51 protein-coding genes (2 of these 51 only partly in view) are annotated in these 57,671 nt (G+C 31.9%); 31 read left to right on the top strand and 20 right to left on the bottom strand.

The genetic code is table 11. The annotated features are described in order from the left end of the window. Together ACUUYC_RS16770 and ACUUYC_RS16765 are read right to left on the bottom strand one after the other, a co-directional pair. Positions 1-352, bottom strand: the 5' end (the start) of a protein-coding gene (locus tag ACUUYC_RS16770; protein WP_474267798.1) for an efflux RND transporter periplasmic adaptor subunit. The gene continues 731 nt to the left of window position 1, outside the view; the window shows 352 of its 1,083 coding nt (coding positions 1-352); the start codon lies at positions 350-352; its stop codon lies beyond the left edge, outside the window. Between the two features lie 26 nt (positions 353-378). Further along, positions 379-2,724, bottom strand: a complete 2,346-nt coding sequence (locus ACUUYC_RS16765) for a TolC family protein (RefSeq protein ID WP_474267796.1) — start codon at positions 2,722-2,724, stop codon at positions 379-381. 136 nt (positions 2,725-2,860) lie between these two features. On the opposite strand from ACUUYC_RS16765, the gene ACUUYC_RS16760 reads away from it, so the two are divergent. Continuing rightward, entirely contained in the window at positions 2,861-6,124 is a 3,264-nt protein-coding gene (locus ACUUYC_RS16760; protein WP_474267794.1) for a hypothetical protein, read from the top strand. Positions 6,125-6,326: 202 nt separating this feature from the next. Here ACUUYC_RS16760 and ACUUYC_RS16755 read toward each other — a convergent pair whose 3' ends face one another. Beyond that, on the bottom strand, positions 6,327-9,176 hold the full coding sequence (locus tag ACUUYC_RS16755) for a TonB-dependent receptor (RefSeq protein WP_474267792.1): 2,850 nt from the start codon (positions 9,174-9,176) through the stop codon (positions 6,327-6,329). 178 nt (positions 9,177-9,354) lie between these two features. Between ACUUYC_RS16755 and pepT the strand changes: the two genes are divergently transcribed. Together pepT and ACUUYC_RS16745 are read left to right on the top strand one after the other, a co-directional pair. After that, the gene (pepT, locus tag ACUUYC_RS16750) at positions 9,355-10,587 is read left to right on the top strand and encodes a peptidase T (RefSeq protein WP_474267790.1); all 1,233 of its coding nucleotides are present in this window, start codon (positions 9,355-9,357) and stop codon (positions 10,585-10,587) included. Between the two features lie 336 nt (positions 10,588-10,923). Further along, on the top strand, positions 10,924-11,520 hold the full coding sequence (locus tag ACUUYC_RS16745; RefSeq protein WP_474267788.1) for a YdeI/OmpD-associated family protein: 597 nt from the start codon (positions 10,924-10,926) through the stop codon (positions 11,518-11,520). Positions 11,521-11,598: 78 nt separating this feature from the next. Here the strand turns inward: ACUUYC_RS16745 and yajC are convergent, their stop codons facing one another. The 4 genes from yajC to ACUUYC_RS16725 all read right to left on the bottom strand — a co-directional run bounded on the left by yajC (position 11,599) and on the right by ACUUYC_RS16725 (position 14,656). Then, positions 11,599-11,889, bottom strand: coding sequence for a preprotein translocase subunit YajC (gene yajC, locus ACUUYC_RS16740; RefSeq protein ID WP_474267786.1), 291 nt, complete (start codon positions 11,887-11,889; stop codon positions 11,599-11,601). Between the two features lie 2 nt (positions 11,890-11,891). Beyond that, positions 11,892-12,482, bottom strand: coding sequence for a DUF1573 domain-containing protein (locus ACUUYC_RS16735; RefSeq protein WP_474267784.1), 591 nt, complete (start codon positions 12,480-12,482; stop codon positions 11,892-11,894). A gap of 41 nt (positions 12,483-12,523) precedes the next feature. Continuing rightward, positions 12,524-13,465 (bottom strand): transcription antitermination factor NusB, encoded by a 942-nt coding sequence (gene nusB / locus ACUUYC_RS16730; RefSeq protein WP_474267782.1) that lies wholly within the window; start codon positions 13,463-13,465, stop codon positions 12,524-12,526. An 87-nt stretch (positions 13,466-13,552) separates the two neighbouring features. After that, a complete protein-coding gene (locus ACUUYC_RS16725) occupies positions 13,553-14,656 on the bottom strand; it encodes a Glu/Leu/Phe/Val family dehydrogenase (RefSeq protein ID WP_474267780.1) in 1,104 nt (367 codons plus the stop codon). Between the two features lie 137 nt (positions 14,657-14,793). Here ACUUYC_RS16725 and ACUUYC_RS16720 point away from each other — a divergent pair, with 137 nt between their 5' ends. Together ACUUYC_RS16720 and ACUUYC_RS16715 are read left to right on the top strand one after the other, a co-directional pair. After that, positions 14,794-16,548 (top strand): ABC transporter ATP-binding protein, encoded by a 1,755-nt coding sequence (locus ACUUYC_RS16720; RefSeq protein WP_474267779.1) that lies wholly within the window; start codon positions 14,794-14,796, stop codon positions 16,546-16,548. 79 nt (positions 16,549-16,627) lie between these two features. Beyond that, complete coding sequence (locus tag ACUUYC_RS16715) at positions 16,628-17,011, top strand: PUR family DNA/RNA-binding protein (RefSeq protein WP_474267777.1); 384 nt, start codon at positions 16,628-16,630, stop codon at positions 17,009-17,011. A gap of 207 nt (positions 17,012-17,218) precedes the next feature. On the opposite strand, the gene ACUUYC_RS16710 is transcribed toward ACUUYC_RS16715, so the two are convergent. Next, positions 17,219-17,572, bottom strand: a complete 354-nt coding sequence (locus ACUUYC_RS16710) for a 4Fe-4S dicluster domain-containing protein (RefSeq protein ID WP_474267775.1) — start codon at positions 17,570-17,572, stop codon at positions 17,219-17,221. Between the two features lie 137 nt (positions 17,573-17,709). Between ACUUYC_RS16710 and ACUUYC_RS16705 the strand changes: the two genes are divergently transcribed. The 6 genes from ACUUYC_RS16705 to ACUUYC_RS16680 all read left to right on the top strand — a co-directional run bounded on the left by ACUUYC_RS16705 (position 17,710) and on the right by ACUUYC_RS16680 (position 22,967). Then, positions 17,710-18,780 (top strand): acyl-CoA reductase, encoded by a 1,071-nt coding sequence (locus tag ACUUYC_RS16705; RefSeq protein ID WP_474267773.1) that lies wholly within the window; start codon positions 17,710-17,712, stop codon positions 18,778-18,780. Between the two features lie 29 nt (positions 18,781-18,809). Further along, positions 18,810-19,550, top strand: a complete 741-nt coding sequence (locus ACUUYC_RS16700; RefSeq protein ID WP_474267771.1) for a hypothetical protein — start codon at positions 18,810-18,812, stop codon at positions 19,548-19,550. A 143-nt stretch (positions 19,551-19,693) separates the two neighbouring features. After that, positions 19,694-20,758: a 3-phosphoserine/phosphohydroxythreonine transaminase gene (gene serC / locus ACUUYC_RS16695; RefSeq protein WP_474267769.1), complete on the top strand. Its 1,065-nt coding sequence runs from the start codon at positions 19,694-19,696 to the stop codon at positions 20,756-20,758. Between the two features lie 23 nt (positions 20,759-20,781). Beyond that, positions 20,782-21,741 (top strand): D-2-hydroxyacid dehydrogenase, encoded by a 960-nt coding sequence (locus tag ACUUYC_RS16690; protein WP_474267766.1) that lies wholly within the window; start codon positions 20,782-20,784, stop codon positions 21,739-21,741. 190 nt (positions 21,742-21,931) lie between these two features. Next, entirely contained in the window at positions 21,932-22,594 is a 663-nt protein-coding gene (locus tag ACUUYC_RS16685) for a DUF937 domain-containing protein (protein ID WP_474267764.1), read from the top strand. Between the two features lie 160 nt (positions 22,595-22,754). After that, the gene (locus tag ACUUYC_RS16680) at positions 22,755-22,967 is read left to right on the top strand and encodes a hypothetical protein (RefSeq protein WP_474267762.1); all 213 of its coding nucleotides are present in this window, start codon (positions 22,755-22,757) and stop codon (positions 22,965-22,967) included. 91 nt (positions 22,968-23,058) lie between these two features. Here ACUUYC_RS16680 and ACUUYC_RS16675 read toward each other — a convergent pair whose 3' ends face one another. Both ACUUYC_RS16675 and ACUUYC_RS16670 read right to left on the bottom strand, forming a co-directional pair. Then, the gene (locus tag ACUUYC_RS16675; RefSeq protein ID WP_474267760.1) at positions 23,059-23,748 is read right to left on the bottom strand and encodes a tetratricopeptide repeat protein; all 690 of its coding nucleotides are present in this window, start codon (positions 23,746-23,748) and stop codon (positions 23,059-23,061) included. 32 nt (positions 23,749-23,780) lie between these two features. Beyond that, entirely contained in the window at positions 23,781-24,383 is a 603-nt protein-coding gene (locus ACUUYC_RS16670; protein WP_474267758.1) for an RNA polymerase sigma factor, read from the bottom strand. A gap of 145 nt (positions 24,384-24,528) precedes the next feature. Here ACUUYC_RS16670 and ACUUYC_RS16665 point away from each other — a divergent pair, with 145 nt between their 5' ends. The 8 genes from ACUUYC_RS16665 (at position 24,529) to ACUUYC_RS16630 (ending at position 35,691) form a co-directional block, all read left to right on the top strand. Next, positions 24,529-26,505 (top strand): T9SS type A sorting domain-containing protein, encoded by a 1,977-nt coding sequence (locus ACUUYC_RS16665; protein ID WP_474267755.1) that lies wholly within the window; start codon positions 24,529-24,531, stop codon positions 26,503-26,505. Between the two features lie 121 nt (positions 26,506-26,626). After that, positions 26,627-28,177 carry a T9SS type A sorting domain-containing protein gene (locus ACUUYC_RS16660; RefSeq protein ID WP_474267753.1) on the top strand — a complete coding sequence of 517 codons (1,551 nt, stop codon included), beginning with the start codon at positions 26,627-26,629 and terminating at the stop codon, positions 28,175-28,177. Further along, complete coding sequence (locus ACUUYC_RS16655; RefSeq protein WP_474267751.1) at positions 28,174-31,098, top strand: CHAT domain-containing protein; 2,925 nt, start codon at positions 28,174-28,176, stop codon at positions 31,096-31,098. Before ACUUYC_RS16660 ends, ACUUYC_RS16655 begins: the two co-directional genes overlap by 4 nt. A gap of 92 nt (positions 31,099-31,190) precedes the next feature. Further along, on the top strand, positions 31,191-31,622 hold the full coding sequence (locus ACUUYC_RS16650; protein ID WP_474267749.1) for a DUF6146 family protein: 432 nt from the start codon (positions 31,191-31,193) through the stop codon (positions 31,620-31,622). A 39-nt stretch (positions 31,623-31,661) separates the two neighbouring features. After that, a complete protein-coding gene (locus ACUUYC_RS16645; protein ID WP_474267748.1) occupies positions 31,662-32,189 on the top strand; it encodes a DUF6787 family protein in 528 nt (175 codons plus the stop codon). Positions 32,190-32,338: 149 nt separating this feature from the next. After that, on the top strand, positions 32,339-32,671 hold the full coding sequence (locus ACUUYC_RS16640; RefSeq protein ID WP_474267746.1) for a hypothetical protein: 333 nt from the start codon (positions 32,339-32,341) through the stop codon (positions 32,669-32,671). 40 nt (positions 32,672-32,711) lie between these two features. Beyond that, complete coding sequence (locus ACUUYC_RS16635) at positions 32,712-35,114, top strand: TonB-dependent receptor (protein ID WP_474267743.1); 2,403 nt, start codon at positions 32,712-32,714, stop codon at positions 35,112-35,114. Positions 35,115-35,130: 16 nt separating this feature from the next. Further along, positions 35,131-35,691: a type 1 periplasmic binding fold superfamily protein gene (locus ACUUYC_RS16630; RefSeq protein ID WP_474267741.1), complete on the top strand. Its 561-nt coding sequence runs from the start codon at positions 35,131-35,133 to the stop codon at positions 35,689-35,691. A gap of 87 nt (positions 35,692-35,778) precedes the next feature. On the opposite strand, the gene ACUUYC_RS16625 is transcribed toward ACUUYC_RS16630, so the two are convergent. Next, positions 35,779-35,985: a hypothetical protein gene (locus ACUUYC_RS16625; protein WP_474267739.1), complete on the bottom strand. Its 207-nt coding sequence runs from the start codon at positions 35,983-35,985 to the stop codon at positions 35,779-35,781. 219 nt (positions 35,986-36,204) lie between these two features. Next, positions 36,205-37,980 carry a T9SS type A sorting domain-containing protein gene (locus ACUUYC_RS16620; protein WP_474267737.1) on the bottom strand — a complete coding sequence of 592 codons (1,776 nt, stop codon included), beginning with the start codon at positions 37,978-37,980 and terminating at the stop codon, positions 36,205-36,207. A gap of 404 nt (positions 37,981-38,384) precedes the next feature. On the opposite strand from ACUUYC_RS16620, the gene ACUUYC_RS16615 reads away from it, so the two are divergent. After that, positions 38,385-39,266, top strand: coding sequence for a LytTR family DNA-binding domain-containing protein (locus tag ACUUYC_RS16615; protein ID WP_474267735.1), 882 nt, complete (start codon positions 38,385-38,387; stop codon positions 39,264-39,266). On the opposite strand, the gene ACUUYC_RS16610 is transcribed toward ACUUYC_RS16615, so the two are convergent. From ACUUYC_RS16610 to pdxR, 6 genes are all read right to left on the bottom strand, one after another. Continuing rightward, positions 39,263-41,281 (bottom strand): tail fiber domain-containing protein, encoded by a 2,019-nt coding sequence (locus tag ACUUYC_RS16610; protein ID WP_474267733.1) that lies wholly within the window; start codon positions 41,279-41,281, stop codon positions 39,263-39,265. The two genes, ACUUYC_RS16615 and ACUUYC_RS16610, sit on opposite strands and share 4 nt — an antisense overlap. Before the next feature lie 97 nt (positions 41,282-41,378). Next, positions 41,379-41,825 (bottom strand): SRPBCC family protein, encoded by a 447-nt coding sequence (locus ACUUYC_RS16605; protein ID WP_474267731.1) that lies wholly within the window; start codon positions 41,823-41,825, stop codon positions 41,379-41,381. A 46-nt stretch (positions 41,826-41,871) separates the two neighbouring features. After that, positions 41,872-42,396 carry a cupin domain-containing protein gene (locus tag ACUUYC_RS16600; RefSeq protein WP_474267729.1) on the bottom strand — a complete coding sequence of 175 codons (525 nt, stop codon included), beginning with the start codon at positions 42,394-42,396 and terminating at the stop codon, positions 41,872-41,874. 138 nt (positions 42,397-42,534) lie between these two features. After that, positions 42,535-42,855, bottom strand: coding sequence for a hypothetical protein (locus tag ACUUYC_RS16595; RefSeq protein ID WP_474267727.1), 321 nt, complete (start codon positions 42,853-42,855; stop codon positions 42,535-42,537). Between the two features lie 114 nt (positions 42,856-42,969). Then, entirely contained in the window at positions 42,970-45,054 is a 2,085-nt protein-coding gene (locus tag ACUUYC_RS16590; protein WP_474267725.1) for a BNR-4 repeat-containing protein, read from the bottom strand. Between the two features lie 26 nt (positions 45,055-45,080). Beyond that, positions 45,081-46,571, bottom strand: a complete 1,491-nt coding sequence (gene pdxR, locus ACUUYC_RS16585; protein ID WP_474267723.1) for a MocR-like pyridoxine biosynthesis transcription factor PdxR — start codon at positions 46,569-46,571, stop codon at positions 45,081-45,083. Between the two features lie 78 nt (positions 46,572-46,649). Between pdxR and ACUUYC_RS16580 the strand changes: the two genes are divergently transcribed. From ACUUYC_RS16580 to ACUUYC_RS16560, 5 genes are all read left to right on the top strand, one after another. Then, positions 46,650-47,168, top strand: a complete 519-nt coding sequence (locus ACUUYC_RS16580) for a DinB family protein (RefSeq protein ID WP_474267720.1) — start codon at positions 46,650-46,652, stop codon at positions 47,166-47,168. A 1-nt stretch (position 47,169) separates the two neighbouring features. Further along, positions 47,170-47,460, top strand: a complete 291-nt coding sequence (locus tag ACUUYC_RS16575; RefSeq protein ID WP_474267718.1) for a DUF1272 domain-containing protein — start codon at positions 47,170-47,172, stop codon at positions 47,458-47,460. Positions 47,461-47,473: 13 nt separating this feature from the next. Continuing rightward, positions 47,474-47,989, top strand: a complete 516-nt coding sequence (locus ACUUYC_RS16570; protein ID WP_474267715.1) for a GNAT family N-acetyltransferase — start codon at positions 47,474-47,476, stop codon at positions 47,987-47,989. Between the two features lie 2 nt (positions 47,990-47,991). Further along, positions 47,992-48,654, top strand: a complete 663-nt coding sequence (locus ACUUYC_RS16565; RefSeq protein WP_474267713.1) for a pyridoxamine 5'-phosphate oxidase family protein — start codon at positions 47,992-47,994, stop codon at positions 48,652-48,654. A 114-nt stretch (positions 48,655-48,768) separates the two neighbouring features. Next, positions 48,769-49,284, top strand: coding sequence for a hypothetical protein (locus ACUUYC_RS16560; RefSeq protein WP_474267711.1), 516 nt, complete (start codon positions 48,769-48,771; stop codon positions 49,282-49,284). A 78-nt stretch (positions 49,285-49,362) separates the two neighbouring features. Here the strand turns inward: ACUUYC_RS16560 and ACUUYC_RS16555 are convergent, their stop codons facing one another. Both ACUUYC_RS16555 and folE read right to left on the bottom strand, forming a co-directional pair. Beyond that, positions 49,363-50,679 carry a DUF885 domain-containing protein gene (locus ACUUYC_RS16555; RefSeq protein WP_474267709.1) on the bottom strand — a complete coding sequence of 439 codons (1,317 nt, stop codon included), beginning with the start codon at positions 50,677-50,679 and terminating at the stop codon, positions 49,363-49,365. A 12-nt stretch (positions 50,680-50,691) separates the two neighbouring features. Further along, positions 50,692-51,288: a GTP cyclohydrolase I FolE gene (gene folE / locus ACUUYC_RS16550; RefSeq protein WP_474267706.1), complete on the bottom strand. Its 597-nt coding sequence runs from the start codon at positions 51,286-51,288 to the stop codon at positions 50,692-50,694. 214 nt (positions 51,289-51,502) lie between these two features. Here folE and ACUUYC_RS16545 point away from each other — a divergent pair, with 214 nt between their 5' ends. The 6 genes from ACUUYC_RS16545 to ACUUYC_RS16520 form a co-directional block, all read left to right on the top strand. Beyond that, complete coding sequence (locus ACUUYC_RS16545; protein ID WP_474267704.1) at positions 51,503-53,980, top strand: DUF5916 domain-containing protein; 2,478 nt, start codon at positions 51,503-51,505, stop codon at positions 53,978-53,980. 50 nt (positions 53,981-54,030) lie between these two features. Further along, positions 54,031-54,693, top strand: a complete 663-nt coding sequence (locus ACUUYC_RS16540) for an ABC transporter ATP-binding protein (protein ID WP_474267702.1) — start codon at positions 54,031-54,033, stop codon at positions 54,691-54,693. A 95-nt stretch (positions 54,694-54,788) separates the two neighbouring features. After that, complete coding sequence (locus ACUUYC_RS16535; RefSeq protein WP_474267700.1) at positions 54,789-55,355, top strand: hypothetical protein; 567 nt, start codon at positions 54,789-54,791, stop codon at positions 55,353-55,355. 32 nt (positions 55,356-55,387) lie between these two features. Beyond that, positions 55,388-55,954, top strand: a complete 567-nt coding sequence (locus ACUUYC_RS16530) for a hypothetical protein (RefSeq protein ID WP_474267698.1) — start codon at positions 55,388-55,390, stop codon at positions 55,952-55,954. A gap of 193 nt (positions 55,955-56,147) precedes the next feature. Further along, a complete protein-coding gene (locus ACUUYC_RS16525; protein WP_474267696.1) occupies positions 56,148-57,614 on the top strand; it encodes a PhoX family protein in 1,467 nt (488 codons plus the stop codon). 3 nt (positions 57,615-57,617) lie between these two features. Beyond that, positions 57,618-57,671: the start of a cytochrome-c peroxidase gene (locus ACUUYC_RS16520; protein ID WP_474267693.1), read on the top strand. The gene runs 1,794 nt beyond the window's last position; only the first 54 of its 1,848 coding nucleotides appear in the window; it begins with the start codon at positions 57,618-57,620; its stop codon lies off the right edge, out of view.

Below are 57,671 nucleotides of genomic sequence, written 5' to 3'. Positions count from 1 at the left end.
TTAGCTTGGCAGTATTTACTTGAGATTCTGCACTATTTACTTGCGTTACAGCTTGCTCATAAGACAATCGAGATTGTACATTATCTAACTTCCCTAATAGTTGCCCTTTTTTTACTTTCTGACCTAGCTTTACATTAAGTTGTGTAATGATTCCAGAGTTTCGAAAGCTCATTTTTATAATTTTATCAGTTTGAGCAGTTCCGCTAAAAGTTCTGATTTTTTCACCGCCCAAATAACCAACTTCTTGATATTTCACAGGACGTTTTGATTGCTCTTGCTTTTTTTCTTCTTCTCCACAGGAAGTAAAAATTAATAGCGTTGCGATTAATAATATGTTATGTAAATGCTTCATCTTTAGTATGATTTTGCGTTGATTGGTTAGTTTTTGTTATTTAAAAATTCTAAAAAACGTTGTCTAAATTTTGTGTTTTCGCTTTCAGAATTCAATAGGAAGTAATAGCCTAAATAGCGTTCTAGTTGTAATGCATTAATTAAATAATTATAAATAGCATTCGTTCTTGATAATTGTGCATTTAGGTAATTGTTTTGCGCATCTAAGAGCTGAACTACGTTTACAGCGCCATTAGAATAAGACGTTTGTGTTAAATCAAGTGATTCTTTCGCAGTTTCTTCAGATACTTTAGATAATTCTATATTAGAAATCTGATTTACAAGATTTAGTACACTATTTCGAATATTTGCAGAAATAGATAGCTTTGTATTGTCTTGATTAATTTCTATTTGATCTTTTTGAATCGTCGCGATTTGCTTATTGATATTCGTTTGATTTCTATTAAATAATGGAATTGAAACATTTAATCCTACATTATAATTTCCATCGGGACTTGCTGGAAATCCAGTAGGGAATGTACTTCCCGCTCCAGAGCGACTAAATGTATGATTGTATTGTCCTTGTAATGCTACAGTTGGTAAAAAACGTCCGTTTCCATTTAACTTTATATTACGTTCCGTAACTATTAAATTGTATCCTAAGGCTTTTAATTCGGGTGCATTATTTTGTGCTTCTTCAATTAGAAATTCTATGAATGGTTCTCTAAGTTTTGGATCATCTAACAGTTCTGTAAGTTGATCGTAATTGTAGTTTTCAAATATTCCTTTGTCTAATTCAACATCTTCTATATCTATTTCAGTTGAAACTGGATTATTTAATAATTGATTCAACGCTATAAATGCTTGTTCTAGTTGATTAGCAGCTTCTATCATTACTTGCGTATTTTGCGCCATTTCACTACGAAAACGCAACATATCTGATTTTCCAGATTCTCCTGCATCAAAATTTTGCTGAGCTAATTGTAAGTTCTTTTTGGTTAATGATAAGTTTCTTAATCTTATCTGTGCATTTGCTTTTGAAATTAATGTATTAAAATAAGCATTTGAAGCATTGAAGATTGTATTTAACTCTTCAGCATTATAATTCTCTTGTTGTGCTTTTTGTAAGTTTTTTTGAATGTCAATATTTGCATTTGCAGATTCTGAGAAAACAGTTTGTTGTAATGTAAGATTCCCTGCTGTTGAAAATTCAGGACTCTGTCCATTACTTATTTCTGCTACTTTCGGATCTACATATGTTCCAGAAGCAGCAGCTGTAAGACTTGGCAAATAATTACTTTTTGCTGTTTTTATATCCTGTGCACTCAGGTCTACATCTTTTTGCAATGATTGTAATGAAAGATTTTCACCTAATACTCCTTCAATAACAGTAAGCAAGTTGTATTGCTTTTCAGAGATTGCATTCTTAAATTCTCCCACAAAGTCAGTATCGTTTATCAGGCTATATTTTATAGGAACATCAACCAATTCTGTTGTATTGTAATTAACTGTCAATCTTGAATTGTATTCTATGAAAACTGGTTGTTGCGCAAGCGGAGTTCCATTTACATACGATTCTATTATAAGCGATATTCTTCTTATAAATTGATCTAAGTTGTCTTCCGATTGGTTCGTTGCCATAAACCCAGCTTTTACCTGATCTATTCCATTAACAGTAAATGATGGTATTTTTTTTGTGATAAATGTCTTTGCGAGTTCTTTTACTTCTTCATCTTTCAGAAAAAATCCTCCTGCAATATATACTGCATCTACATCAGTTAGGTTACTCGTAATATCTGACACAGAAGAAAATGGAATCACTTTATATTCCGCATCTAATTTACTTATAATGGGTTCAAAAGCTTTTTGTAATTGCAATACATCTACAAGTTGTCTTTCTATAATGATTCCAACTTTTTTGAAATTGGTAAGTTGTTTTAGTCGTTCCAAGTCGTCTTTATAAGACTCAGATTCAATTAAATACGTAAAATTATTAATACCGGAAGTTTTCTTAGACAAATCTATTCCAGCAATATCCTGATTTACAGCTCCAAACAAAATTGTAGGTTTAGCATACGACTTTTGCTTATTTATAATAACACTATTCATGACTCCAAAAGCCAAAATGATATCTGTATTGTTTTGCAACAACTTATCATAGTGTTCCTGCGCTTTTTGCAAATCATAATTGTTCACCAAAATATTTTGTTCTGAAAAATTAATGATTGCATCTTCTCCTACAACAGCTTTAATTTGATTTTCAAGTTGTAACAATAACGGATTAACTTCTTTTGTTCTGTTATCTAAAAGAATTCCAATATCATAGTTCTTTTTAGTTTGCGAAATGGCAAATGTCATTACCAATAACGATACTGTTAAAAAATACTTTTTCATTCGTTGGTGGTTAGGTTTAATTTAACTTCTTAAATGTAAACATTAATAATTGCATAAATGCTATTCTATATTAAGTTTTTCTCTTTTTAGAATGCTATATTTGTTGATAATTAAATTTAATTGAAAGATCTCAAATATGAAATTACTCAAACAACTTTGTGCAGTAATAGTTTTAGTTTTTACAATCAATTCTTGTGATAACGAACCTGTAAGCTCAGCTCTTTTTAATGAAGATCCGTCAGAAATAATTCCAGAAAACTTTTCTGAAAATTTTGGTTCGTCTATAGAAGCTAATTTTATGGGACGTATTTTTAATGAAGCTAGGCAACCGCTTTCAGGTGTTTCTATTTCTATTGGAAACCAAACCGCTATTACAGATGAAAAAGGTGTTTTTATAATTTCGGAAGCTCCAGTATTTGAAAAGTTTGCTTATGTAAAAGCGAAGAAACAAGGATATATTGATGCCTCTAGAACTATAACTCCAAAAACTGGTGTCAATTTATTAGAGATAATGATGTTGGGTATGGATGATGCAACAATCATTAATTCTGGTGAAGAAAGTACAGTAAGTTTACCTAATGGTACGTCTATAAAATTTGATGGTAATTTTATAGATGAAGCGTCTAATTCTTATTCAGGATCGGTACAGGTGCATTTAAAGCATTTAAATCCAACTGATGAAAATATTAATTTGCAAATGCCAGGAATGCTTTTTGGCGAACGTACTAATGGTACTGCACGTGTATTAGAAACTTATGGAATGATGGCAGTTGAGTTACGAAGTGCATCTGGTGAAGAATTACAATTAGCAGAAGGAAGTTTGGCAGAAGTAACACTACCACTTATTAATAGTTCTGCAAATACACCAAATACAATCCCATTATGGTATTTTGATGAGGCTTTGGGATATTGGAAAGAAGAAGGAGAAGCGACTTTACAAGGGAATACTTATGTTGGTAATGTTTCACATTTTTCATTTTGGAATTGGGATTATCCATATCCATCAGTATATGTATGTATTAATTTGGTTGATGCCAATGGAGATCCTCTCTCTTATACACCAATTGATATTTATTCACCAGCATTAAATTCTATAGGAACCTATGGATTTACAAATGGAGATGGATTAGAGTGTGGTTTAATGCCACAAGACGATCAAATGTTTTTAACTGTACCTAATTATAGTTGTGATGGTAATAATTTCTCAACATTAATTGGTCCTTTTTCAACTGATACATCGATTACAGTAATAGTCTCAGATCCTAATGTTGTAGAAAGTCAATTGACTGCTCAATTTAATGATTGCGATAATAATTCACTAGAAAATGGTTATGTTGAAATAGAATTGTTATTTGATGGTATAACCTATGTTTTTCCTATAGATAATGGAGAAATAGCATTAAACGCATATTATTGTAGTACGGAAACAGGTTTTAATTTACAAGCGGTTAATTCTGACACGAATCAAATTTCTGAAGTTGTTAGTGGAAACTTTATAAACCCAGTAACAGACTTAGGTCTTATAGAATTATGTGCAGATGCTCCCAATGAGATACAAGCCATACAAGATGGTATGGATGGTATAGAAATTACCAATAGTACAGGCGCAACAAATGTATTAAATGTATTAGATAATGATATCTTAAACAACGAAGCAGCAACACCAAATACAGTAACTGTATCATCAGCTAACTTGCCAAACGGTATCTTTTTAAATGCTGACGGAAGTATAGATGTAAACGAAAATACAGCATCAGGAAATTATCAATTTGAATATACCATTTGTGAGATAGCAGATCCAAATAACTGCTCAACAACATCAGTGTCTCTATTTATAACTAATACAGATGATACTACTAATACAATAATTGCCGTAGAAGATGGTATGGATGGTATAGAAATTACCAATAGTACAGGCGCAACAAATGTATTAAATGTATTAGATAATGATATCTTAAACAACGAAGCTGCAACACCAAATACAGTAACTGTATCATCAGCTAACTTGCCAAACGGTATCTTTTTAAATGCTGACGGAAGTATAGATGTAAACGAAAACACAGCATCAGGAAATTATAATTTTGAATATACCATTTGTGAGATAGCAGATCCAAATAACTGCTCAACAACATCAGTAAGTTTGTGGATTACTAATACAGATGATACTACTAATACAATAATTGCAGTAGAAGATGGTATGGATGGTATAGAAGTTACCAATAGTACAGGCGCAACAAATGTATTAAATGTATTAGATAATGATACCTTAAACAACGAAGCTGCAACACCAAATACAGTAACTGTATCATCAGCTAATTTACCAAACGGTATCTTTCTAAATGCTGATGGAAGTATAGATGTAAACGAAAATACAGCATCAGGAAATTATAATTTTGAATATACCATTTGTGAGATAGCAGATCCTAATAACTGTTCAACAACATCAGTAAGTTTGTGGATTACTAATACAGACGCTACTACTAATACAATAGAAGCGATACAAGATGGTATGGATGGTATCGAAGTTACCAATAGTACTGGCGCAACAAATGTATTAAATGTATTAGATAATGATACCTTAAACAACGAAGCTGCAACACCAAATACAGTAACTGTATCATCAGCTAACTTGCCAAACGGTATCTTTTTAAATGCTGATGGAAGCATAGATGTAAACGAAAATACAGCATCAGGAAATTATAATTTTGAATACACCATTTGTGAGATAGCAGATCCAAATAACTGTTCAACAGCATCAGTAAGTTTGTGGATTACTAACACAGATGATACATCTGTTTTAACAGCAAATGATGACGCAGATCAAGGCGTTGTAGGTAATACCCAAGGTCTAGTAGTTCTTAATGTTTTAAATAATGATAATTTAAATGGAGTTACTGTTAATACGAACGATGTAACTATTACAAATAACACTATTAATAATGATTATTTTGTTTTAGATGATGCAACTGGAAATTTATCACTTCCATTAGAATTTACACCTTCAGGAAACTACAGTTTTAATTACACTATTTGTGAAATTGCAAATCCAAATAATTGTGATACTGCATCTGTTAATATTAATGTATCAAATATATTAATTGCAAATGATGATGTTTTTGATAACGTTGATGGTACAAATACTTCAAGTGGTTTGTTTGATGCATTTAGTAATGATACATTAAACAATCAAGAAATTACTCCTACTTGGGCAGTCTCAATAACAGAATTGACTAATTCTAGCGATTATTTTGTTTTAAATACTAATAATGGTACAGTTGATCAGGTTATTCCTAATGCACCAACAGGTGTTTATACAATAACATATCAGTTATGTGAGAATTTTACAGATACACCAAACAGTAATTGCTCTACGGCAACTATTCAGATAACCGTAAATTAATTAGAATTAAAATTTTTAATTGAATTTAAAACCACCATTTTTTGGTGGTTTTTTTAGTTACGAATATATTTCAGTTCTTGTCATGTACTTAGAAACTAAAGTCAATATTTTTAAGTTTGATGTTTTTAAAAGACTGAATAAACTCCATAAAAAAAGGCTTCAATATATGAAGCCTTCTTAATTGTATTAAAATGTTTTGTACTTATAATGATAAGTTTAATCGAGCAAAAAGATGTCTTCCGTTTGTTCCAAATTGTGTAGAACGTCTAGAATATATAAATCTTCCACTTGATTGAAATGCTGGATCAGATTCATCTGGATACACATCTAGTAAGTTGTTTGCTCCTAAAGTTAACTTTAAGTTTTCGCTTACACTATATCCAAAGCTTAAATCCGTTACAATTTTACCAGCATAGATTCTATCTACACTTGGATCTACATTGTTTGTTGCTTCTTCTACTTCTCCAAAATAACTGTTTCTTAAAAATATATTCCACTTCTCTCCTATTTTAAGATTGTGAGATAAGTTTCCTTTTGTTCTTGGTACTGCAGCTTCTAAATACAATCTACTTGTATTATCAAAATAAGTATCAGCTAATCCTGCAGCTGCTATTGCAGACGGAACTTTCACTTCTTCCACAGTTGTTTTTGAGAATGTAAATGATAATGTATTCGTCAATTTTAAATTACTTGATAACGTTGCTTTATGATCTACAACAATATCAATACCTTTTGTTTGTGTATCTACAGAATTTGCAAAGAAAGCTGCTCTACTAGCGTTTGCTTGTGCAAATAAACTCGCTAATTCGGCATTCCCATTATCATCAAATTGACCTGTTAAGATAGCTCTATCATCAATATTTATAAGATATCCATCTATGGTAAGTTTTAAGTTTGCACTTGGAACTTTTGCAGTTAATCCTAAAGTAAACCCTGTAGATGTTTCTTCTTTTAATGCCTCAATTCCTAATAATCGCGCTACACGAGATGTGTTTGAGAAAATTCCAACTTCATTAGGAACTCCGTTTACAAATAATGTAGACGTTGAGTTGTAATGAATTTGGTGTAATGAAGGTGCTCTAAATCCTGTTTGAAATCCTGCTCTAATATTAATATTCTCAGTTGCTTTGAATCTAGAAGCTAATTTGAAATTTAGTGTACTTCCAAAATCTGAGAAATCTTCAAAACGTATTGCTGCTGCAACCATAAAAGATTCTGAGAAATCTGCTTCTATATCAACATAACCTGCAATTGAATTTCTAAATGCATCAACTTCATTTTCTGGTTTAAATCCAGGGAATACTTGAATTCCACCTGGTCTACTATTTCCAAAGAAGTCTGTTGGAACTACCGATGTCGGATCTGTTGGATCATGAATATTTCCTAATGTGTTGTATTGTGCATACGAAGCTTCTTCTCCAGCAACAATTGCATAGTTTTCCACTCTATATTCTGCTCCAAAAGCAACGTTTAATCCTGCAAAAGTATCTTCATAGTATTTACTAAGATCAACATTACTTGTGTTTTCACTATAATTAAATCCTCCTGAATCTGCTTCAAATGGTGTCGAATTTACTAAAGAAGCATTGTTAGAGTTACTAATTCTATATGTAAATGCATTCTTTCCAAAGTTATTACTGAAGTCTACATTCCAATCTCCTACTTTACCTCTAATTCCAACTGCAATTGCTTTATCCGTAATGTTTGAATTAATTTCTGGTAAGAAACCATTAATATAAGCTGGCGTATATGCTCTACTTTGATATGGCAATCTATAGAACCCTGCTGCATTTCCATTTTTATATCCAATACCTCCAAAAGCATAAAAATCTAAATCTTCTCCTAAAGGAATTTCCATGTTTCCAAAAAACTGTGCTCCTCTTAGTTTAGATTGCCCAACTCTCATGTTAAAATCACTACGTTGTTGTCCTCTAGCTGCTAATTCACTATCCGTTACATCAGCACCTAAAATTGTTCTAAGTTCAGCTTGTGTTTCAGCTCCTGTTAAGCTAATTCCAGCTGCACCTGCAAAATTAAAAATATCTGTAAAGTCATTATCTAATAATAAAGATGTATCATATCCTGAAGCGTCAGCAACTCTTTCAATAGAATTGTATGCATTGAATATTTGTCCTTGCCATTCTTGCATTCTATTTGTCCAACCTCTTACATTAAAGTTTCCTGTAAAGTTGATAAAACCACCATCTTTTCCAATTGGAAGTCCGTAGTTTACGCCAATATTTACTTTTTCACCATCAATATTTCTAGAAGGTCCACTTTCACTTGTAAAATTTGCGCCAGTAGTTAAACTTAATTGAAGTTTATTAGTGTCTTTCTTTAAAACAATATTGATAACTCCAGCAATGGCATCAGAACCATATTGTGCGGCAGCACCATCTCTTAATATTTCAATTCTATCAATTGCATTTGACGGTATTGCAGATAAATCTGAACCTACACTACCTCTACCAAATGTACCATTTACATTTACTAAAGCTGTTTTGTGTCTTCTTTTTCCATTGATTAAAACCAATACCTGATCTGGTCCTAAACCACGTAATGATGCAGGTGCAATATGGTCAGTTCCATCAGAAATTGTTTGCGGATTGGAAGAGAAAGAAGGTGCCGCATAGTTTAAAATTTCGGTAACAGTTATTTGTGGTGATCGTTCTTTTAACTCACCAACATCCAATACATCTACCGGAACTGCTGTATCAGTAGCTGTTCTGTTAGCATTACGAGATCCAATAAGTAACACCTCATCAAGACCAAGTCCTGATTTCATTGTTACATTAATTACGTTTCCATTCACAGTTACTTCCTGAGAATCAAATCCAACATAAGAGAATACTAATATAGCTCCCTGTTTTGCGTCAATTGTGTATTTTCCATCAAAATCTGAAGTTGCGCCTTTTGTAGTTCCTTTTACTACAATAGAAACTCCAGGCAATGGAGTTGAAGTGTCATCTACGACTGTTCCTGTAATTTGTGCATAAGAAAATGTTGAGGAAAATAATGTAATCAACATTAAAATAAAGTACTTTTTAATCATATTTATGGTTTTTTAGTTTCTGAAATGTAATCTTTTTATTCCAAAAAAAATAAAAAAACAAGATTTTATATCTCTGTATTCCCGAATTAATTCTAACAAATTTTATGTTATAAAAATTTATAGACTAACATTTTATGAATATTGAGAAATCCATTACTTTTGAAAAAAAAGATCACACATGCAACATATTATAGACAGATTCATCAGTTATGTAACCATTGATACAGAATCTGACGAAACTTCAGAAACAACACCAAGTACAGCGAAACAATGGGATTTAGCCAATTTGTTGGTAGATGAATTGAACAACATCGGAATGTCTGATGTTACCATTGACGAAAACGCTTATATCATGGCTACTTTACCTAGTAATGTTGATCATGATGTTCCTGCTATAGGATTTGTTTCACATTTTGATACTTCACCTGATTTTACTGGCGCAAATGTAAAACCGCAGATTGTTCCTAATTATGATGGAAAAGATATCGTTTTAAACGCTGAACAAGATATTGTGCTTTCGCCTGACTATTTTGAAGATTTACTTTTATACAAAGGGCAAACACTGATTACTACCGATGGAACGACTTTACTTGGTGCTGATGATAAAGCTGGAATTTGTGAAATTGTTTCTGCAATGGAATATTTAATCAATCATCCAGAAATAAAACATGGAAAAATTCGTGTTGGCTTTACGCCAGATGAAGAAATCGGTCGTGGCGCACATAAGTTTGATGTTGAAAAGTTTGGTGCTGATTGGGCATACACAATGGATGGAAGTGAAATTGGAGAGCTTGAATATGAAAACTTTAATGCAGCTGGAGCTGTTGTCACTATTAAGGGAAAAATTGTACATCCTGGTTATGCAAAAGGAAAAATGATCAACTCTATGTTAATCGCAAATGATTTTATTGCTGCTTTACCTGAAAATGAAATTCCACAAGAAACAACAGGCCGTGAAGGGTTTTATCATTTACATACTATGAATGGTAAAGTTGAAGAAACCACATTACAATACATTATTAGAGATCATGATAAGGATAAATTTGAAGCTAGAAAAGTGCTTATGCAACGTATCGCTTCAGACATTAACCAAAAACATGCAACTGATCCTATTTCTATAGAAATTAAAGATCAATATTATAACATGCGTGAAAAAGTAGAACCTGTATTTCATATTGTAGAAATTGCAGAGGATGCTATGAAAGCTTTAAACATTACGCCTATTATCAAGCCAATTCGTGGTGGAACTGATGGTTCACAATTATCGTTTATGGGATTACCTTGTCCTAATATTTTTGCTGGCGGACATAACTTTCACGGACGTTATGAGTATGTTCCCGTGGAAAGTATTATGAGTGCCATTGATGTGATTGTAAAAATCACAGAACTAACTGCCGAAAAGTATAAATAATAATTAGAGTGATGATGCGAGAAAAAAGCACAAAGGAATAGAGCTAAAAATAAACCAGAAAAAAGGTGCCTTTTTTACCAAAAAATAAATTGACAATACAATTGAAATAATTAGTAAAGTTTTCTCAAACAATAGAAATAATTCAAAATTTCTAGTTACTGTAAAATTTATTCCTTCATAAAGCAGATACGTTTTACTAATAAAGAGAAGATTATTTATAATGGTAAAGACTTTAATTTTTCTCATAAATCAAAAATAAATATTTAAACTAAATTATATCCAAAAGCTACTTTTAAATGAGTAGCTTTTTTTATTTTAGTTTAAAACTTTAATCATATGAAAAAATATGAATCAATAGAAGACTATTTACAGAGTTTTCCTGAATGGGAAACAAAACTTCGCTTATTGAGAAGTATTATTTTAAAAAACACAGCATTAGAAGAAGGCTTTAAATGGAATATTCCTGTTTATATGGTTGACGGAAAGAATATTTTAGGTTTATCTGCTTTTAAAAAATATGTAGGTTTATGGTTTTATCAAGGTGCTTTATTGAAAGATGAAGCAAAGGTTTTGATAAATGCGCAAGAAGGAAAAACGAAAGCGATGCGACATTGGAAATTTACGGATACTGATGCAATTCCAGAGGCTTTGATACAAAGTTATATAGATGAAGCTGTTGCGTATCAAAAAGCAGGGAAAACGGTTCCTATGGGTCCAAAAAGCACTGTAATTAGTATTCCTGACGAATTAAAAAGTGTTTTAGAAGTAAATTCACCTTTAAAAACAGCTTTTGAAGCATTGTCTAATTATAAACAAAAAGAATACGCCGAACATATTGCAACTGCCAAAAGAGTTACGACAAAAGAAAGTAGATTGGAAAAGATTACTCCAATGATATTGGAAGGAAAAGGACTAAATGATAAATATCGATAGTTTATAGACTAAGTTATAAAACAAAAAAAGCATCGTTTTCACGATGCTTTTTTTATAATATGTTTGTTAAGCGTATTTTTATTTTTTTTCAGGAGCGTTTGCTCTCAATGTTGCATCTGCTGAAAGTGCTGCGCGTTCAAATTTAATTTTCCCGGCTCCAGTTTCAATAATACACGTATTATCTTTATCATTGAGTTCTGCAATTTTTCCATGAATTCCGCTTTTAGTAATCACACGATCACCTTTTTTGATAGAAGTCATAAAGTTTTTCTCCTTCTTTTGACGTTTAATACTTGGTGCTAGTATAAAAAAGTATACAACTACCAACATAAGTAGTAAAGGTCCGTATTGTCCTAAAAATCCTTCCATTCTTAATGATTATGTCCTTCGTGACCTGTTTTAGTAGCTGCTGCTTTTTTAGTAGCTGCTGCTTTTTGTTGTGCTTCTTGTTGTGCTTTCATTCTAGCATCTCTCTCAACTTTTGCTTTTTGTCTTTTAGCTTCTAACTCTGGGTTAGGCGTAGCAAATGCTTTGATACGGAAAATTTCTCTACCTTTTTCAGTGTTTGCTGTTACCGTAACTGTGTTCGTTTTAAGGTTTGGCTTGTTTGTAGAGTTATACTTTACAGTAAACTGTCCGTCAGCTCCAGGAGCAATAGGTTCTCTTGGCCAATCATTTGGAACTGTACATCCACAACTTCCTTTAATGTTTGTAATTAATAATGGAGTTGATCCAGTATTTGTAAACTTCACTGTAGTTTCTACTTGGTCTCCTTCATTAATAACTCCGAAGTCATGCTCAGTTTTTTCAAACTTCATTGTTGCAAAATTCTTTGATTGTGCATCTCTTTCTGCTGCTTGAGCAACGTTTTCACTTTTTACTTTTTTTGTTGCGTCATCTTTACATGAAGTGAATAAGACAAGCGACATAGCTCCTAATAGTATAAATCCTTTTCTGATCATTGTGTTTTATTTTTTGAATTGTAAAATTAATAATTATTTCGTTACATCAAACCGCGACCGATTTTATTTAACTTATTTTCTTTCTTGTATTCTTTAATTAATTTATCAAGAATCCCGTTTACAAACATACTACTTTTTGATGTAGAATATTCTTTAGCGAGCTCAATATATTCATTAATAGTTACTTTTGCTGGGATTGAAGGGAATTTTAAGAACTCACAAATTGCCATTTTAAGCACAATTAAGTCCAAATTTGCAATTCGATCTTTATCCCAATTAGGTGTTTTTCCTTGAATTTCGGCTGACAACATTTCATCATTTAAAACCGTTTTCACGAATAAATCTTTAACAAACTGACGATCTTCATCATCTTTGTAGAGTTCTGACACTACAATTCTTTCTTTTCCTTCTTTAGCTTGCTTTATTGATTTCAAAATCAATGTATTCACTACAGGAATATCATCTAACCAAGTTAACTTCTGATCTTCAAAGTATTCATATAGTTTATCATTTGGTGCAATGATTTCAGAAAATAGTTTTGCTATAAACGCTTTGTCCAAGTCATAACTAGTTTCTGTAGAAGCCATATATTTTTTGTATAAATCGCTAGCTACCATTGCATCATAGATGACACGAATGTATTCATCATTTAATTCCCAATCGTTTAGTCTTCTATCATTTAATGCTTCTATTAACGTTTCATTATGTGTTAAATGTAAGATAATCGCATTATGGAGAAACTTTTTACTTGGGTTTTTCTCTTCTGAAGTTGCTAAGTATTTTTTCTGTGAAAGCTCAAGTTGTTTTGTTGCCAACTCACTAAGCTTTACAAATAAATCAAGCGTAAGTATGTATAAGTCATACATATTTGCAATACTCATATTGATAAATTTCAATTCTTTATCAACCTGATCACTTTTTGATTGTGATAATGCATATATGGATTGCATTACTTTAACTCGAATATGTCTTCTTGTTAGCATCTAAGTAAGAACTTTTAATTAAAAATGAAAGGCGAAAAGATACATTCCTTTCGCCCCGCAAAAATATAATTATTTTGAATAAAGTTACTATTTATTCACTTCTTTTTTTCTAGCATCTATTCTATCCAATGCAATGTTTAATGCAGAATTGTGTGTTGTTGAATTGTTTTCTTCTGAATGTTTAAATATTTCCAATGTAGTATTGTAAATATTTTCAGTTTTACGCATAATTTCTGTTTTCCCGTAACCTTCTAATTCAGCATATACATTAATAATTCCACCAGCATTAATTAAGAAATCTGGAGCATATACAATTCCTCTATCTTTTAACATTGATCCATGCTTCACTTCATCTTTCAATTGATTGTTAGCTGCTCCTGCAATTACTTGTGCTTTTAACTTATTAATAGTTTCATTATTTATTGTTGCTCCTAAAGCACAAGGTGCATAAATGTCCATTTCTTCTGAATAGATATCTGCGCCTCTGTAAATTTCGGCTCCGTAAGCTTTACTTACTACTTGCAAACGTTCTTCATTGATGTCAGCAATAATAACCTTGGCTCCTTCATTAGATAAGTGTTCAACTAATGCTTCTCCAACATGTCCAATTCCTTGTACATATACTGTTTTATCTTCTAATACATCTGAACCAAATTTATATTTAGCAGCAGCTTTCATTCCCATAAAAACTCCGTAAGCTGTAATAGGTGATGGATTTCCTGCTCCACCTCTTGATTCTGAAATTCCAGTTACATATGGTGTTACATCTCTTACCAAATCCATATCAGCAGTTTCCATACCAATATCTTCTGCGGTAATGTAACGTCCGCTTAATGAATGTACAAATTCACCAAACTTTTTCATGAGTTCTGGTGTCTTCTGTGTTTTGGCATCACCAATAATAACAGCTTTTCCACCACCAAGGTTTAATCCTGTAATTGCGGATTTAAACGTCATTCCACGAGATAAACGAAGTACATCATTTAAGGCTTCCCATTCATTGTTATATTGCCACATTCGAGTTCCTCCTAAAGCAGGTCCTAAAACTGTATTATGTATTCCTATTATTGCTTTTAAACCTGTATCTTTGTCATTACAAAAAACAACTTGTTCGTGTTCATCAAAAGACAATTGACCAAATACTGGATCTACCTTGTGTAATTCATTTGTGTGTATAACGTCTGAAACCATGTATATTAAATTAAATTATACTATCTCTAAAAAATAGAATGCAAAAATAGGGATAATTAAAAATTATGCAATAAACTTGTTGTTAAAATGAATATTTTTCAAAAAAATTCAAAGAAAACGCTTGCTAATTTAGGAAAATGAAAGAATTACAGTATATAAATAAATATTTCAAAAAATACAAAGGACGCTTACTTTTAGGAATTTTAATTACAATTATAGCACAGATTTTCTCTCTTTTAGCACCAAAGCTTATTGGAAATTCCCTTACAATCGTTGAAAAATATATTAACAAAGAAATTACTGATATTGCCATTGTAAAAGATGAACTCTTCATGAACATCTTAATTATTATTGGTGCTTCTGTACTAGCCGCGTTTTTTACATTTTTAATGCGTCAAACCATTATCAATATTTCACGCTATGTTGAATATGATCTAAAGAATGAAGTATATCAACAATATCAAAATCTGTCTACAAATTTTTACAAAAAGAATCGTACTGGAGATTTAATGAATCGTATTAGTGAAGATGTTGGTAAAGTTCGTATGTATGCTGGACCCGCAATTATGTATAGTATTCGTACCATTACATTATTTGCTTGCTTGATTCCGTTAATGTTTATCACAGCTCCAAAAGTTGCTATCTACACCTTATTACCATTACCAATATTATCATTTTTGATTTATAAATTGAGTAAAGCAATTCAAAAACGAAGCGCTATTGTACAACAGTTTTTATCTAAATTATCAACTTTTACTCAAGAATCATTTTCAGGTGTTTCAGTAATTAAAGCTTACGGAATTGAACCGCAAACGAAGCACACATTTGATGCTATGGTTATTGAAGGAAAACAGAAAAACATGGATTTAGTTAAAGTTCAGGCATGGTTTTTCCCAATGATGATTTTATTAATTGGTGCAAGTAACATTTTGGTCATATATATAGGTGGAAAGCAATTTATTAATGGAGAAATTGAATTTGGTGTCTTGGCAGAATTTATTATGTATGTAAATATGCTTACGTGGCCTGTGGCAACCATTGGTTGGGTAACTTCTATTGTACAACAAGCAGAAGTCTCTCAAAAACGTATCAATGAATTTTTGAAGGTTGTCCCAGAAATTCAGAATCAAATTGCGGAAGCAACGCCAATAACTGGAAATATTGAATTTAAAGATGTTTCTTTTACATATGACGATACTAATATTACAGCTTTAAAAGGTGTTTCATTTTCATTAAATTCTGGTGAAACACTTGCCATTATTGGAAAAACAGGTTCTGGTAAAACAACTATTTTAGATTTAATCAGTAGAATGTATGATATTGATAAAGGAAGCATTCTAATTGACAAGAAACCATTAAAACAATTGAATTTAACCAGTTTGCGAAATTCTATTAGTATTGTTCCGCAAGATGCTTTCCTCTTTTCAGAAACAATTAAGGACAATATAAAGTTTGGAAAAGAAGATGCTACTGAAGAAGAAGTAATTGCTGCTGCTAAATTTGCGTCTGTTCATAAAAATATAACTGGATTTAAAGAAGGGTACAATACTATTTTAGGTGAAAGAGGTGTTACACTAAGTGGTGGACAAAAACAACGTGTTTCTATTGCGCGTGCCATTATAAAAGATCCTAATATTTTATTATTGGACGATTGTTTATCGGCTGTAGATACAGAAACAGAAGAAGAAATTTTATCCAATATTGAACGTATTACTAAAAACAAAACCACAATTATTGTAAGTCATCGAATTTCTTCTGCAAAAAATGCGGATAAGATTATTGTTTTAGATGATGGTCATATTATTCAAAATGGAAGCTACAAGTCGCTAATACTGGAAGATGGCTATTTTAAAGAGCTATATTTAAAACAACTTTCCGAAAAAGATTTGTAAGATTTTGTTGTTCAATTAACTTTTTTTTTACATTTTTGAGGGAGATTAACAAACAACTAAACTTTAGAAAAAAGGGATTATGAGTGAAAAAGAATTATTAGAGAAAGAAGAAATTTTCTCTAAAGTATTGAGGGCAGGAAGGAGAACTTATTTCTTTGATGTCAGAGCTACCAAAGCTGGCGACTATTACCTAACCATTACAGAAAGTAAAAAATTTACTAACGACGACGGGTCATTCCACTACAAAAAGCACAAAATTTATTTATACAAAGAAGATTTTGCAGCATTTTCAGAAATTTTAGAAGAAATGACAGCGTATATCGTAGACGAAAAAGGCGAAGAAGTAATTTCTGAACGTCATCAAAAAGATTTCAAAAGAGAATACGTTACAGATGAAACACAACAAGGTGGAGATTCAGAAGCTTCTGGAAGTTTTACAGACGTAAATTTTGAAGATATATAAAAAACTATCAACCAACCCAAAACCCAAAAAAGCCACTTATCTATATTTATAAGTGGCTTTTTACTTTTTTAAACTTATTGAAAACCTGGATTAATTCTAGCTTCAAAAATCACAAATAAAAAAAGCCACTTCACAGTAATGTGAGCGACTTTTTATATATTTTCAGTAGTAAGTATTAAAAATTCAGTATTATAATTTCTGAATTCTTTATCCTTCAGGATGCATAAAAGCTTGCTTTCCTAGTAATTCTTCTTCCGTTTCAACAATATCTTCATCAGGTACACAACAGTCTACCGGACAAACCGCAGCACATTGTGGCTCTTCATGAAATCCTTTACATTCTGTACATTTATCAGGAGATATATAATAAATTTCATCTGAAATTGGTTCTTGTGCTTCGTCGGCGTCTACTTCTTTACCATCAGGAAGTACAACACTTCCCTTCAAAGAAGTTCCATCAGCATAGCGCCAATCATCAGCACCTTCATAAATAGCCGTATTTGGACACTCTGGCTCGCAAGCGCCACAGTTGATACATTCATCAGTTATAATTATTGCCATTATTTTTTTTTTCGTTTACAATCTTGTTCTTAACTACCGCTAATGCGGTAAAAGTTTTATAAATTCGCCAAAATAAGTCTTGGTGTCATTTTACTTTTGCAAAAATAACGCCAAAACTATTTAAAAACAAATGTCAGATGGCTTTAGCAGAAAGAATTAACGCTTTTGTAAAATTAGGAGGCTTTTTATCACAATTCTCAACAGAAAACCCAAAACCTAACTTTTCAATAAATCTTAATGATCCTTTTTTTGATGGAATGATACATCAATTGAAGCTTTCACAAGAAAATAATGGTTGGTTTACCAAAGAAAATCTTCGCTTTGCTATTGGCAATTGGGCAAAAGCATTACAGCAAGAAAATTTAGAAAAATGGACTAAACCTTATACTATTGAAGCTATTACTCCAAAGAAAGTTGCCATTATCATGGCGGGAAATATTCCGCTCGTTGGTTTTCATGATTTTCTATCCGTTTTAATTTCAGGTCATGAAGTAGTAGTCAAACAATCTTCAAATGACAAACACCTGCTACCCTATTTGGCTAAATACTTAGAACAAGTTGAACCAAGTTTTAAAGGAAAAATTACGTTTACAAACGAAAAACTAACAGAGTTTGACGCAGTAATCGCGACAGGAAGTAATAATACAGCTCGTTATTTTGAGTATTATTTTAAAGACAAGCCAAGCATTATTCGTAAAAACAGAAATTCCGTTGCTATTTTGACTGGAAACGAAACTTCAGCGCAATTAGTAGGTTTAAGTGATGATATCTTTACCTATTTCGGTTTAGGCTGTAGAAGTGTTTCTAAATTATTTGTTCCGAAAGGTTATAATTTTGACGCCTTTTTTAAAGGAATGTATGCAAAAAGTGATAGCATGAATAGTGCAAAGTATGCTAACAACTACGATTACAACAAAGCTGTATACTTAATGAGTTTGTTTAATATTTTAGAAAATGGTTTCTTAATGATTAAAGAAGATTCACAATACGCTTCTCCGATTGCGACTGTTTTTTATGAATATTATGAAGATTTGAATTCACTACAAGAAAAATTGCGCGCAGACGCAGAAAACATACAATGTGTTGTAGCGGATTTAAATATTGAAAATCAAGTAGCTTTCGGACAAACACAACATCCAGAATTACATGATTATGCAGATGGTGTTGATACACTTACATTTCTAACCAATTTAGATAGTAATTCATAAAATTACATCTATGCAAGCCACAGCCGATAATGAAATTCTTTAAAAAAACACGCCAACTTTTACTAAAAGATAGTAAAATTAGAAAATACCTAACGTATGCAGTTGGTGAGATTATCTTGGTAGTTGTGGGAATTTTAATTGCGTTACAAATTGACGGTTGGAAAGCACAACAAGAAGTTAATGAACATGAATACAACATACTTCAAAACTTATACAGAGACTTATCTGCCACAAAAGACGAGCTAGAAAGAGATTTAAAAGCAAATCAAGCATCTAAGTTAAATCTTGAAGTAGCAATTAATCATCTTGATAAAAACACTGTATACACCTCAGCAATGGACACACTATTTCCTGCCATTGCAAACTGGGAAAGCCCATTACCTACGTTTACGACATATGAGATTTTTAAAATTGAAGGTATCAGAATCATTAAAAATAAAGACATAAAAGAAGGTGTAATCAAATTGCACGAATCAACTCTTGGCTTTATCATAAACGATTACGACAAAGCAGAATGGGCATTATTTGAAAATGTAACTATGCCGTTTATTACTGAAAACCTAAGCTATTTACTCCAAAACGAAACTATAGGTTTGAAGCCTAATAATTATGCTGAACTTTCAAAAAATCCTCAATTTCGAAATATACTAACCATTAGCATGGCAATGCGTGCGAAAGGATTAGCATTTTATAAAACATCAATCAATGAACTCAATGAATTACTTCAACTCATTGAGAATGAAATTGAAAAAAATAGCTATCATGAATAAATTAGTACTATCAAAAGAAAACTAAAAAATGAATTATCCTCAATATTTGACTAAAATATTTAGCAAAAACATAACAACAATTCGTTCATAATTTAGCAACTTTGCACTCAAATTAATCTGATTAACAACACACAACATATATAATGAAAAAACACAACTTTAGCGCAGGACCTTGTATTTTACCACAAGAAGTATTACAAAAAGCTTCAGAAGCCGTTTTAAATTTCAACAATGACAATCTTTCTTTAATCGAAATTTCACACAGAAGTAAGTCTTTTGTAGCTGTTATGGAAAACGCTCGTAGTTTAGCGTTAGAATTATTAGGATTGGAAGGAAAAGGATACAAAGCACTCTTTTTACAAGGAGGCGCAAGTACACAATTTTTGATGACAGCTTATAATTTGTTAAACACAAAAGCTGCTTACTTAAATACTGGAACTTGGAGTGACAAATCAATCAAAGAAGCCAAACTTTTTGGTGAAATTGTAGAAGTCGATTCTTCTAAAGACAAAGGATTTACATACGTTCCTAAAGGATATGAAATTCCTTCAGACGCAGATTATTTCCACTGTACAAGTAACAATACAATTTTTGGAACGCAAATGAAAAGCTTTCCAGAAACAAGTGTTCCTGTAGTTTGTGATATGAGTTCAGACATATTTTCACGCCAACTAGATTTTTCAAAATTTGATTTAATTTACGCTGGAGCGCAAAAAAATATGGGACCTGCTGGAGCAACCTTAGTTGTTATAAAAGAAGAAATATTAGGAAAAGTAGACAGAGTAATTCCTTCTATGTTAGACTATAAAATTCACCTCGGAAAAGACAGTATGTTCAATACGCCTGCTGTATTTCCTGTATATGTTTCTATGCTAACATTAGAATGGTTAAAAAATTTAGGTGGAATTGCTGCTATTGAAAAAATCAACGAGCAAAAATCTGCGTTACTTTACAATGAAATAGACAGAAATCCATTATTTAAAGGTGTTGTTGCTGTAGAAGATAGAAGTCATATGAACGTTACTTTCACACTAACAGATGAATCATTAAAAGAAACATTTGATGCGATGTGGAATACAGCAGGAATCAACGGATTAAATGGTCACAGAAGTGTTGGTGGTTACAGAGCTTCTATGTACAATGCTTTACCACTAGAAAGTGTACAAGTATTGGTTGATACAATGAAAGAATTAGAAAAAAAAGCATAATTTTTTAATATTTAAATTAAGACATGAAAATATTAGCAAACGACGGAATCTCGCAAAGTGGAATTAACGCTTTAGAAAAAGACGGATTTGAAGTTATTACAACGAAAGTTGCACAAGAACAATTGATCAATTACATCAATGAACATAAAGTAAGTGCTTTATTAGTACGAAGCGCAACCAAAGTTCGTAAAGATATTATTGACGCTTGCGAAAGCCTAAAAATCATTGGTCGTGGTGGTGTTGGAATGGACAATATTGATGTCGAGTATGCACGCTCTAAAGAAATTCATGTAATCAATACGCCTGCAGCTTCTTCTAGTTCGGTTGCAGAATTAGTATTTGCACACTTATTTAGCTGTGTTCGTTTTGTACACGACTCAAATAGAAACATGCCATTAGAAGGTGATTCACGTTTTAAAGACTTGAAAAAAGCCTATGCAAAAGGAACTGAATTACGCGGAAAAACGCTAGGAGTTATAGGTTTTGGTCGTATTGGACGCGAAGTTGCTAAAATAGCGCTTGGACTTGGTATGAAAGTAATTGCTGCTGATAAATTTATTAGCAAAGCAACAGTAAAAGTAGATTTTTACAATGGACAATTCATAAATGTAGAAATTGACACAGAACCAATGGAAGCTGTTTTGCAACATTCAGACTTTATTACATTGCACGTTCCGGCTCAGAAAGATTATATCATTGGAAAAAAAGAATTTGGACTAATGAAAGATGGCGCTGGAATTGTAAATGCTGCTCGTGGTGGTGTTATCGATGAAGTTGCCTTAATTGATGCATTAGACACAAAAAAACTAGCATTTGCAGGATTGGATGTTTTTGAAAACGAACCAACACCAGCAATCAAAGTATTAATGAATCCGTATGTATCATTAACGCCACATATTGGTGCTGCAACAAACGAAGCTCAAGACAGAATTGGCTTAGAATTAGCTTCGCAAATAGCCGCAATTATGAAAACTGAAAAATAAAATATTCTATATACAAGTAAGTAAAAAGCACTCAAATGAGTGCTTTTTATGTTTTTCAGCCATAAAAAAATCCGTTTATCTGATATTTCTGCATTTCATGCTTTTCATCTAAAAAATAGAAGCCTATACTATAAGTCTTACAGAATATTACTATCTTGTTTTCATATTAACAATAAATAACATTTTAAGAATGTCTGGAATTTTAGATTTATTAAATAGTGATTTGGGAAAACAAATCATTGGCGGAGTGAGTAATGAGGTTGGACAAGATCAAAACAAAACAGCTTCTGTATTAAGTATGGCACTACCTGTACTAATGGGAGCAATGAAACGAAACGCAAGCACACCAGAAGGTGCAGAAGGATTAAACAATGCTTTATCAAATAAACACAACGGAAGTATCTTAGATAACTTAGGAAGTCTATTTGGTGGTGGAGTTGATGAAGAAGTGAAGAATGATGGAGACGGAATTTTACGTCACGTATTAGGAGATCGTCGTCAAAATGTTGAAAATGCAATTGGTAAACAATCTGGAATGGATGCTTCTTCTATAGGAAACATCTTAAAAGTTGCTGCTCCAATTTTAATGGGAGTTTTAGGAAAGCAAAAACAACAACAAAACGTACAAAGTTCAGGTGGAATCGGAGACTTACTTGGCGGATTGCTAGGTGGTGGACAAAGCCAACAACAGCAACAAGGACAACAAGGATTCATTGAAGCAATTTTAGATGCTGATAATGATGGAAGTGTTATTGATGATATCGCTGGTATGTTTTTAGGTGGTGACAAAGGAAACGGCAAAAGTGGCGGTGGACTTGGTGGATTACTAGGTGGACTTTTCGGAGGAAAATAGTAAAACAATCATATAACAAATAACAAAAAGCGTTCACGAAAGTGGATGCTTTTTTTATACATATTAATCAGATTCAAAAATAAAATGTCACGTTTTAAATTTCTTCAAGTTATAGCTATGGAAAGAAATCATAATGATTTCTAAAATAAAAATTTATAGTATGAAAAAAAGAAGTTTAAAAGGTTTAAAAATCAACAAAGCATCCATTTCAAGTCTTCAAGTTATAAATGGAGGTTATGAAGAACAACAAGCTGCAGATGGTCCTAATGATGGTCCAGCACCACTTTTCTCTATTGGACATGCATGTAGTGAAAGAAACTCTTGTCCAAGAGTTTGTAGACATAGTGCTGTAGATGCATCTCCTAATGATTAATAATTCGTGCGTATAAAGCGTAAACATAATGTATGAATCATATACTATGTAAAAGTAAAAATGGTCAGAAGGTTTTCTTTTGACCATTTTTTTAGAGAAATTCTATAAGCGTTTCTGCTTTTTTATACTTGTAAGCTTTCGCTTGAATTATCATTTGTAATATCTCTTTAGCTGCTACTTTTTCATTTGCTTGTAAATACGCTAAGGCTAGTGCCCAATTTGCTTCTTCCTGAACCGTTTTTACTTTTCGAGCTTCAACCAAATACTGAATGGCTTTTTGTGGTTCTGAAGGTTCTTTATGCAAATAGCATAATGCTAAATTATAATTGGCAATTTCTTCAATCTTTCCTAATGCAATAATAGCTTTCCAACGTGCAATACTTTTATCATATTCCTGATTCTTATATGCCGTAAGTGCTTTTAAAACTTGCTCATCAATAGTTTCATCACCACGAGTAACAACTGCATGATTATCAATGCTAATTAAATGCTCAATAGCATCTTCTACAACAATTTCATAACTAGGAGTCGTAAACGTGCTAATACTATACGTTACAATTCCTGCAATACACACAACTGCTGCTGCGATTGCAAGTTTTACAAATGAAAATAGTTTCTTTTTTTCAATAGGCTCTTTTTCAACACCAAAATCATCTTTCAAACGTTGTTCCCAAACTTTCCGTTTATCACGATCAAACTTAGCCTGAATCAATTCCTCACTCATTGATTCAAGTTCTGTTTCTGAAAGCTCGCCGCCTTCTGTATATTTTTTATGTTGCATATACTTGTTTATCGTGCAAACACGATTAATTATTAACGTTTATAGTGTTTTAAAAAATAGGATCGTAATGCTTCCAAACAACGTTGTTTTTGTTTTCGTAAAGCTGCATCAGATTTCCCTACTATTCTTGCGAGTTCTTTTAAAGCTATCTTCTTGTAATAAAAATTTTCTAACAACGTACTACATTGTTCTCCGAGTGATTTCCAAGCAATATCTAGATAATCAAGAATTTCATCATCAATCTCTTCAACTGTTGCTTCTACCCTATCATTTTCGTTGATTTCTAATGATTTTGTTTTTTTCTTAAACGTATCTGTTAGAAACTGACTTGCCATTTGTGTAAACAAAAAACGCATATTGTAATACGTTATTTTTCCTTCGAGTAATCGTTTTCTAAACTTTAACAACGCATCCATTGTAGCATCGTATGCTAACGATTGGTTTGTGTTGTAACGATGCATTAAATATGCAATTGTTTCTTCAAACTGTGCTAAAAATATTTTTTCAAACAACGCATCATCACCATTCTTCATTTTTTGAAGCATTTCATCAAACTCTTCTTCTTTAAGTCCAAAATTTTGATTCGCATTCGCGCGATTCTTCTCGGTATTATTTTCGGTAGGTTGATGCTTCATAATTCTCTATAAAACTAAAGAAAAAAAGTTTTCATCGGTAGTATAAATAAAAAATTACAGATATGTGACTAAAAAAAATGTCACGTTTGATTTTTACGATGGTTATATGACAAATACAATCTATTAATCATTAAAACCAAATACCATGAGAAAAAAACTATATCTCTTATTTGTACTTTTAGTATCAGTCATCTCATTACAAGCTCAGAGTCCTTGTTGCGAGACTTCAAACAACTTATTAGCAAACGGTAACTTTAACACAAATAACTGTGTTGTAAACAATGATTTCAACGCAAATTGTGTTCCAAATTGGACTGAAGTTGATGGCTCGCCGTCACTAGCAGCCTTTAATGGAACACGATTTGCTTGGATGTGGTCCGTATTTGGAAATGGCGAAGCAATTTTGGGTCGTGCAAACTTTGAGCAAGGAGTTACGTATGATATTTGCTTTAGAGTACGAACTGGCGATAAAAATACAAATGATCCGAATGTAGCAAACAATGCTACGATTAATTTAATTGCTACAAACAATACAACTAATCTTAATGTAACTGCCACAATTCCTGCAACTGACCAGGCTATTTTTCAAAATAATATGGGTTCTTATTTAGGAACTTGGACAACTGTTACGGTTCAGTTTACGCCAAATACTGATTATGAGCAATTGTGGATTTTCCCATTTATGCAACAACCTACGCCAAATAGTGGCAGTCAAGCAGAAATGAGTATTGATGATATTGTTATTTCCGAACATGTAACATTAGATCCTTCGTTGTTTTTAATGGAAGACGAATATTGTCAAAGTAATCCTATCATTCCTTCAAACGTTCCTCAAAATACGATGAATTATCAATGGGAAATTTCAAAAATTGGCTCTAATGGAACAACTTTACAATATACATCTCCTTTAGCTTCTGGACCAGCTCCGCAAATTGATTTTAAATCATTATGGAATGGTTTTCAAATTGGAAGTTATTACCGTATTACATTGATATATATAGATGATTGCGGAAATAGATATACCTATTTTCAGGATTTCCATATAAGAGAAGAAATCAGTAGGTTTGAAAATATTACTTTGAATTGTGGGCAATCGTTTGACATCAATCAGTTTGACTTTGTTGATCCGTGCAATGGATCTATTCTTTCTATAGAAGATCAAATTTCAGGTGCATCTTATGATCCTACTATTCCTATAACACTATTTGAAGATGCGTTTTTAAAAATTACCTATCCTGATTGTTGTGTTGTTTATTTTAATATTAGAATTGAAAAAGAAGAAGAACAAATCGTTGAGTTTTGTCCATCTAAAGATGGTAAAATCTTAATTGAAGCTTGCGGAAATGGCGTTGGAGGTTATTACGATTATTATGTAAATAATACTGCTATTCGTACTACAGATCCTTTTATGTGGGTTTCCTATGTTCCTGGTAATTCGTATTCGGTAACCTATACTTCTCCACAAGGTTGTACGTGTACTGTTATTTATAAATTGGCAGAACCTATCGTTCAAAATGTATATGCAACTTGGTGCGCTGGTACAACGAGTTTAGATTTATCTACAATTCTCGATCCAGATTGTCAAGCAAATATTGATGGTTTTACATTGATTGATAATTATTCAGGGCAATCAATTAACAATCTAGTACTCAATGATCCACAAGGCGGTTATGGTATTTTTTCAAATGGTAGTGATTTACTTTGTTTAACTTATACAAGTTATGAAAAGGATTGTACAAAATGTATTATTAACATCACACTACGTTTTTACAATGGAAATTGTGCAAACCTGCCTGTTCCTGTGTATTGTAATTTTAAAAGAGAAGCTCCACAAGTTAATGCAGATATTGGACGGTTTGAAGAAACAAACATACAAAGTAGTGTATATCCGAATCCTTCAAACGGAAATTACACAGTAAAACTTGATCCGAATGAATCGAAAAAAACAAAATCATTTTCAATAAACGTGCGAGATATTTCAGGAAAAACAATTCTAACAGAAAAAACAATTAATGCAACTACAGCATATCATTTAGATATTTCTAAATATTCACCTGGAATTTATTTCTTATCGATAGAATTTGGTGATAAAAAAGAAGTCAAAAAATTGATTAAAAAGTAATTTCTAATCTATAAAATATCACATAGTATATAAACGCTATGTGATATTTTCATTTTTACCTTTATGTATCTTTAAAGATACGTAGCAAGCACTATTTTATATAACTCAAAAAAAATAAAGTATGAAGATTATACATCATTTAATTACAACCACATTACTTTGCATATGTTTCATCATTTCTGCACATGCACAATTTAATCCAACACTGAATGCTACAATTGGGCAAAATGGATTGGTAGACTACGAGATCAAAAGAGCTGGTCAAAACACCTTCGTCTTTACATTATTTGGTGATGGTACATTTAGTACACTCAACCAACCTACTCATATATTTGATACTAATGGCACATATACTACTGAAACGTATTTTGCCAGATCGTATGATCCAAATGTACCTCCAAAAAGAAGCGTACAGGTTACTCCAAACATCATAAATGGCGTTCCAAACACACAAACAAATCCAATTGTAAATATGACAGGGAATATTGATTTGATGACAAGTTGGGGAACAGCAAGCGGTCATAAAACTTTTTATATTATTGCTTTTAGAAATACTACAACTCAAGGACCTGTAAATGGTATTATTGAATTTTCATATAATACTAATGACTTACAAATAGATACAACAGAAATAAAAGTACTTCCAAATTGGGCTACAGCAAATCCTAATCCTCCACAAATATTTTCTACTAGTCATTATAATCAAAAATTGAGCTGGTCATTTTCCAACCTAGATTTTGATGAAATACGCTATATATACGTTCCAGCAACCACATTACGAATGGTTGGTGATAAGCTCGATTTAGAGGTGAAATATGCTGCTAATGGTCTAGAAGTTTTCAATCAGAAAGAATTTTTAACTCGCAGATATCCACACGATCCTAATTTTAAGATTGTAAATAAAGAATGTCTTAAGCCTAGATTGAACGAACAACAAGAACTCATCTATACTGTTGGTTATTTTAATGATGGAGAAAACTATGCAAAAAATGTATATGTCCAGGATGTACTTCCTAGTTCCTTAGATCATGAAAAAACTGAACTCGTAGACTATGAAGTGCAGCCAACTTTAAGTTTAGATAGAGAAACTGCTCATTTCAACTTTATAAATATCAATTTGCCTGGCACCAATCAAGTAATACCAGGAACTCAACAAACAAAGCCGCGTGAATATTCATATGACCAAGCATCCACATATTTTAAGTTTAAAATTTGCACTAAATCCAATTTAACAGATTGTATCCTAAATACAGCGAGTATTGTATTTGATTCGCAACCCGTATTTTACACCAATACATCCAAACTTTGTATTGAAGTAGATTGTATGGACTATACTATTTGTGGTGGAAATAATGCACATAGAAGTTCCCAACAATTGCCTTCTCAATTGATAAAACCCTTAAAGTCAGATGAATTAGTTTTTGAAGTATATCCAAATCCAACTAAAAACAAAGTGAATTTAAACATAAACTTTAACAAAGATGAAAATTCACAATTCATCATAACATTGAAAGATCACTCGGGAAAAATTATCAAAGAACTCACGGTAAATCAACATGATTCTGCTATCTTTAAAAGCAGTTTTAATTTACAAAATATAGCGAGCGGATTATATTTTATCACATTAAAAACACAAGAAAACCGATATACCAAAAAGATCATTAAGTATTGAATCAAAAATCAGAAATCATACAATTAAAAAGAGTGTGTACGTTGTGTATGCTAATTTTCAGTATATATATTGGAAACTCACAGCATATACAACGTGATACTATTTATGCCAAAAAGTTATTACAAAAAGCCGATTCGCTTACTGAAAAAGGTAAGTATGAAGCTTCTACAAACATAGCATTACAAGCTGCTGTTATTTTTAAGGCTGAAAAAAATTGGAAACAGTGGTTTCAAGCGTATAATGCTATTTTTTTTAATGGTTATTACCCTAAAAAGTATGACACAACTATTCGACTTGTAGAAAAAGGATTGCCAACACTTCCAACTTCAGAGACATTCTTACTTGGGCGATTGCAATATATTTTGGGATTTTGTTACGAACGCAAAGGGGCAATTTTTGATGCTTTGCCCTATTATGAACAAAGTCTTCAAAATTTCAAAATTGTAAAAAATGCAGATTTCACAAATCAGTTGTATGGAAATATATCTCAACTATATACGCAGTTAGGAGAATACCAAAAAGCAATTACCTACTTAAAGAATGCTATTGCAGATGGAAAATCTACCAATAACACGCTTGTTATATGGAGAAACACGAAAGCGTTAGGCGATGCATATCTTCATAATGGTGAATTACAAAAAGCAAGAAAAACGTACAAACAAGCACAGTTACTTATTGATGAGAAAGATGGCACGTTTGAACGTTATGAGGCAGAAATATTATACAAATTAGCAGCATATAAAAAAGCACTAATTGTAACGCAAAAAGCACTTTTAATTGCTAAAAATTGTATAAAAGATACATCCAGAAAACAACGAGATTGTATTGAAAATTTTAATACGATGAGTATATTGCTTGGCGATATTTATGCTGAACTTGGCAATACACAAAAAGCACTTATACAATATCAAAAAAGCTTGTTACCTATCCAAAAAATAGGGAATCTACGTGAAACTGGACAAGTATATATTGCGATTGGTAATATGTATGAAGCACAAAAACAGTACGACAAAGCGCTAGAGAATCATCAAAAAGCATTGCAAACCTTCATTCCAGATTTCAAAGAAAATGATCCTAACAAAAATCCTTCACAAGATCTATGGACATTGGAAATTTGGGTACTCGAAGTTTTTAAAAGTAAAGGCGATTGTTATTTTGAAAAATATCTTGATTCCAAAAATGATACATGGTTACAAAAAGCTGCCGAAAATTATAATTTTGCGGTAACTCTTGGTGAAAGAATCCGATTGAGTTATACTGAAACAACATCCAAGTTATCTTTAGGTTCACATACAATTGCTTTTTACGAAGATCTCATTAAAGTAAAATTAGCTTTGTATGAACGATCAAAAGATGAAAAGTATAAAATAGAAGCATTTCAAATTTCTCAAAAAGCCAATGCGTTTGTATTGCGTGAATTATTCAATGAAAAGCAAGCGTTAACAGCCGCAGGAATTCCAACAGATACCATTATATTATTTCAAAAATATAGAAAAGAAATTGCGCTTCTTGATGAAAAATTAGCAGACACAATTACACATGATTCAATTCAGAATGTACTTGTAACAACAAAGGAATTATTACAAAAGCTAAAAGATAATGTTTCTGAAAAGTATCCGAAATTCAACAAAATCCGTAATGATATAGAAGGAATTACAATACAACAAGTACAAGCTATTATAGACTCAAAAACAGTATTTATAAAATACTTTTTGGGTGATCAAACCTTGTATATTTTCTCTATTTCTAAAACAGATTTTCATATTGACCAGATTTCGTTGCCTGAAAATTTTCAACAAACAATTACTGCATACAGACAATCATTAAGTGATATAACCTTCATTAACAAAAATATTGATCTTGCTGAAAAGCAATACTTAAAAACTGCACACGAATTATATAAAGTAATACTAGAAAAACCGTTGAATCATTATAAAAACAATGCAGATATTCAACAGTTAACAATAGTGCCCGATGATGTTTTACATACAATTCCGTTTCAAACGCTACTAATAAACAAAAGTGATTCGTGGACGAATTTAGATCATACAATCATTAAAAAATACGCGGTTAGTTATCATTATTTTTGTAAAATGTTGTTGAATTCTAATGTGCAATCTGAGCGTACAAACAACTTTACTGCTTTTGGTTTGGAATTGGATCAAGCAACTTTACATCATTTAAAAACGCTTACAAAAGATAGTCTTCAAAATAGTATCATTACTAAAAATTTACGAAACGATGTACTATCAAAACTTAGCTTTTCAGATGATGAAGCTTTACAATTAGCAACATTAATGAATGGGAAATCGTGGGTAAATGAGCATGCTACAAAGCAGAATTTTATAGAAAATGCTACAAATTCGGCAAGCATTCATCTGGCAACACATTCATTGGTAAATACTCGAAACCCAAATGTTTCTGCATTGATTTTCACCAAAACTACAGATACGAGTAGTAATTTATTACGCTTAAGCGAAATTTACAATCATAATTTCAATTCCAATATGATTACGTTAAGTGCATGCAACACAGGATTTGGAAAACATCAAAAAGGTGAAGGTTTACAAAGCTTGGCGCGTGCATTCAATTTTTCAAATATTCCAAGTGTCACAGCTACATTGTGGAGTATTCCTGATGCTTCTTCTGCAAAAATAATGGAGTTATACTATTCATATCTAAAACAAGGATGTACAAAAAGTGTTGCGTTACAAAAAGCACAGCTTGAGTATGTAGCAAATGACGAAATTAGTAGCCCAGCTTCTCGCCTACCGTTTTATTGGTCTGCATGGACACATATTGGTACAAACGATGCAATTACCTTTGAGCAACAAAACAATTACATATACTATCTTCTAATTCCGCTTATACTTTTAGTATTGTTAATTGGATTAAAAACTAGAAAAAAACTCAATAACTGAGAAGTACACATCACTAACTCATAACTGCAGTTCACTTATTTGTATAAGGTCAATCCCAAAAAAGCCGTATCTTTATACAAACGGAATTATTTATGAAAAAAGTATTATTACTAATTGCTTGCGCAGGATTTGTCGTCTTTTCATGTGCTACACCAGAAAAAGCAATAACGAAAAAAACAGACGACACTACCCAAGTTTCTGACAGTATACGTATCGCGGATGAAGATGGTTATGAGATCATCATCTTCGAGCCTGGTTTTACAGCATGGATGGTAGGAAATGCACAACCACGACAGTATTATACAAAACAATTTTTACGTACGCGTAATATTGTGTTTGTAACAAACTGGAATCAACGTGTAATTCAACCGAGTCGCTTTGATGCAAACTTGTATGAGCAACGAATTAATTTTCGCCCAGAAGTTGATTATGGCTATGAAGTAAATTACCAATTGTATTACTACTTTGTCTATTTTCAACGAAAGTATAATCAGCGATTAGGAACATATTCACCGCGTATATAATGAAGAAGTTGTGTATCTTTGCTGCAGCAAATTTTACACATGAAATCATTTAAAGAGCGTTGGGAAATCCAAAACAACTGGCAACTAACCTTTCCCATTTTAGGAATTCTCGCGCTATTATATACAGCATATCTTTTTTCAAAAAAAATCATTCGCAGTTTTATAGACAGACAAGAATCTAGCATTTTATACTACGTTTTACTTGTAATTACTGTCATTGTATCCTTTTACATTATGCTTCGCTTTTTTCTTTGGTGTTTTAAAAAGCTTGAACATAAATGGGTAACTACATACCGTTGGGAAATCATTACAATTTTTATTGTGTTTGCCCTTACGGGAACAAGCTCTGTACGAATTGCTAGACCATTATTAGAATACATTGGCTTTACCCGAACTGTCTTTCCTGATGGCTTTTTTGGAGGTTTTCTATATTGGACAATTAGAATTATTATAATTTTACCACTCTATCAAATTCTATTAATCATCTTTGGAACACTATTAGGACAGTTTAAATTTTTCTGGGAATTTGAAAAGAAAATGCTCAGACGCATGCGAATTATAAAGTAAGAAAAAAGTCTGATTTCCTCGCTTTTGCAAGAAGGTTTACGCTATTTTAATTCATAAATAATTCCTAAGTTATTTTTTTTACAATTAAGCATTCACTAAATTTGCTCTTAGCGCAAGTGTTTATACACTTATGTTGACCAAATCAGATCATGAAAATTGTAACCAAAATTAAAGAAATTAGTTTGGCTTCATTGTTACTTGTAACATTGATGCTACCTTCTTTTATACAATTTTCACATCAACTTGTAGAGGAACATGAATACAAATTATGTCATGAACAAGAAGAACACATTCATGAAGTAAATGTACACTGTGACTTATGTAGCTATCATTTTACAAGCTTCACTTTTGAGTTTACAAGTTATTCAGAGCTAACAGCTCCTCCAATTATTTCAAAGACTACATTAGGGTCAACTACACCATTATGTTATTATGTACCGCTTACAAATAAATTATTACGCGGTCCGCCAGTACTTTCTTGAGTAAAATCAAATACTTATTTATTTTTAATTAAGAAATTACATGCGAACATATTTATTTATGTTATTGCTATGTAGTGGTATTGTTGTACAAAGTCAAAATTGCAACTATACACTATCTGGTAAAATAATTGATTTACATGATAACTCTGTACTTCCAGGCGCAACATTGATTATTGCAGGTTTAGAAAAAACTGCTGAATCTGACTTTGATGGAAAATATAGTTTTTCGAAACTATGCGAAGGAACGTACACTGTACAAATATCACATCCCAATTGTACAACACAAGCTTTTAAAGTGAAAATTTCTGGTGATCTACAAAAAATATTTCATTTAGAACATCACTTAGAAGAATTGAAGGCAATTACGTTAAATGCTTCTTTATATGGTAAAAAAACCAAAACATTGTTTGAGCAAAAAATAACGGAAAAACAATTGGATCGTTTTAGCAATAGCTCTTTAGGAGATATTCTAAATACGATGAGTGGAGTTTCTTCACTAAATACAGGAAATGCTGTTGTAAAACCTATTATTAATGGTGTTCACAGTAGTCGTGTAGTAGTGATGAATAACGGTGTACGAATGGAAGATCAGGAATGGGGAGCAGAACACGCTCCAAGCATGGATGTAAACACTATCGGTAACATAACACTTATTAAAGGCGCTGGTGCCTTAAAGTACAGTGGAGATGCCGTTGGTGGAATCATCGTAACAGAAGCTTCCAGAATTCCTGTAAAAGACACAATATATGGAAAAACGCATGTTACTGCCGCAACCAATGGTCGTGGTGGAACACTAAATTCTAAGCTTACCAAAAGCTATGCAAATGGTTGGTATGGTTCTGTGCAAGGAAGCATGAAACGCTTTGGCGATTATGAAGCTCCAGATTATGTATTAAGTAATACAGGTATCTTTGAGCGTAATATTTCTGCTCGTATCGGAATCAATCATCATGATCATGGTATAGAAGCTTACTATTCTTTCTTTAAAAATGAAATCGGTATTTTGAGTGCATCACATATTGGTGGCGCAAGCGATCAAGTTCGCGCTATAGCAAGTGATACTCCACTAATTATTAGAGATTTTACGTATGACATCGACGCTCCAAAACAAGATGTCACACACCACTTATTTAAATTACGTGGATTTAAAAACTTTAAAAATTTAGGAAAAGTAACACTTCAATATGATTTTCAACGAAATCAACGTCTCGAATTTGATATTCGCAGAAATAGTGACGACAACGATAGAGCCTCATTAGATTTAGCTTTAAACTCACAAACAGTACGTTTGGATTTAGAAACTAATAATACTGATCTTTTTAATCTAAAAACTGGAATCATGGCACAATATCAAAAAAATGTTGCCAGTCCAAATACAGGTGTAAGAAGATTAATTCCTGATTATGAACGATTTAATATAGGAATTTATGGTATTATCGATTTTTCAATTACGGACAACTTTTTGGTCGAAGTTGGAGGTCGATTTGATTATTTTAATATAGACGCCCAAAAGTTTTATAAAAGTTCTTTCTGGGAAGATAGAAACTATGATGAATTATTTCCTGAAATCGTAGTCGAAGTATTTGCTAATCAAATATTGACCAACCCAAAATTGGATTATTCAAACGTATCTGCAACGTTAGGTACACGCTATACATTTAATGATGATTACACGTTATTTGCCAATTATTCGTTGGCTTCTCGTGCGCCAAATCCGTCTGAATTATTTAGCGAAGGGTTGCATCATTCTGCATCTCGAATCGAATTAGGAGATTTGAGCTTCAATTCTGAAGTTGCACACAAAGTATCATTGACTTTACAAAAACAAGGAACAACATTTGGTTTTTCGGTCAATCCGTATCTCAATTTCATAAATGACTTTATGATTATTGAACCTACGGAAATTCAACAAACCATCCGTGGAAATTTCCAAGTTTGGGAATACAGACAAACCAATGCATCCTTAGTAGGAATAGATATTGATGCGTCATTAACTTTTACAAAAAATTTAAGTTTTGCGCATCAATTATCATTGGTAAAAGGGTACGATAAAACACTCGATTTACCATTAATTGATATACCACCTATAAATACAACAAATAGCTTGGTATATAAAAATAAGGAATTAAAAAACCTTCGAATTGAATTACAAAGCGAATATACATTTAGACAAAATGAATTTCCAAATAATAACTTTGAAGTTTTCATTCCTGAAACCAATACATTTGAATTAATAGATGTAAGTACGCCACCAGATGCGTATCATTTATTGCATTTAAATTCATATGCTGACTTTAAACTAAGTAAACAATCAATGCTAAATGTTGGTGTATCGGTTTCTAACATATTCGATACTAATTATCGAAACTACTTAAACCGTTTGCGTTATTATGCGGATGATTTGGGTAGAAATTTTTCTATCAATTTAAAAATAACTTATTAAAAAAATTATTATTATTATGAATAAATTTAAATTTTCACTTTTAGTAGCTATTACACTTGTTAGTACTCTTTTTGTTGCGTGTTCTAGTGATGACGATGCGCCAGTTATAGTAAATGAAGAAGAAGTGATTACAACACTAACTGTAACATTAACTCCAGTTGGTGGTGGAACAGCAGTTACATTACAAACGCGTGATTTAGACGGTGACGGACCTGATGCGCCTGTAGTAACAGTTTCAGGAAATTTAGTTGCTTCAACAACATATAACGGAGCTGTTGTTTTATTAAATGAAACAGAAACGCCTGCAGAAAATATTACTACAGAAGTTGAAGAAGAAGATGATGAACACCAGTTTTTCTTTACTGCAGCTGCAAGTTTGAATGCTACAACTGCAAACTTTAACTTAGATGGAAATGGTAATATTTTAGGAACTACTTTTGATGTTACTACTGGTGCAGCAAGTACTGGAAGTTATACAGTAACACTACGTCATGAGCCTACAAAACCAAATACTGGATTAGCTGATGCAGGTGGAGAAACTGATATTTCTGCTACGTTTACGGTTACTATTCAGTAATTTTAAAACTATAGTCTTTTAAAAAAGTCGTTATTCTAAAATGAATAACGACTTTTTTATTTCTACAACAATTAAGGATTACGCCTCTTAGCAAGCATTTCTCCAATTAAAAGTATAAATACAAATTCCTGAACAACAAATGGAAGGAATGAGGTTTGTTGCATTACAATCGTGACTATCAACACACGGACCTCCAAAACCTTCACCTATCGTATCTAAACCTCCACTAATTCCTTTTTGATTTTTCTTAGTTAAGATTTCTACTCCTTCTACGTTTAAAACTTTCTTTAACATGATTCTATTTTTTATTGATTAGTTCATGTTAAGTTACTAATTACTTTACTGATATATAAAAGGTTACACAATATAAAATGTATGCTTTTTCTTTATTTATGAAGATGCAATATCAATAATAGAAACCCTCAATCTTAAAATGATTGAGGATTTCACTTTAAGAATAGTTTAGTGTTACGATAATTAAAGGTTTAAAGGAATTTAGCAATTCGAAATATTCTAATTTTTGACAATTACTTTTTTTGAAAATGTCTTATGATCTTGAGTTCTAATTTTTGTGATATATAATGCCTCACTCAATGTACTAGTATCAATAGTGTACTTACTTTTTGTAATTACTTGTTCATTTGACCAAATCACTTTTCCTAATAAATCATACAAACGAATGCTTTTAATACTTTTTAATTTAGGATTGTTAATTGTTAATTGTTGTTGAACTGTATTTTGCATTATTGTAAAATCAGAAGAAGTTACATCTTCATTGTTTAAGGTTGTTCTTGTGAAAACAATTTCGAAACGATCTGTATATTCTCCAGGATCTAAAGGAGTTTCAAAAGGAACTTGTCTAATATCTGTATAGATTCCCGTTTGAAGATCATGTACATAAATTTCTTGATCAACATCAAAATTTTGAACATCAAATATTCGAATTCGAATTGTATTGCTTGTATTTAATTTTATATGTAATGGAATTGTCATCGAAACATTAAAAGGCAATGCTTGTGATATATATGGTTCGCAATTTGTAATCCAGTATGCATCGTTAGCAACATCAAAAGGACTTTTAGACTCCAATCCATAATCAAAATTATGTGTAGCTTCTGTATCATGAAATGTATGTACCAATTGTCGTGTATACACATCATTGAAATCTATATTGAGGCGAAAACGTTTGTAGTCAGAAGGAAGCAATCCATATGGATTTGTTTCTGCTGTTTCGTTCTTTTGTATAAATCCAATATCATTTTGATTGCCTGTTCTAAAAAATTCACTTTGCGATCCTGATTCTTTATAATACGTTCTATGTGCATTTTTGGTGTAAACATTCCCTGTAGTTGTAGCATTTCCTTCAACCATAAATCCCTGACCAATAGCAATATATCTATATGCTTGTTTTCCGCTTGAACTACTTGAACCCGTAGTATTAAAAGAACCATCTGAGCTATAGGTATCAAAAGTAGCTGGAATAAACGTTTCTACGGTTCCTGCTGCATTAATTGTATATGTTGCATAACCACCAACATAATCAGCAATAAAATGTGATAAGACTGATAAATCTTGCTCCCAATAATACAATGTTCCAGTAATAGCATTTGTGTTATCTGCATCATGAATATACGCTACAGCATCAATTGCAGAAGGATATGGATTGCCTACAAGTGTCCATTGAGCAACACTCACAGAATTTGCAATAGTTCCATTATTTGGTTTTCCTCTAAAATCGTATAATTGATTGTTGCTAGAACCACTAGTTCCTTTCATCGTAAAACCTAATCCAGGAGAAATACTTCCTGTATCGCCTCTGTGAATCCATTGATTATATTGAGTTGAAGCTTCAAAAGTATGAATCCAATACCTTGCAATAGTTAACGGAGAGGAAATTCCATTATCAAAGGTAAAACTAGCATCCGTACTTGTTGTTATTCCTGTAGCATCATCAATTAAGTTAACCGTAAAGTTTTCGTTTCCAAAAATTGAGGAGTTATTACCAACAGGTGAACACCAATAATTATACGCATAATTATGTGTAGTTCCATTTTGATAGATACTTACTTGACCAATTCCTGAATTTCCTGTAATTCCTGTTCCTTGTATTAATTGTGCTTCATTTCTACAGTAAATTTTTGAATCTGCCTCTTCTAAATTTATGTTGTCATTCACGAATAATACCTCATCTTTTACAAATAGGTATGCATCATTTCTAATGCTAAGTTGAGAAAATGAAGTATTCACACATACTAAGTATGCTGATAAGATTAGTATTTGTTTGTACATATTCATGTTTATTATTTTCTTTAATATGTTTTCTTTCAGAGATTGAATTTTCAAAAAGTATATGCTCAAATTCAGTTGTGAATGCAAGCTTTTACGATTCTTGAAGCCTGCAAAAGAAATCATTTGTATTTTTCTACCAGACAGATCAATAAGTCGCTACTCAAAATTTGAATCGGGAATTAAGGTAATTTGAGCTTGAAGAATTGTTGTAAAACAACAGATGCAAAACAGAAATTTTATTTTCATACATAACTTTTTTTTGTTTACTCAAAGCTATAATGTAAAAGGAAAGAAGAACTTCTAGATTCTCTTTTTGGTGTGGATAGTTGTATATTTGGTATGAAGTGTAGCCTTATAAAAGGTATATTTTTTAAGTTTTTAAATAGTTTTGTTACAAAAAAATAATGAATCTCCCCAAGTTATTAAATAGTCCATATCCATTTTATGAAAATGCTCGTCAAGGGTTTAAAATTTCACTCAGCATCGGTGTTTTTATTACTTCTTTTTCCTATTTTTTTAGACCTTTTGGTATTGCCAAATTAGGTACGTATGGAATTTTAGGTTATGGATTGGTTTCGTTTTTGGTTTGTAGTTTCTATATACTTCTACTTCCATTGATCTTTCCCAATACATTGCAAAATAAACATTGGAAAATTTATAAAGAGATTTTATGGATTTCAATGATTACAACTTCTATTGCTACGGCAAATTATTTTTATTCAGGATTTATTTTTGATGCTGGCTATGCGCTGGATTTAAAAATTTTTCTTTTTGTACTTACGTGTACAGCCATTGTAGCAATTATCCCTGCAATTACTATTATTTTGTATAAACAGCTTTTTGTATACAAGAAAATTGTTAGAGAAGTTGAACAGATAGACTCAAAGTTACTTTCAAAAAGTACCGTTTTTAAAACACATGGAGTACCATCTCAAAATTTGGTGTCGTTATTTTCAGAAAATAAAAAAGATCATATCAATTTAGCTTCAAACGATTTTCTTTTTCTGTCTTCTTCTGGTAATTATGTTGAATTATTTTTTATGGATGAAGAGATTATTCAAAAAAAATTATTGCGAAATAATATTTCAAAAGTAGAACAACAACTGACTACTTTTTCACATATTATTCGTTGCCACAGATCGCACATTATCAATGTTAATAGAGTGAAACATATAGATGGAAATTTGCAAGGTTATCAACTACAGTTTGATCAAGTTTCGCAACAAATACCTGTATCAAGAAGTTTTACTAAAAAAATTAAGAGCCTGTTATTGGAAGTGGCTTAACCTTTTTTCTTTAAGGTTTTAATTTCTTGTTTTAACCCATGTATTTGTTCTTGCTGTTCTTGCATTGCTTTTATTAAAACTGGAATCAAGTATTGATATTTCATACCGTAGCGCTCCATTTCAACCTTAGTAAACTCGTTCGGGTTTTCTTTAGAAGCTTTGTAATCATGTGTTTTTACAGCTTCACTAATTTGTGGTAATACTTCTTGTGCCAACAAACCCAATTTTGGTTCTTTAAAAGGATCTTTTTTGAGTGTATAGCGTACAGGAGTTAAATTCATTAATTCTTCAATTCCGTAGGATAATGGTTCTATATTTTCTTTTTCTCTTTGATCTGAAATATTTACAAAATCATCTGCATACACATCATCCCAAGCTTCCGAAGTTGTACTAAAACCAAGATCATTTTGTAAATGATAACCAGGTACAAATGAAGTATTTATTTTTAAGCGTGCATCACCTTCTACTATATATGCATTTTCTCCAATACCAATAGTAGTTCCTTCAGTTTGCCCATTGTAAAAACTAGCTACATAATCTATAGCTGTTCCGCCCAAGGTTACGCCTTCATCTGCAAAAGAAGGCAAGTCTGCTCCTATTTTCACGGCGTTTGCAGAAGCATCTACAAATAGTGCATTTGGTCTTGTTATAGTACCTACAATAAAATCATAATTTCCTCCAGAAGGATTCGAAACTACATTTCCTGTATTGAAATAAGCTGCATAATCATTTGCATCACCTGAAACATCTATATACAATCCGTATGCATCGCCCATGCCTGAATTGTTTATTTCTGTATGTGTTCCAAACAAATCTCCTGGTGAATTTGCATTTACAAAACTATTTCTTGTTCCGTACTTATCTTTCGATCCTTCTACACTATTAAATCTATTATAAACTCCATATTTATCATCGTTTCCTGTAACACCGAATACGTTACAAACCGCATATAATTCTCCATTGATATTTATAGGGTTCATATTATTAAATACTCCATATTTATATGCATTGTTATCTCCTGTAACATTATTATATGTTCCATATTGCGTTCCTGTTCCTGTAGAAATTAAATCGTTATAAACTCCATATTGATTTCTTGTTCCAGTAACTTCTATTGAGTTATAACTACCATAAGCTTCATCATTTCCTGATCCATATAAACGATTATAGTCTCCATACATACTTCCGCCACTTATTGTTGATAATGAATTTAATAACTTATAAGCTCCATAGCGAGATCCAGAAGAATAATCCATTGAAGTATATACTCCATGAGCTGCTTGTGTTAAGCTATTAGAAAGCAATATATTATTATACAATCCATATTGAGCTCCTAATCCATTAGAATTTACATTATTTCGTATTCCATATATGACATTACTTGGACTATTGCTCATTATAACCTGATTGTAAAATCCATACCTTGTTCCAGATCCTCCTGACAAATAATTATAAAAACCATACTTAGTTCCAGAAATATTTCCTGTACTTCTATTGTAAATTCCATATCTAGTTCCAGCTCCGCCAGAAGAAGATTCATTACGAATTCCATAATTAGTAGTTTCTGAAGAATTTACATTTACATATAGTCGAGCCGTATCATTCGTAGAGTTTATTCCAACATTTCCGGAGTTATCATTGACACGAATTCGTTCAGTATTATTGGTTTTTATAATTAAATTTTCATTGTCAATAGTTCCTATAAAATCTGTAGAAGCATCTGTACCTGTATTACCATTTAAACTCCAACCTTTACCATCTTGGGCAATTAAAACCCAATCGGAACCATCATGATACCAAAAACCTTCTGTTCCATCTGTTTGATACACTAATAAGCCTTTTGGCGGAGTTGAAATGTTACTTCTCTGAAGCTGTGTCAATCGAGGAATTAAAACACCTTTATCTGTAGATACAATTTCTAATACTGAAGCATCATTAGGGTTTGTAGTTCCGATACCTACTTGGGAATGACAAAAAGTTGTTGTTAGTAACAACAAAAGCAATACTCTTACCATAATTTTTTTTATGATAAATGTAGCGCCTGAACTTATCACTTGTTATAGGAAAATCACCGTTTGGTACCAATAACATGTTTTATGGTATGAATGTATATTAGTTTGTTTCTTCAATACATTGCTTTGCTTTTTGCATAGATTTTAGCGTTTCTTTTTCCAATACTCGCTTGATGTATTTTCCTAAAAAGAATCTCACAAAAACATTTTTTAAGATGAGTGTATTGGTTTGTTCCCAGAGTGTTCCAGCATTCTTTTTTTGATATTTCCACGAACCGCCGCCGCCTTTTATAAAAAAAGATTTGGTTTCCTTCATTGCCAAACTTGTTTTATGAGGTTTGTTTTCTTGCTTGTATATCAAAATCGTTTGCAAACCTCCTTTTGATTTAATTCTCACCTCTTTTGGAGCAGTTTCATTAATGACCTCAACAGAAATAATAGACTGATCCCAAGTTGTTCTGTTATTGAAGTTTTGTGTGAAATTCCATACAGTTTCTGGAGCAGCCTCTATAAATATACTTTGTGATATGGTGATACTGTTTTTCAAAATTTTGACTTTATACTAAATAGAATTCTATAAATTATAGATAATATCATTTGTATCCAAGAAGTTTTGCAAAACTTGATCCTAATTTAAAGAAAAAGCGTTGTAATCTCCATGGAATAAAAGCAAAATATGAATCGAAATAGTCCATCAAAATAAGTGTATGAAACGGATTGAGTGGCAAGTTCTTTTTATTGATCTTTCCTTCTTGTGAAAGTTGATACGTTAGTCGCAATCCTTTTTCTATGTTTTTGGGTGTATAAATTTGAGCTTTAAATATAGTTTCTGTTTCAAGTTCATTCCAAAAACTATGCAATACAAATTTATTTACAATGACTTCCTCATCTTGAGGTGTTAAAACATGATGTTCTTTGCTTACTGTTAGATTTAATTCTCCTGCAATTACTTTAAATGTTTCTATTTGATACGGATGAAGATGTCTTGGACTTTTTGCCCATGAAGATTTCGGAGCCAAGATCATGACAAATTCTAAAAGCTCACCATTGGTTTCCTCAGTAGTTTGTATAAATTGAATTTGATCGCCTGTAGCTTTGTTTTCAATATATCTGTCCATACCTCTTTTTTATACAAATTATGACTTTAGTTAAACAGAAGTCTACAACTTACGAAATTTGGTATGAATACAGTCTGTTTAGGTGCCAAATGCACACTTACAAAAAAGTATTAGGAATTTTAAATGCAAGAAAAGTAATTATTGCATATCTGTAATATCAATAACATTTTCATCATCATCTTTTTTCGGATTAATGATATACGTGTAAAACCACATCAATGTAAAAGTTGGTATGGCATCTGTTAGTGGTAATGCTTCTTCAACAAAGGTTATGATAGCTCCAACTTTTCCTGAAGTTCCTTTATACATTCTGGTCATTAACCAAGCAGATAATGGTGCCCAAACAATATCTGATAATTCTGCTAATCCAGGAATGAAGTAGGAAGCATATCCTATTAAATCGAAAACGATTCCTAATATTAGTTTTAAAATTTTGTTGTCTTTTTTCTGTGTCGTCATGTAGTATTTAATTATTCTATCATATATAAAGCAATAAAAATGCCAAGAATTTTTCATGACATTTATGGATTCTTGCCTACACAGAAATGACAAAGACACTTTTACATTTTATATTTAGCGTTTTACATTTAAAAGTTCATAAACTTCTTTCCCTGCAATTAATATTGCTCCGCTAGTTTCAAGCTTTAATTTAGAAATTGCATCTTTTTCAAGCAATTCAGCTTGTAGTCGTTTCCATGATTGTATGACTAAATCTTTATGTTTTTGATCAAGCAAATCCATACGCATACTTTTTGCTAAGGCATATATTAAGAAAGCTTTGCCTCGCAACGTTAACTTGGATACATCATAGTTTTCTAACTCAATAACAGCAGTCTTGATATTTATTTTAAACTTTTCTTTGAACTCTTCAATTCTTATAATTGTTTTATCAAAATTTTCAATTGCTCTTATCATTGAAGCACAATCCAATCCAATATGATAATATTCAAAATCGTTTATATTGAATTCTTCTAATTTTTGAAGATAATTTCGATTGTTTTGTGCCGAATATGACCAAATCATATTTTTAATATCTACCTCATCTTCGTCTTCATCCTCTTCTGTTTGATATTGTTTTATGTTTAGTAATTCATTCTTATAACGTGCTTCTTTGGTTATTTCAGCGAAAGCTTCCATTCCAGCAAATCCAACTCCGTAACGCCAATCTATTTGTGTTATATCATGTTGAGAGTTTTCTAATTGTTGCTCTGCAACTTGTCGTAATAAGTTGGTTAAGTTCTCTTGAGTTAATTCAGGTTTTAAAGCAGGTTTCAACAAATTCATCTTCACGGAAGTGTGGTAACGATCTTTAAAATCTAATGAAGTTGTTTGCCCTCTTGTATCGTGTGCATAGTAAATATACTTTGTGTTCTGTAACCATAAAACCTGCAATGGATTTCCTTTTTTAGCATTGCGAACGGCAAAAGGTCGCACATTATTTTTGGTAGAATTTTGTGTAATTTTTGTTGCTTTCCATGATTTTCCACTGTTTTTAGTTGTCCATTTTTCTATCTCAAAAACGTCTTTACGCTTTACAGACATGTAAATTGTATTTGGTGTTTCATGATCAATCATAATTCCGCCAGCGTAATGTGGTTCTGCTTCTACTGTTTCGTTTCGTGTTTCTGGAAACCATCCGCCAGCTTCTACCAAATCGTAGCTTTTCCATTCGTTATTGGTAAACGTAGCGTATGAATAGATATGTGTTTTCTCATCTGGAAACTTCGCATAGGTAACAATCGGGTTTCCATTAACATCTTGTGCAATGTCCCAATTCCATGATTTTACTGTATCAGATTCAAAAATAATGTCTAGCTCATCTTGTAAAATTGGTAATTGATTTATATCTTTTATCTTCTTTCCATTCGCTTTGTAGAACGTTCCGTTTTCATAATACATATAGTACAATCCAATCTTTTTTTCTTTAGTTGGATGTCCATCTGTAAAGACAAAATGTATTTTAGAATCACCATCTGAATATACTTTTGTGTATGGTGATTTTAGGTTTGAATCTTCATTTGGTTTGAATATAATTTTACCTTTTGACCACGTTTTTCCATTGTCTGTTGAAACAGAATACGAAGGTTTTAAATCAATTCCACGCCAGAATATATAGATTTTTCCATCTTCTTTAGGCAATCGTACAGGATTTGTGTATGTATGACGATTTACTTGCGCATTGTTGTACTTCTCGCTATCATTTAAGTATAATTCTCTAATCGGTGACCAATTGCTAATGTCTTCCGGATTTGTAGAAGTTCGCATGAATAACGGACGTTCGTCTTGTAAATGTGTGTTGAAAAAGACTAACAATCTTCCAGAATCATCAAATAGAATAGAAGGATTATCATGATCGTCAATTTCTAAATTATCATAAATAACATGCGATTTGATTTCTTTTGTATCATGATCGTAAAAACCAATATGAACATCTCCATAGTTATCAACCCAACCTGCATATGTACGTTTGTGTTTTCCTTCAAAATACACAGCTCTTGGATCTGAAAACCAACTCCAAACTCCATTAAATGTCATCGATTGATACTTCTCCGCAGCAACCGATTTTGACTTCGTAAAACTATGCGTTGCTTTGTTTTGCGCAAGACAAGCTGTACTTATAAAAAGTAGTATGAATGTTATGTAACGGAGAAACTTCATGAATACAAACCTAGTGAATATTAATTTTAAAAGAATTGTTCTTTTTTAACTTCAAGAATTGTTTTCTTAAATCTGTGTATCAATTCATGAATTTCTTCTTCGTTATAAGATGCAAAACCAATTCGTATATAATTGTGTCCAAGATTCGCAAGATCATAGCGTTCCCAAGCTCCAATTTCTAATTTATGTTTTTTTGCGACTTCAGATATGATTTCCCAAGAATAGTTTGAATCTAACTTTGCCCAAACTGCCATTCCACCTTTTGGAATCTCAAACTCAAAAAAGTCGCCCAATTCATCTTTTAAAAGTTTACAAAACAAGTCGCGTCGTTGTTTGTAAATTTTCATCACTTTACGGATATGTCGATCTAAATCGCCTGATTTTATAAAGTTAGCAAACGTTAATTCTAACAAAGCATCACCTTGTCTATCTACGAAACCTCTTAGTTTAGAAGCTTCATCTACAAATTCCTTTGAAGCAATTAAATATCCAACTCTAAAAACTGGAGCGACTGTTTTACAAACTGAACCAATATAAACTACGTTTCCGTTTGTATCATGACTTGCTAATGGTAAAATTGGCGCATGATTGTAATTGAAATCATAATCGTAATCATCTTCAATTATTGCAAAACTATACTGCCTGGCAAGATTTAAAAGGTGAATTCTTCTTTTTGCTGAAAGTGTTACTGTTGTTGGATGATGATGATGCGATGTTACATATACAGCTTTTATTTGCTCTCGTTTGCATAGTTTTTCAATTTCGTCAGTTACAACTCCATTTTCATCTACTGAAACGCGTTCTAACCTTGCATTTTGATTTAAAAAAGTAGAATCAGCAGATCCATAATTGGTGTTTCCTACGACAATAATATCATCTTTTTGAAGTAATAATTGAGATGACAACCAAATTCCCATTTGACTTCCACGCATAATCAACACGTTTTCTTTTGTAATGTGTAAACCTCTAGTTGAATTTAAATAATCAACTAAGACTTCTCGCAATTCATTATTTCCAAAAGTAGTACCGTAAGATAAATGCTCTGCTATATTTTTCTTAGCCGAAACCCTTCTGTATGTTCTTGCAATTTCATTAATTGGTGTTAACCTTCCATCAGATATTCCATCATTTAAATACATGAAACCTTCCTTCTTCGCTCCTGGTTTTTCAGGTAAAATAGCATTTTTATAAAAAGAAAAACCTGTAGTTTTCTTAAAATCAAACGTATCAATAGTATTTATTTTTTGTTGATCTAACTCTGGTAAATTACGATGTACAAAAGTTCCTTTCTTCGGAATACTTTCTATCCAACCTTGTAGCAATAACTCTTCATAACAAGCAACAATTGTTTTTCTATGTACATTTAATTGTTCTGCTAAAGTTCTACTACCTGGAAGTTTGGTATTAGGAATTAAGGTTTGATTTTTAATCAATTGAATTATTTGATTTGATAATTGTAAATACAATGCTTGATTGCATTTTCTATCAAATTGAATACTGGTTTTAAATGGAAACATCTGGACTATTAATTATATTAGTTCTGGACGATTGAAACAGTCCACAAATATAGTATTTTTGAATTATAAAAGCTTAAAATGACAAAATCAGAGATAAACACATCAGAATTCGAAGTATATTATGCAAGGTATATTGATAAACTATCTAACGAAACGGAACTCATAGAAGGTTTTGAAACTGGGAAGAGTAATGTTATTGATTTCTTCAAATCTATAACAAATGAAAAATTGACGTATCGTTATGAACCAAATAAATGGAGCATTAAAGAAGTATTACAACACTTGATAGATACCGAACGTATTTTTATGTACCGTTGCTTTAGAATTGCCAGACGTGACATCACTACTTTAGCTGGGTATGATCAAAATATTTATATAGATCCATCTAATGCAAATCAGAAATCAATAGAAAGCTTATTGAGTGAATTTTTAATAAATCGCAATCATTCTATTTCATTATTAAATAGCTTAACTGATGAAGATTTATCATTTATAGGAAATTCTAACGGAGGCATTATGTCAGCAAGAGCTGCTGCTTTTACTGTGATAGGTCATGATATTTGGCACATGGAAGTGATTAAAGATAAATATTTGTAATATGTTAGAAATAAGACCCAATTGCGAACACTGTAATAAAGCTTTACCCAATACTTCTACTGAAGCAATGATTTGTTCTTTTGAATGTACCTATTGTAAAGAATGTGCGCTGGAAGTCTTTGAAAATGTATGTCCAAGTTGTTCTGGAAACTTTGTAGCACGTCCAATTCGACCTAAAAAACATATTGAGAATTATCCAGCTTCGATCAAACAAATTTTTAAACCAAAAGATTTAGAAAAGTCGAAGCTTAATTCAAATACATTTAAGAACATTTCTCCAGAAAAAAGATAAAACACAGCCACAAATGATTAAAATAAAAATAGCTACAGAAGCAAATACAGACGTTTTAGCATTGTTGGGAAGAATTACATATGCTGAATCTCATGGTCATTTTATTGATGATAAAAATGATTTATTAAACTATATAAACGAAGCTTTTTCTGTTCCTAAAATAAGACAAGATATTCATAATCCTAAGAATCTTTTCTATATTATGTATGTAGATGACTTCCCAGTTGGTTATGCAAAATTAGTCTTGAACACCAAACATGAAAGTGTTATTTCAGAAAACAATTGTCGATTAGAAAAAATCTATATTCTAAATGATTTCATTCCACTTAAAATTGGACAACAATTTCTAACTTTTCTTGAAGAGAAAGCGAAAGAATTACAATTGGATACAATGTGGCTTTCCGTTTATATAAAAAATAACAGAGCTATCAGATTCTATGAAAGAAATGAATTTAAAAATGTTGGCGAGTTAAATTTTCTAGTCAATGGAACAACATATGAAAATACTGTGTTCTCAAAAAAAATATAAGTATGCAAGAGTATTCAAAATCAAAATTGAACAGAATTAAACGCGGAAAAATAAGAGCGACTTATGATGTTTCAAAAATAAATACCATTTTAGACGCTGGTTTTATTGGATATGTAAGCTATATATATGAAGATACTGCTATGACGTTGCCAATGGCTTATGGAAGAAAAGACAACAAAATTTATTTACATGGTTCTCAAGCCAACAGAATGTTGTTAGCGTTACTAGAAGCTAAAAAAATGAGCATGACTGTGATGCATTTAGATGCGTTAGTTTTAGCGCGTTCAGGTTTGCATCATTCAGTAAATTATCGTTCTGCAACTTTATTTGGTTCCGTTAAAAAAATTGAAGATTCGAAAGAAAAAGATGCCGCACTTCTTTATTTTATGGAACACATGATGAAAGGTCGTTGGGACGGAATTAGACCAATGCATCAGGAAGAATTAGATAGAACACTCGTTGTAGAGATGACGATTGAAACCGCTTCCGCTAAAATTAGAGATGTTGGTGTCGGAGATGAACCAGAAGATTACGACTTAGATGTTTGGGCAGGTTTAGTTCCTTTAAAGCAAGTAGCAGAGTTTCCAATTGCTGATGAAGGTTTGCCCCAGCAAATGGAAATCCCAAAGCATGTTATGGATTATTATGAAGAAAATAAATTTTGATTTTAGTTGAGATTCTTATAGTTTTAACGGTAACTAAACGCATTGTGATATTCTAAAATTAAGTTATAAGAGAACTTACAAAAATTCATTACACATACGTTGGCATTTACTTCAATGAATCAAATATTTAAAGAAATAGCGAAAAAAGAAAATGGAGAACTAAGAATTGATAAAGAAATCGTTTCAATAGGTTTTGGAGCTCGATCTCCCTATAATATTTACACCATTAAAGTAAAATATAAGGGCATAAATATTATCATAACCAATGAAGTTGGACCAACCGCGGTTGGGACTGTTAAATGTGAATTCCCAAAAGAAATAAAAGTTCAACTGTTTGAAATACAAACTAGAAGTCATTTTTCGGCTTTATTCTTTGGAAAAAACAATCGTTTTAAAATAACAGGTAATAATAAAAATTTTAACTCCTTTTTGAAAAAGAATATAGCTACTAGTAAAATATTAAAACTTGTAGAAGACACAAAGTTTCAACCATACATATTCTCTTCGAATGAAAATGAACAATTCAAAATCATAACGGAATATCATTTAATGTTTCCAGAATGGCCAGACGTGATTACTTCATTAATTGAGTTTTATAAAAGTTTGATTGATCGAATTAACAATGTATAAAAAAAGCTAAACGAGCTCTTAAACAAAATCTGACCAAAGGTCAGAAGAAAGGAAATCAATCAGATATTTTTTCTAATATCAATTCTCAAAAATCATTGTATCCATTACAGAATATGGCAACGCACCGTTTTCCAGAATTTTTGTGTGAAACCAAAGCCAAGGGAATTCTTTTCCTTGTGGTAAGCTTGCTGCTTTGTGTGCTTTCCATTGCAGAATTTTATTAGCGCCGTATTTATAAGTAATCACTTGTGCTGGCCAACGTTTCATACGTGCAATTTCTCGTTGTGCAATATCGTCTTGCTCTTGGATGTGTTGTTGCCAAAATTGTAATGCTTCTGCATCGCTCCAGCCGTAATAATTTAAACCAATATCCATGGCAACACGAACCGAACGAATAATGTCCCATTCCCACTTTCCTAGTTCATCAAATGGTGTTTTGTAAGCATTAAAATCATTTCCGAGTTCTTCAACATATGCTGCCCAACCTTCTCGGTAACCGTTATATGAAAACAATTCTCTGATCTTAGATTTCTCTAAGGTTTCTTCATATTTGATTTGATAATGATGCCCTGGAATCGCTTCATGCAAATAAATCCATGCAATTTGTCGCTTATTAAAAGGTGTATCAAAATAATTATAATAAAATGTACTTCTAATTTCGTTGTAGTATGCGGGAACCTGTGCGTATGCCCTATTTTTACCTTGTTCAATATAAACATCTGGAAGCTGATCTACTTTAGGAAAAGCACCAATTAAATTTGGTAACAACTCTTTTTTATACGTTTCAAAGCTTTGTTGAATTGTTTCTACATCATTGTAAAAAAACATCGGTCTTTTGATGTAATTTTGATATTCCAAACTGTCCAAACCTGAAGCTTCTTGAATGGTTTTCATTGCTTTCTTAGCACGTTCTATTTCAGTCAAACCAAATTGAAATAATCCATCTGGTGTTACTTCTGCATCTATCCATTTTTTCAAGAAATATGCATACCATTCTTTTCCCATTGGAACATGTTGCAAACCATCTGTAGAGATATTTTTTGGCTTCCTATCTAACCATTTTTTTTCAAGTGAAATTCGTTCTAAATGCAATTTTATTTCATACGAAACCAATGCATAATCAAGTTGCTGCGGTTTTGTTAATTTATCATAATCAAAAGCTTGTAGAGTTTCTTGGTAAGTCAGAAACATTTTTTCCTGCTTCGCAATATTGCGATTGCTTTGAATTAACTCTAAATTATCTACATAATAAATCTGTAAATCAGCAATATGCAATCGCTTAAAATCTTTTACAAAAGCCGTTTCAAAAGCATTCCAATCGTGAAATGACTTTTGCGCAAACAGAGAAGTATTACACAGAAATAAAAATAATATGAGAAGTGTGCATCTTTTCAAAAGTATACATATTTAGGATAAACTAGAACTGATGAGTTTTAAAAACTCCGTTCGTGTTTCAATATTTTCAAAAGCGCCTCTAAAGCCCGAAGTTGTTGTTACAGAATTCTGTTTTTGTACACCGCGCATCATCATGCACATGTGAGAAGCTTCAATTACAACTGCTACACCTTTTGGTTTTAGTGTATTGTTTATACATTCTAAAATATCGTGTGTTAAGCGTTCTTGCACTTGTAATCTTCTTGCAAAAACATCTACAATTCGTGGTATTTTGCTCAGTCCAACAATATGTCCATCTGGAATATATGCAATATGTGCTTTCCCAAAAAAAGGCAAAATATGGTGTTCACATAACGAGTATAGTTCTATATCTTTTACAATAACCATTTCATTATAATCTTCGGCAAACATAGCTCCTTTTAAAATTTCGGCGGCATCCATATCATACCCTTGCGTTAAAAACTGCATTGCTTTTGCAGCTCGTTCAGGAGTTTTCACCAAACCTTCTCGCGCTGTATTTTCTCCAAGTTCCTCTATAATAGTCTTATAGCGATCTTTTACTTCATTGGTTACTTCTATATTATATTCCTCTAGTTGTCTGTATGGCATTTTTTCTTATTTCATTTTCAAAGTTGTTAAAGATACTCAAAAAAAGTACAACCAAACCACTGTAAACTCCTATAAATGTTAAAAAATTTAAGTAACATTTAACTTTTTTTTAGGATAAAAAAGTAACGTATCCGCCTAGTTTTGCGTTGTCTAATTGTAACAATTACAAATTCCCTTACTCTTTAAGACATCATCAATCAAAAAAAACAAAATAATGAGCCGCCTTTTAATATTCGTGCTACTTTTCCCTTTTGCAATAAATTGTTTTGCTCAAGATAGTATTCCTAAAAAAACATATCACGTAAAACGTACATCAACACCACCAAAAATTGACGGCATTTTAGATGATGATGTATGGAAAGATGCTGAAATAGCAACTGATTTTGTGCAATTTCGTCCATCAATTGGAAATACATTACCTGAACATCAAAAAACTATTGTTAAAATAGCATATGACGATGAAGCTATTTATATCGCTGGATATATGTATGACAAGCCAGAAAATATAATGCGACAATTTAGTAGTCGTGATAATTTTGGTCAGAATGATTTTTTAGGAATTGTAATTAATCCAAATAATGATGGACAGAATGAAACTAGTTTTTTTGTGTTTCCGAATGGAAATCAAGCAGATGCCATTGCAAATCCAAGTGTAGGCGAAGATTTTAGTTGGAATGCAGTTTGGCAAAATGCTGCGACAATGGTAGATGATGGTTGGATTATTGAAGTCAAGATTCCGTATGCAACGCTACGTTTTACCAATCAAAAAGAACCAACTTGGGGAATTCAATTTCACAGACACTTTAGAACTACTAGAAAACAATATACATGGAATCCTTTCGATCCAACAAAAGGATACATTGGTTTGTACGCTGGACAATTGAAAGGTTTACGTGACATTCAACCGCCAACTCGTTTAAGTTTTTATCCGTTTGCTTCTACCGTAATTCGCACAAAAGATGGTGAAACTACCGATGAGTATAATTTTGGTATGGATGTAAAATATGGAATTACGGAAAATTTCACATTGGATGCTACTTTGGTTCCTGATTTCAGTCAAGCTGGATTTGATAATCTGCAATTAAATTTAGGTCCTTTTGAACAAACTTTCTCCGAACAACGACAGTTTTTTACGGAAGGTGTAGATTTATTTAACAAAGGACGCTTATTCTTTTCACGTCGTATAGGAAATTCTCCTTCAGGAAGTGCTAGTACAGCTGACAACGAAGAAGTTGTTGACGCTCCTAATGAAGTAAAGTTGATCAATGCGATAAAAGTTTCTGGAAGAACAAAAAATGGTTTAGGAATTGGTTTTTTCAACGCGATAACCGAGACAACTAAAGCAACGATTAGAAATAATGACACAGGAGAATTTCGCACAGAAGTAGTAGAACCATTGGCCAATTATAATATTATGGTGGTGGATCAACAATTTAATAAAAATTCATCCATTAGTTTAATTAATACAAATGTAACTAGAGATGGTCATTTTAGAGATGCAAATGTGACTGCATTGGTGGCAGACATTGTAAATAAAAAGAATACAGTAAATATGGATGCTCAATTAAAAATGAGCAATAGAAACTTAGCTACTGGAACAGAAACAGGTTTTAGTTCGTTTTTTGCAATTCGTAAAATTAGTGGAAAATTTAGATATAGTTTTGATCATAGTCTTTCAAATACAAAATATGATATTAATGATTTAGGATTGAACTTTAGAAACAACTTCAATAACTTCGGAATTGATGCTTCTTACCAAATATTTGAACCTACAGAAAAGCTTAATAATTTTAGAATTAATACATGGGTAAACTACCGCCGTTTATACAAGCCGGATTTATATACTGGTGCAAATTTTGGTATAAATGTATTTGGAATTGCTAAAAAATCACTCATGGCATTTGGTGGAAACATTAACATGGCGCCAGGAAAACAATTTGACTTTTTTGAACCACGTGATTTTGATAATAAACGTTTCTTTATTAATGAAAACAGGTTTAATGTAAATAGCTTTATCTCTACAAATTATAACAATAAATTTGCGATTGATGTTAATGCAGGTATATCTACATTTTTACAGGAAGATCAAGGTTTTATGAGTTACAGGTTAAATGTAGAACCAAGGTTTCGTTTCAGTGATAAGTTTATTGTCATTTATTCATCTTCTTTAAATGTTCAAAATAATCGTAGAGGATACGCAAATAACTCAAATGATATTGAAGATGAAATTATATTTGGACAACGTGATCAAGTAACACTCGTTAATAGTATTTCAGCCAATTATAATTTTAACTCTTTACACTCTTTAAATCTAACTTTTAGAAACTACTGGTCTACTGTTGATTATGATGATACACCATATTTTTTACAAGAAAATGGTCGCTTGACACAATCAGCAGATACATTTGAAAGTTTAGGATTAGGAGATTCAAATATCAACTTTAGCACTTGGAATTTAGATGTAAGCTATACATGGCAATTTGCGCCTGGTAGTGTATTAACAGCTTTGTACAGAAATCAAATATTTAATCAAACAGAAGCTTCAGATGCTACTTATTTTGATAGTTTAAATAAACTTTTTGATGAATCAATTGATCATACATTATCACTTCGTTTTGTATACTTTATTGATTATAATAATGTAAAAAACATTTTTAAAAGTAAAAAAAGAAGAGGGAATATCAATTCATAATTGTGCATCACAGCTTTATGTAGTAAATTGGAGCTCATTATAGATAATCCATGATTACAGCTAAAAATATACGCAAAGAATACGGCGATTTAGAAGTCTTAAAAGGCATTAATTTAGATATTAAAAAGGGAGAAATTGTTTCTATTGTTGGTGCTTCTGGTGCTGGAAAAACAACCTTACTTCAAATATTGGGAACCTTAGATAAGATGTCTCCTAATAAAAGTAGTTCTCTCATAATCAATAATGTAAAAATGGAAAAGCTTTCCGAGAAAGATCTCGCTAAGTTTCGAAACAATCATGTTGGATTCATCTTTCAGTTTCATCAATTACTTCCTGAATTTACAGCAATTGAAAACGTATGTATTCCTGCATTTATCAATAACACTAACAAAACTACAGCCGAAAAAAGAGCAAAAGAACTGTTAGACTTCTTAGGATTATCACATCGATACAATCATAAACCAAACGAACTTTCAGGTGGAGAACAACAACGTGTAGCTGTTGCAAGAGCATTAATGAACAAACCTGCGATCATTTTTGCCGATGAACCAAGTGGAAATTTAGATTCTGAATCCGCAGAAAACTTACACAACTTATTCTTTAAACTTCGCGATAAATTCAATCAAACTTTTGTCATTGTAACGCATAACAAAGAACTCGCCGACATGGCAGATCGTAAGATTGTAATGCGTGATGGAAATATTGTGAGTTAGATAAAATTAGTTTTTTTTATTTGTCATGCTGAACTTGATTCAGCATCTCACGCAACCTTTTCATACTTTTCTCATCTAATAAAGAAATGAATTATATGAAAAATAAAATCTTTAAAATCTTCGGATTTGTATTGATCGCCCAGATATGTCTATATGCGTGTTGTGGCGATGAGTTTAACGTATTTATCACTTCTGTAGAATTAACAACTATAGATAACTCAGATGATGATACAACTTTAGTTACAAACGAAGATTTTAGCTTATCCCTAGAATCTGTTTTCCAAACTGATATGGTTTCATCAGTTATAAAACAATCTGGATTGCTTAATATGGCATATGCAACAAGTTGTGATGAAGAATATCATGTAATCAATTTAATTACAGCGATCAAGGTAGAAGCCAATGTTCCATTATTTGGAATTGCCGCTGGAGATTCACTAAATGAACATGTTATAGCAAGATATGATTTCGATGCTACTGATGGATTTCCAATAGCAGATATGGTTTCAAATTTAAATCAGAGTTACAATATCAACGAAATATATTCTTTAGTTTTTGACTCTGCTATACCAGTTGACACAACAACAAATTTCAAAATAACATTTACATTTGAAAATAATACACAATTAGAAAGTACTACTTCTGAGGTTACGTTTGAATAAACTTTTTACATCACAAAATAATTATATCTATTATGTGTACTAAAATTTTCAAACTCACTGTATTTATAGTCATTGCCCAGATATTTTTATATGCCTGTTGTACAGATACCTATAATGTTTTTGTAAATGTTGTTGACTTAACGGTACGAGATGAATCGGATGATGATATAACCAGTGTCACTAATGCTGACTTTAGTTTATTTGCTAAAGTTGAATATGACAGAATGCTCGTTTCTTCTATTATTAAACAGTCGGACTTCATCAATACTGCAAATGCAACTACATGTGATCGTGAAGATATTGTGATCAAACGTATAGAAAATGTTGAACTGTTTGCAGATGTTTCTTTATTTGGTATAGATGCAGGAAATTCATTAAACGATCGTGTACGTACGGGCTTTGGTTATTTTTCAAATAATTTTGATATCAGTAACATGATTGTTGCTTTAAACTTGAAACAAACCAATTTTTCACAAGAATATTATCTAACTTTTGATACCGAAGTTCCCGTAAACAACACCGTAACATTTACGCTTGTATCTACGTTTGAAGACAATACACAACTAACACGTATTTCAACACCTGTAACTTTTGAGTAGTTTTTCAATAAAACATTGCTATAAAATAGTGAAACCAACTATCAAAAAAGGCGCTTAACTTCAATTTCATACAAACTTAAACTCGAAACATTTACTTAATATACAGATAAACGTAAAACAATATTCAGCTAAAAATTCGCTAACACTTCATCAATAGATTTGTGCAACTAAAAATTCGCAAACTAACAATTCGATGAAAACTATTTCAAAAATTTTAATCTTAACAACATTAATCGCTTTCATGTCATGTGATAGTGATGACAACAGTACTGTTACCATTCCTGACACAAACAATTCATTAATTGATTTGAAAAATCATTCAATGACACCAGCATTTGTTACAAAACAAACTGAATTCAATAATATAGAAGTATACAGTATTTTAAGTTCTGAAGATGCATTATCAGAATCTCCAAACTTTGTATATGGAAGTATGGCAGATGGTTGTGGTTTATTGAGAAATGACGATGGAACATTTACGCTTATCAACAATATTGAAGCTGATTACTCAATTGCTCGTATCACACTTGATGCAACTTTTAAACCTGTAAAAGGTGAATACATTGTAAATTCTGAAGCTACAGGAAATACAGCACAATGTTCTGGAAGTTTAGCGACTCCTGAAGAGCATGGTTTTGGTCCTTTATATTTAAGTGGTGGAGAATGGGGAGCAATGCCTACAAACAATGTATTTGTAGTAGATCCTTATAAATCAGCTGCAGATGCTGGTGTTGCAGAAATATTACCAAGTATGGGACAGTGGACTATTGAAAATGCGGTTCCACTAAACAAAAATGCCTTTGAAGGAAAAACAATTGTGATGATTGGTGATGATAGTCGTGGAGATGCTGGAGGACAGCTAGCAATGTATGTATCAAACACCGTTGGTGATTTACACAATGGAAACTTATACGGAATGAAAGTTGGTGATGGAACATTAACAGACAAAGATTTAGTTATAGGTAATGAGTACGCTGTTGAATTCATGCAATTTGATCAAACTACCTACAACGAATTAAACGCAGAAAGCATTGCTAAAAATGTAATGGCATTCAATCGTGTGGAAGATATTGATTATAGAAAAGGTTCGGCAGCTGCCAACAGAGAAATCTACTTCAACGCTACAGGACACAGCTCTAACTCAGATACGCGTTCAAAATACGGACGTACTTATAAGTTAGTTTTAGACGAAAACAATCCATTGGTTGGAAAGTTAACACTTGTGTTGGATGGTGATGACTTAGCAGGAAAAGCAAAAACATTCCACAGTCCAGATAACATTTTAGTTACTGAAAACTACGCGTACATTCAAGAAGATCCAAACGGATATGTAGATGATATGGTAAAACAACACGATGCATACTTATATCAGTACAACCTAAATACAGGAGATTTAAAAGTAGTTTTAGAATCTGCTCACAGAACTGTAGAAGCAGTTGATAACGGATATGCAAATTTTGATGATAGATGGGGAAAATGGGAACTTACTGGAATGATCGATATTTCAGATGTCATTGGTGAACCAGATACTTTCTTATTAATTCAACAAGCACATTCTTGGAAAAACGACGCCTTCTTAAATCCTGATGGTGCAGGAACTGACGCTAATAGTAGAGATGAAGGAAGTATTTTATTAGTAGTAAAAGGATTAGCTAGATAAATCATGCAAAAAAAAATTAATCTACCAAAAGAGGCTTATGTACTAAGCCTCTTTGTT

This window comes from Kordia sp. E, from assembly GCF_056033805.1.
The sequence above is the reverse complement of the archived record's forward strand: the minus strand, read 5'-3'. Positions and strand labels throughout refer to the sequence as shown.

What these genes read in the sequence shown, in the direction of transcription:
- ACUUYC_RS16765 (WP_474267796.1), bottom strand. Translation starts at nt 2,724, where the DNA reads ATGAAAAAGTATTTTTTAACAGTATCGTTATTGGTAATGACATTTGCC.
- ACUUYC_RS16760 (WP_474267794.1), top strand. Translation starts at nt 2,861, where the DNA reads ATGAAATTACTCAAACAACTTTGTGCAGTAATAGTTTTAGTTTTTACA.
- ACUUYC_RS16755 (WP_474267792.1), bottom strand. Translation starts at nt 9,176, where the DNA reads ATGATTAAAAAGTACTTTATTTTAATGTTGATTACATTATTTTCCTCA.
- pepT (WP_474267790.1), top strand. Translation starts at nt 9,355, where the DNA reads ATGCAACATATTATAGACAGATTCATCAGTTATGTAACCATTGATACA.
- ACUUYC_RS16745 (WP_474267788.1), top strand. Translation starts at nt 10,924, where the DNA reads ATGAAAAAATATGAATCAATAGAAGACTATTTACAGAGTTTTCCTGAA.
- yajC (WP_474267786.1), bottom strand. Translation starts at nt 11,889, where the DNA reads ATGGAAGGATTTTTAGGACAATACGGACCTTTACTACTTATGTTGGTA.
- ACUUYC_RS16735 (WP_474267784.1), bottom strand. Translation starts at nt 12,482, where the DNA reads ATGATCAGAAAAGGATTTATACTATTAGGAGCTATGTCGCTTGTCTTA.
- nusB (WP_474267782.1), bottom strand. Translation starts at nt 13,465, where the DNA reads ATGCTAACAAGAAGACATATTCGAGTTAAAGTAATGCAATCCATATAT.
- ACUUYC_RS16725 (WP_474267780.1), bottom strand. Translation starts at nt 14,656, where the DNA reads ATGGTTTCAGACGTTATACACACAAATGAATTACACAAGGTAGATCCA.
- ACUUYC_RS16720 (WP_474267779.1), top strand. Translation starts at nt 14,794, where the DNA reads ATGAAAGAATTACAGTATATAAATAAATATTTCAAAAAATACAAAGGA.
- ACUUYC_RS16715 (WP_474267777.1), top strand. Translation starts at nt 16,628, where the DNA reads ATGAGTGAAAAAGAATTATTAGAGAAAGAAGAAATTTTCTCTAAAGTA.
- ACUUYC_RS16710 (WP_474267775.1), bottom strand. Translation starts at nt 17,572, where the DNA reads ATGGCAATAATTATAACTGATGAATGTATCAACTGTGGCGCTTGCGAG.
- ACUUYC_RS16705 (WP_474267773.1), top strand. Translation starts at nt 17,710, where the DNA reads ATGGCTTTAGCAGAAAGAATTAACGCTTTTGTAAAATTAGGAGGCTTT.
- ACUUYC_RS16700 (WP_474267771.1), top strand. Translation starts at nt 18,810, where the DNA reads ATGAAATTCTTTAAAAAAACACGCCAACTTTTACTAAAAGATAGTAAA.
- serC (WP_474267769.1), top strand. Translation starts at nt 19,694, where the DNA reads ATGAAAAAACACAACTTTAGCGCAGGACCTTGTATTTTACCACAAGAA.
- ACUUYC_RS16690 (WP_474267766.1), top strand. Translation starts at nt 20,782, where the DNA reads ATGAAAATATTAGCAAACGACGGAATCTCGCAAAGTGGAATTAACGCT.
- ACUUYC_RS16685 (WP_474267764.1), top strand. Translation starts at nt 21,932, where the DNA reads ATGTCTGGAATTTTAGATTTATTAAATAGTGATTTGGGAAAACAAATC.
- ACUUYC_RS16680 (WP_474267762.1), top strand. Translation starts at nt 22,755, where the DNA reads ATGAAAAAAAGAAGTTTAAAAGGTTTAAAAATCAACAAAGCATCCATT.
- ACUUYC_RS16675 (WP_474267760.1), bottom strand. Translation starts at nt 23,748, where the DNA reads ATGCAACATAAAAAATATACAGAAGGCGGCGAGCTTTCAGAAACAGAA.
- ACUUYC_RS16670 (WP_474267758.1), bottom strand. Translation starts at nt 24,383, where the DNA reads ATGAAGCATCAACCTACCGAAAATAATACCGAGAAGAATCGCGCGAAT.
- ACUUYC_RS16665 (WP_474267755.1), top strand. Translation starts at nt 24,529, where the DNA reads ATGAGAAAAAAACTATATCTCTTATTTGTACTTTTAGTATCAGTCATC.
- ACUUYC_RS16660 (WP_474267753.1), top strand. Translation starts at nt 26,627, where the DNA reads ATGAAGATTATACATCATTTAATTACAACCACATTACTTTGCATATGT.
- ACUUYC_RS16650 (WP_474267749.1), top strand. Translation starts at nt 31,191, where the DNA reads ATGAAAAAAGTATTATTACTAATTGCTTGCGCAGGATTTGTCGTCTTT.
- ACUUYC_RS16645 (WP_474267748.1), top strand. Translation starts at nt 31,662, where the DNA reads ATGAAATCATTTAAAGAGCGTTGGGAAATCCAAAACAACTGGCAACTA.
- ACUUYC_RS16640 (WP_474267746.1), top strand. Translation starts at nt 32,339, where the DNA reads ATGAAAATTGTAACCAAAATTAAAGAAATTAGTTTGGCTTCATTGTTA.
- ACUUYC_RS16635 (WP_474267743.1), top strand. Translation starts at nt 32,712, where the DNA reads ATGCGAACATATTTATTTATGTTATTGCTATGTAGTGGTATTGTTGTA.
- ACUUYC_RS16630 (WP_474267741.1), top strand. Translation starts at nt 35,131, where the DNA reads ATGAATAAATTTAAATTTTCACTTTTAGTAGCTATTACACTTGTTAGT.
- ACUUYC_RS16625 (WP_474267739.1), bottom strand. Translation starts at nt 35,985, where the DNA reads ATGTTAAAGAAAGTTTTAAACGTAGAAGGAGTAGAAATCTTAACTAAG.
- ACUUYC_RS16620 (WP_474267737.1), bottom strand. Translation starts at nt 37,980, where the DNA reads ATGTACAAACAAATACTAATCTTATCAGCATACTTAGTATGTGTGAAT.
- ACUUYC_RS16615 (WP_474267735.1), top strand. Translation starts at nt 38,385, where the DNA reads ATGAATCTCCCCAAGTTATTAAATAGTCCATATCCATTTTATGAAAAT.
- ACUUYC_RS16610 (WP_474267733.1), bottom strand. Translation starts at nt 41,281, where the DNA reads ATGGTAAGAGTATTGCTTTTGTTGTTACTAACAACAACTTTTTGTCAT.
- ACUUYC_RS16600 (WP_474267729.1), bottom strand. Translation starts at nt 42,396, where the DNA reads ATGGACAGATATATTGAAAACAAAGCTACAGGCGATCAAATTCAATTT.
- ACUUYC_RS16595 (WP_474267727.1), bottom strand. Translation starts at nt 42,855, where the DNA reads ATGACGACACAGAAAAAAGACAACAAAATTTTAAAACTAATATTAGGA.
- ACUUYC_RS16590 (WP_474267725.1), bottom strand. Translation starts at nt 45,054, where the DNA reads ATGAAGTTTCTCCGTTACATAACATTCATACTACTTTTTATAAGTACA.
- pdxR (WP_474267723.1), bottom strand. Translation starts at nt 46,571, where the DNA reads ATGTTTCCATTTAAAACCAGTATTCAATTTGATAGAAAATGCAATCAA.
- ACUUYC_RS16580 (WP_474267720.1), top strand. Translation starts at nt 46,650, where the DNA reads ATGACAAAATCAGAGATAAACACATCAGAATTCGAAGTATATTATGCA.
- ACUUYC_RS16575 (WP_474267718.1), top strand. Translation starts at nt 47,170, where the DNA reads ATGTTAGAAATAAGACCCAATTGCGAACACTGTAATAAAGCTTTACCC.
- ACUUYC_RS16570 (WP_474267715.1), top strand. Translation starts at nt 47,474, where the DNA reads ATGATTAAAATAAAAATAGCTACAGAAGCAAATACAGACGTTTTAGCA.
- ACUUYC_RS16565 (WP_474267713.1), top strand. Translation starts at nt 47,992, where the DNA reads ATGCAAGAGTATTCAAAATCAAAATTGAACAGAATTAAACGCGGAAAA.
- ACUUYC_RS16560 (WP_474267711.1), top strand. Translation starts at nt 48,769, where the DNA reads ATGAATCAAATATTTAAAGAAATAGCGAAAAAAGAAAATGGAGAACTA.
- folE (WP_474267706.1), bottom strand. Translation starts at nt 51,288, where the DNA reads ATGCCATACAGACAACTAGAGGAATATAATATAGAAGTAACCAATGAA.
- ACUUYC_RS16545 (WP_474267704.1), top strand. Translation starts at nt 51,503, where the DNA reads ATGAGCCGCCTTTTAATATTCGTGCTACTTTTCCCTTTTGCAATAAAT.
- ACUUYC_RS16540 (WP_474267702.1), top strand. Translation starts at nt 54,031, where the DNA reads ATGATTACAGCTAAAAATATACGCAAAGAATACGGCGATTTAGAAGTC.
- ACUUYC_RS16535 (WP_474267700.1), top strand. Translation starts at nt 54,789, where the DNA reads ATGAAAAATAAAATCTTTAAAATCTTCGGATTTGTATTGATCGCCCAG.
- ACUUYC_RS16530 (WP_474267698.1), top strand. Translation starts at nt 55,388, where the DNA reads ATGTGTACTAAAATTTTCAAACTCACTGTATTTATAGTCATTGCCCAG.
- ACUUYC_RS16525 (WP_474267696.1), top strand. Translation starts at nt 56,148, where the DNA reads ATGAAAACTATTTCAAAAATTTTAATCTTAACAACATTAATCGCTTTC.